At 71.4% G+C, this 57,671-nt stretch carries 40 protein-coding genes and 1 riboswitch (2 of these 41 cut by a window edge); of the genes, 12 read left to right on the top strand and 28 right to left on the bottom strand.

Features of this window, described 5'->3' with window-relative positions:
* The 3 genes from ABT232_RS09545 to ABT232_RS09535 form a co-directional block, all read right to left on the bottom strand.
* Nucleotides 1-224, bottom strand: partial view of a M23 family metallopeptidase gene (locus ABT232_RS09545; protein ID WP_351838198.1) — the 5' end (the start) only. The gene continues 541 nt to the left of window position 1, outside the view; the window shows 224 of its 765 coding nt (coding positions 1-224); it begins with the start codon at nt 222-224; its stop codon lies beyond the left edge, outside the window.
* A gap of 12 nt (nt 225-236) precedes the next feature.
* Nucleotides 237-403, bottom strand: a riboswitch (cyclic di-AMP (ydaO/yuaA leader).
* Nucleotides 404-606: 203 nt separating this feature from the next.
* Nucleotides 607-1,995 carry a M16 family metallopeptidase gene (locus ABT232_RS09540; protein WP_351838195.1) on the bottom strand — a complete coding sequence of 463 codons (1,389 nt, stop codon included), beginning with the start codon at nt 1,993-1,995 and terminating at the stop codon, nt 607-609.
* Nucleotides 1,992-3,386 carry a M16 family metallopeptidase gene (locus tag ABT232_RS09535; RefSeq protein WP_351838193.1) on the bottom strand — a complete coding sequence of 465 codons (1,395 nt, stop codon included), beginning with the start codon at nt 3,384-3,386 and terminating at the stop codon, nt 1,992-1,994. Before ABT232_RS09535 ends, ABT232_RS09540 begins: the two co-directional genes overlap by 4 nt.
* A gap of 268 nt (nt 3,387-3,654) precedes the next feature.
* On the opposite strand from ABT232_RS09535, the gene ABT232_RS09530 reads away from it, so the two are divergent.
* Entirely contained in the window at nt 3,655-6,111 is a 2,457-nt protein-coding gene (locus tag ABT232_RS09530) for a DNA gyrase/topoisomerase IV subunit A (protein ID WP_351838191.1), read from the top strand.
* Nucleotides 6,112-6,138: 27 nt separating this feature from the next.
* On the opposite strand, the gene ABT232_RS09525 is transcribed toward ABT232_RS09530, so the two are convergent.
* Entirely contained in the window at nt 6,139-7,284 is a 1,146-nt protein-coding gene (locus tag ABT232_RS09525; RefSeq protein ID WP_351838188.1) for a CobW family GTP-binding protein, read from the bottom strand.
* Between the two features lie 289 nt (nt 7,285-7,573).
* Here ABT232_RS09525 and ABT232_RS09520 point away from each other — a divergent pair, with 289 nt between their 5' ends.
* From ABT232_RS09520 to ABT232_RS09510, 3 genes are all read left to right on the top strand, one after another.
* A complete protein-coding gene (locus ABT232_RS09520) occupies nt 7,574-8,533 on the top strand; it encodes a ferredoxin family protein (RefSeq protein WP_351838185.1) in 960 nt (319 codons plus the stop codon).
* Between the two features lie 78 nt (nt 8,534-8,611).
* Nucleotides 8,612-10,402, top strand: a complete 1,791-nt coding sequence (locus ABT232_RS09515) for a sensor histidine kinase (protein ID WP_351838183.1) — start codon at nt 8,612-8,614, stop codon at nt 10,400-10,402.
* Nucleotides 10,399-11,079 carry a response regulator gene (locus ABT232_RS09510; RefSeq protein ID WP_351838180.1) on the top strand — a complete coding sequence of 227 codons (681 nt, stop codon included), beginning with the start codon at nt 10,399-10,401 and terminating at the stop codon, nt 11,077-11,079. Before ABT232_RS09515 ends, ABT232_RS09510 begins: the two co-directional genes overlap by 4 nt.
* A gap of 30 nt (nt 11,080-11,109) precedes the next feature.
* On the opposite strand, the gene ABT232_RS09505 is transcribed toward ABT232_RS09510, so the two are convergent.
* The 3 genes from ABT232_RS09505 to ABT232_RS09495 form a co-directional block, all read right to left on the bottom strand.
* Nucleotides 11,110-12,702 (bottom strand): monocarboxylic acid transporter, encoded by a 1,593-nt coding sequence (locus tag ABT232_RS09505; protein ID WP_351838178.1) that lies wholly within the window; start codon nt 12,700-12,702, stop codon nt 11,110-11,112.
* Nucleotides 12,699-13,283 (bottom strand): DUF485 domain-containing protein, encoded by a 585-nt coding sequence (locus tag ABT232_RS09500; RefSeq protein WP_351838176.1) that lies wholly within the window; start codon nt 13,281-13,283, stop codon nt 12,699-12,701. The genes ABT232_RS09505 and ABT232_RS09500 overlap by 4 nt, the downstream gene beginning before the upstream one ends.
* A 116-nt stretch (nt 13,284-13,399) precedes the next feature.
* Nucleotides 13,400-15,523 (bottom strand): DNA gyrase/topoisomerase IV subunit B, encoded by a 2,124-nt coding sequence (locus tag ABT232_RS09495; RefSeq protein ID WP_351838174.1) that lies wholly within the window; start codon nt 15,521-15,523, stop codon nt 13,400-13,402.
* A 444-nt stretch (nt 15,524-15,967) separates the two neighbouring features.
* On the opposite strand from ABT232_RS09495, the gene ABT232_RS09490 reads away from it, so the two are divergent.
* Nucleotides 15,968-16,198 carry a DUF7455 domain-containing protein gene (locus tag ABT232_RS09490; protein WP_351838171.1) on the top strand — a complete coding sequence of 77 codons (231 nt, stop codon included), beginning with the start codon at nt 15,968-15,970 and terminating at the stop codon, nt 16,196-16,198.
* Nucleotides 16,199-16,312: 114 nt separating this feature from the next.
* Here the strand turns inward: ABT232_RS09490 and ABT232_RS09485 are convergent, their stop codons facing one another.
* From ABT232_RS09485 to ABT232_RS09455, 7 genes are all read right to left on the bottom strand, one after another.
* Nucleotides 16,313-17,179, bottom strand: coding sequence for a S1 family serine peptidase (locus tag ABT232_RS09485; protein ID WP_351838169.1), 867 nt, complete (start codon nt 17,177-17,179; stop codon nt 16,313-16,315).
* Nucleotides 17,180-17,312: 133 nt separating this feature from the next.
* Entirely contained in the window at nt 17,313-18,851 is a 1,539-nt protein-coding gene (locus ABT232_RS09480; protein WP_351838166.1) for an RNA polymerase sigma factor, read from the bottom strand.
* A gap of 912 nt (nt 18,852-19,763) precedes the next feature.
* Nucleotides 19,764-20,651, bottom strand: a complete 888-nt coding sequence (locus tag ABT232_RS09475; protein WP_351838164.1) for a FadR/GntR family transcriptional regulator — start codon at nt 20,649-20,651, stop codon at nt 19,764-19,766.
* A 162-nt stretch (nt 20,652-20,813) separates the two neighbouring features.
* Nucleotides 20,814-22,718 (bottom strand): ATP-binding cassette domain-containing protein, encoded by a 1,905-nt coding sequence (locus tag ABT232_RS09470; RefSeq protein ID WP_351838162.1) that lies wholly within the window; start codon nt 22,716-22,718, stop codon nt 20,814-20,816.
* 140 nt (nt 22,719-22,858) lie between these two features.
* Nucleotides 22,859-23,617: an NUDIX hydrolase gene (locus tag ABT232_RS09465; protein WP_351838159.1), complete on the bottom strand. Its 759-nt coding sequence runs from the start codon at nt 23,615-23,617 to the stop codon at nt 22,859-22,861.
* A gap of 190 nt (nt 23,618-23,807) precedes the next feature.
* Nucleotides 23,808-25,997 (bottom strand): glycogen debranching N-terminal domain-containing protein, encoded by a 2,190-nt coding sequence (locus ABT232_RS09460; RefSeq protein ID WP_351838156.1) that lies wholly within the window; start codon nt 25,995-25,997, stop codon nt 23,808-23,810.
* Nucleotides 25,998-26,275: 278 nt separating this feature from the next.
* Nucleotides 26,276-27,982: a DUF4192 domain-containing protein gene (locus ABT232_RS09455; protein WP_351838153.1), complete on the bottom strand. Its 1,707-nt coding sequence runs from the start codon at nt 27,980-27,982 to the stop codon at nt 26,276-26,278.
* 243 nt (nt 27,983-28,225) lie between these two features.
* Between ABT232_RS09455 and ABT232_RS09450 the strand changes: the two genes are divergently transcribed.
* Both ABT232_RS09450 and ABT232_RS09445 read left to right on the top strand, forming a co-directional pair.
* Nucleotides 28,226-30,409 carry a RecQ family ATP-dependent DNA helicase gene (locus tag ABT232_RS09450; RefSeq protein ID WP_351838151.1) on the top strand — a complete coding sequence of 728 codons (2,184 nt, stop codon included), beginning with the start codon at nt 28,226-28,228 and terminating at the stop codon, nt 30,407-30,409.
* Between the two features lie 301 nt (nt 30,410-30,710).
* On the top strand, nt 30,711-31,346 hold the full coding sequence (locus tag ABT232_RS09445; protein ID WP_351838148.1) for a hypothetical protein: 636 nt from the start codon (nt 30,711-30,713) through the stop codon (nt 31,344-31,346).
* A gap of 287 nt (nt 31,347-31,633) precedes the next feature.
* Here the strand turns inward: ABT232_RS09445 and ABT232_RS09440 are convergent, their stop codons facing one another.
* The 3 genes from ABT232_RS09440 to ABT232_RS09430 all read right to left on the bottom strand — a co-directional run bounded on the left by ABT232_RS09440 (nt 31,634) and on the right by ABT232_RS09430 (nt 33,742).
* Nucleotides 31,634-32,266: a hypothetical protein gene (locus ABT232_RS09440; RefSeq protein WP_351838147.1), complete on the bottom strand. Its 633-nt coding sequence runs from the start codon at nt 32,264-32,266 to the stop codon at nt 31,634-31,636.
* A gap of 68 nt (nt 32,267-32,334) precedes the next feature.
* Nucleotides 32,335-33,036: a ribonuclease HII gene (gene rnhB / locus ABT232_RS09435; RefSeq protein ID WP_351838145.1), complete on the bottom strand. Its 702-nt coding sequence runs from the start codon at nt 33,034-33,036 to the stop codon at nt 32,335-32,337.
* 82 nt (nt 33,037-33,118) lie between these two features.
* Nucleotides 33,119-33,742 carry a TetR/AcrR family transcriptional regulator gene (locus ABT232_RS09430; RefSeq protein WP_351838142.1) on the bottom strand — a complete coding sequence of 208 codons (624 nt, stop codon included), beginning with the start codon at nt 33,740-33,742 and terminating at the stop codon, nt 33,119-33,121.
* A 187-nt stretch (nt 33,743-33,929) separates the two neighbouring features.
* On the opposite strand from ABT232_RS09430, the gene ABT232_RS09425 reads away from it, so the two are divergent.
* A complete protein-coding gene (locus ABT232_RS09425; protein ID WP_351838139.1) occupies nt 33,930-35,477 on the top strand; it encodes an MFS transporter in 1,548 nt (515 codons plus the stop codon).
* Nucleotides 35,478-35,863: 386 nt separating this feature from the next.
* On the opposite strand, the gene ABT232_RS09420 is transcribed toward ABT232_RS09425, so the two are convergent.
* From ABT232_RS09420 to ABT232_RS09410, 3 genes are all read right to left on the bottom strand, one after another.
* Nucleotides 35,864-36,769, bottom strand: a complete 906-nt coding sequence (locus tag ABT232_RS09420; protein ID WP_351838136.1) for an ADP-ribosylglycohydrolase family protein — start codon at nt 36,767-36,769, stop codon at nt 35,864-35,866.
* Nucleotides 36,770-36,781: 12 nt separating this feature from the next.
* A complete protein-coding gene (locus tag ABT232_RS09415; protein WP_351838134.1) occupies nt 36,782-37,441 on the bottom strand; it encodes a histidine phosphatase family protein in 660 nt (219 codons plus the stop codon).
* A gap of 118 nt (nt 37,442-37,559) precedes the next feature.
* Nucleotides 37,560-38,165 (bottom strand): YdbC family protein, encoded by a 606-nt coding sequence (locus ABT232_RS09410; protein ID WP_351838131.1) that lies wholly within the window; start codon nt 38,163-38,165, stop codon nt 37,560-37,562.
* A 149-nt stretch (nt 38,166-38,314) separates the two neighbouring features.
* Here ABT232_RS09410 and ABT232_RS09405 point away from each other — a divergent pair, with 149 nt between their 5' ends.
* Nucleotides 38,315-38,848, top strand: a complete 534-nt coding sequence (locus ABT232_RS09405) for a TerD family protein (RefSeq protein ID WP_351838128.1) — start codon at nt 38,315-38,317, stop codon at nt 38,846-38,848.
* A gap of 127 nt (nt 38,849-38,975) precedes the next feature.
* Here the strand turns inward: ABT232_RS09405 and ABT232_RS09400 are convergent, their stop codons facing one another.
* Together ABT232_RS09400 and nrdR are read right to left on the bottom strand one after the other, a co-directional pair.
* Nucleotides 38,976-41,873, bottom strand: coding sequence for a vitamin B12-dependent ribonucleotide reductase (locus tag ABT232_RS09400; protein WP_351838126.1), 2,898 nt, complete (start codon nt 41,871-41,873; stop codon nt 38,976-38,978).
* A gap of 160 nt (nt 41,874-42,033) precedes the next feature.
* Nucleotides 42,034-42,585, bottom strand: a complete 552-nt coding sequence (nrdR, locus tag ABT232_RS09395; RefSeq protein ID WP_351838123.1) for a transcriptional regulator NrdR — start codon at nt 42,583-42,585, stop codon at nt 42,034-42,036.
* A gap of 528 nt (nt 42,586-43,113) precedes the next feature.
* Between nrdR and lexA the strand changes: the two genes are divergently transcribed.
* The gene (lexA, locus tag ABT232_RS09390; RefSeq protein ID WP_351838121.1) at nt 43,114-43,893 is read left to right on the top strand and encodes a transcriptional repressor LexA; all 780 of its coding nucleotides are present in this window, start codon (nt 43,114-43,116) and stop codon (nt 43,891-43,893) included.
* A 178-nt stretch (nt 43,894-44,071) separates the two neighbouring features.
* On the opposite strand, the gene ABT232_RS09385 is transcribed toward lexA, so the two are convergent.
* From ABT232_RS09385 to ABT232_RS09370, 4 genes are all read right to left on the bottom strand, one after another.
* Nucleotides 44,072-46,048, bottom strand: a complete 1,977-nt coding sequence (locus ABT232_RS09385) for an ATP-dependent DNA helicase (RefSeq protein ID WP_351838118.1) — start codon at nt 46,046-46,048, stop codon at nt 44,072-44,074.
* A 417-nt stretch (nt 46,049-46,465) separates the two neighbouring features.
* Complete coding sequence (locus tag ABT232_RS09380) at nt 46,466-47,122, bottom strand: GNAT family N-acetyltransferase (RefSeq protein WP_351838115.1); 657 nt, start codon at nt 47,120-47,122, stop codon at nt 46,466-46,468.
* Nucleotides 47,123-47,182: 60 nt separating this feature from the next.
* Nucleotides 47,183-49,165 (bottom strand): IucA/IucC family protein, encoded by a 1,983-nt coding sequence (locus tag ABT232_RS09375; RefSeq protein WP_351838429.1) that lies wholly within the window; start codon nt 49,163-49,165, stop codon nt 47,183-47,185.
* Nucleotides 49,166-49,582: 417 nt separating this feature from the next.
* On the bottom strand, nt 49,583-51,301 hold the full coding sequence (locus tag ABT232_RS09370) for an aminotransferase class III-fold pyridoxal phosphate-dependent enzyme (RefSeq protein WP_351838112.1): 1,719 nt from the start codon (nt 51,299-51,301) through the stop codon (nt 49,583-49,585).
* A gap of 508 nt (nt 51,302-51,809) precedes the next feature.
* Here ABT232_RS09370 and ABT232_RS09365 point away from each other — a divergent pair.
* On the top strand, nt 51,810-53,030 hold the full coding sequence (locus tag ABT232_RS09365) for a trypsin-like serine peptidase (protein ID WP_351838109.1): 1,221 nt from the start codon (nt 51,810-51,812) through the stop codon (nt 53,028-53,030).
* Between the two features lie 204 nt (nt 53,031-53,234).
* Complete coding sequence (locus tag ABT232_RS09360) at nt 53,235-54,464, top strand: trypsin-like serine peptidase (protein WP_351838107.1); 1,230 nt, start codon at nt 53,235-53,237, stop codon at nt 54,462-54,464.
* Nucleotides 54,465-54,782: 318 nt separating this feature from the next.
* Here ABT232_RS09360 and hflX read toward each other — a convergent pair whose 3' ends face one another.
* Nucleotides 54,783-56,276, bottom strand: coding sequence for a GTPase HflX (gene hflX, locus ABT232_RS09355; protein WP_351838104.1), 1,494 nt, complete (start codon nt 56,274-56,276; stop codon nt 54,783-54,785).
* A 230-nt stretch (nt 56,277-56,506) separates the two neighbouring features.
* On the bottom strand, nt 56,507-57,671 hold the 3' portion of the coding sequence (locus ABT232_RS09350; protein ID WP_351838102.1) for a M1 family metallopeptidase. Its footprint extends 311 nt past the window's final position; only the last 1,165 of its 1,476 coding nucleotides appear in the window; its start codon lies beyond the right edge, outside the window; it ends in the stop codon at nt 56,507-56,509.

Genomic DNA, 57,671 nt, shown 5'->3' with positions numbered 1-57,671 from the left:
TGGGCGGCGGCCTGGGCGTCGATCTGCTGGGCGACCGTGTCGCCGATGGTGATCACCGGCAGCAGGCCGGTCTGCTCGGCGGCCGGCTCGGCGGCGAGCGAGGGGCCCGCCAGGGTACCGATGACACCGGTGGTGGTGAGCGCCGCGACACCCGCGGCGCGGGCGGTGGTGCGGTGCATCCGGCTGGGACGACGGTGCTTCCCGGTGGCGCGCGTGAACGCCATGAAGTGGCTGGTCCTTTCCTTCCCTCTCGCCTACCGGGTTAGCTGACGGGTTCGGAGCAGGAAGGTCTCCTACGGACTTCCTCGCGACCGCGCGGGCGTCCGATTCACCCCAGGGACTTATGGGTTGGGTCCCCGGCTCCCCTGGCTCGCGCCGTACGGGGACTCGGCGATGACTGTCCGGTGCCGCGGGTGCGGCGCACTGCCTGACGAACAGCCCGGATGACGCTAAGCGGGCGCACTTTCAATTCCCAAACCGATCCGGGCTTTTGTAGCGCATGCCACAGGTCAGACAGGCAGCCTCTCCCTCAATTCGGACATCAAGGGGCCCTGGTGACGCATCGGTCACCAGGGCCCCTCGACATCCGCTCGGCTGCCGCCTCGTCTACTCGGCCGTCACGACGGTGACTTCGCCGATGCCAAGAGCCTCGACGGGCTCCTTGATCTGCGCCGCGTCACCGACCAGGACCGTCACCAGACGGTCCACCGGGAAGGCGTTGACGACCGCGGCGGTGGCCTCGACCGTGCCGGTCGCCGCCAGCTGCCGGTACAGCGTCGCCTGGTAGTCGTCCGGCAGGTGCTGCTCGACCTGGTCGGCCAGCGTGCTCGCCACGGCCGCCGCCGTCTCGTACTTCAGCGGCGCCACACCGACCAGGTTCTGCACGGCGACGTCCCGCTCGGCGTCGGTCAGGCCGCCCTCCGCGAGCTTGCGCAGCACCGCCCACAGGTCCTCCAGCGCCGGACCGGTGTTCGGGGTGTCCACGGAGCCGCTGATGGCCAGCAGCGAGGCGCCGGTGCCGTCCGGGGCGGACCGCAGGACCTGCCCGAACGACCGCACGCCGTAGGTGTAGCCCTTCTCCTCGCGCAGGACACGGTCCAGGCGGGAGGTGAGGGTGCCGCCGAGGCAGTAGGTGCCGAGCACCTGGGCGGGCCAGACACGGTCGTGCCGGTCGGCGCCGACACGGCCGATGAGCAGCTGGGTCTGGACCGCGCCGGGACGGTCGACGATGACCACGCGGCCGGTGTCGTCGGCGGTGACCGGCGGCACCGGGCGGGGCTCGGCCGAGGAGCCCGTCCAGGCGCCCAGGGTCTCGCCGAGCAGGGCGTCCAGGTCGATGCCGGTGAGGTCGCCGACCACCACGGCGGTGGCCGTGCCCGGGCGGACGTGCCGCTCGTAGAAGCCGCGGACGGCCGCCGCGTCGATCTTCGCGACCGTCTCCTCGGTGCCCTGGCGGGGGCGCGACATGCGCGACGAGGCCGGGAACAGCTCCCTGGACAGTTCCTTGGCGGCGCGCCGCGCGGGGTTGGCCAGCTCGTGCGGGATCTCGTCCAGCCGGTTGCGGACCAGCCGCTCGACCTCGCTGTCGGCGAAGGCGGGCGCGCGCAGCGCGTCGGCGAGCAGGCCGAGGCCCTTCTCCAGCCGGGAGGCCGGGACCTCCAGGCTCAGCCGGACGCCCGGGTGGTCGGCGTGCGCGTCCAGGGTGGCACCGGCGCGCTCCAGCTCGGCGGCGAAGTCCTCGGCGGAGTGCTTGTCGGTGCCCTCGGAGAAGGCCCGCGCCATGATCGTGGCGACGCCGTCCAGGCCGGCCGGCTCGGCGTCCAGCGGGGCGTCCAGCAGCACCTCGACGGCGACGACCTGCTGGCCGGGGCGGTGGCAGCGCAGGACCGTCAGGCCGTTGTCGAGGGTGGCGCGGGTGGGCGCCGGGAACGCCCAGGGCTTGGCGTCGCCCGGGTGCGGCTGCGGGTGGAAGTCCATCGTGGCGAGCTCGGTCACTTGGCCGCCTCCTCGTTGTCGTCGGCGGCTTCCACGGTCGCCGCGGATTCGGGGTCCTGGGTGCCCTCGACGTCCTCGGGCTGCTCGGGGCTGATCGGCTCGTAGACGAGCACCGCGCGGTTGTCGGGCCGCAGGCGGGCCTTGGCGACCTCCTGGACCTCCTCCGCCGTCACCTCCAGCACCCGCTGCACGGCGGTCAGGGCGAGCTGCGGGTCGCCGAACAGCACCGCGTAGCGGCAGAGTTCGTCGGCGCGGCCGGCGACCGTGCCCAGCCGGTCCAGCCACTCGCGCTCCAGCTGGGCCTGGGCGCGCTCCATCTCCTCGGCGGTCGGGCCCTCCTCGGCGAAGCGGGCCAGCTCCTCGTCGATGGCGGCCTCGATCACCGGCACCTCGACGTCGCCGGAGGTCTTCACGTCCAGCCAGCCCAGGGAGGGTGCCCCGGCCAGCCGCAGCAGGCCGAAGCCGGCCGCGACGGCCGTGCGGTCCCGGCGGACGAGACGGTTGTAGAGGCGGGAGGACTCGCCGCCGCCGAGGACGGTGAGCGCCAGGTCGGCCGCGTCGCACGCGCGCGTGCCGTCGTGCGGGAGGCGGTAGGCGGCCATCAGGGCGCGCGCCGGGACCTCCTCCTCGACGACCTCGCGCAGCTGCTCGCCGATGACCTCCGGCAGCGAGCCGTCGCGCGGGGCGGGCTTGCCGTCGTGGGAGGCGATGGAGCCGAAGTACTTCTCGATCCAGGCGAGGGTCTGCTCGGGGTCGATGTCGCCGACGACCGAGAGCACCGCGTTGTTGGGCGCGTAGTAGGTGCGGAAGAACGCGCGCGCGTCCTCCAGGGTCGCCGCGTCCAGGTCGGCCATCGAGCCGATCGGCGTGTGGTGGTAGGGGTGGCCCTCCGGGTAGGCGAGGGCGGTCAGCTTCTCGAAGGCGGTGCCGTAGGGCACGTTGTCGTAGCGCTGGCGGCGCTCGTTCTTGACGACGTCGCGCTGGTTCTCCATGGACTCGTCGTCCAGGGCGGCCAGCAGGGAGCCCATGCGGTCGGCCTCCAGCCAGAGCGCGAGCTCCAGCTGGTGGGCGGGCATGGTCTCGAAGTAGTTGGTGCGCTCGAAGCTGGTGGTGCCGTTGAGCGAGCCGCCCGCGCCCTGCACCAGCTCGAAGTGACCGTTGCCCTTGACCTGGGCGGAGCCCTGGAACATCAAGTGCTCGAAAAGGTGAGCCAGGCCGGTACGCCCCTTGACCTCGTGGCGCGAGCCGACGTCGTACCAGAGGCACACCGCCGCGACCGGGGTCAGGTGGTCCTCGGAGAGCACCACGCGCAGGCCGTTGGACAGGCGGTGCTCGGTCGCTGTCAGGCCGCCGGAGCCTGCCTCGGCTGTGGCCGTGTGACCCATGGGCATGTACGTCCCTTCGATCGCTGATGCGGTGGCTGAGACCGCTTGTTTCCTGCCGGTCCTGCCACTGTATGCAAGCGTGCGGACGGTCTGCGAAGTTCCCGTGGCGCGTACGCCGAGAGCGAGAACCGGGTTGTCCGCCGAGAGGGCGTAGCCTGCGGGCAGCGGGGGGCCGGGCGGCCTACGCCGGGTCCCGCTCCGCGTTGTCAGTGCCGCGGTCCACAATGGTCCGCGTCAGATCCGTTCACACGCTTCAGCAAGGAGCCAGGCAGCGATGGCCCGCCGCAGCACGAAGACCCCGCCGCCCGACGACTCGTACGAGGAGAAGATTCTCGACATCGACGTCGTCGACGAGATGCAGGGCTCCTTCCTTGAGTACGCGTACTCGGTCATCTACTCCCGCGCCCTGCCGGACGCCCGTGACGGTCTCAAGCCGGTGCACCGGCGCATCGTCTACCAGATGAACGAGATGGGCCTGCGCCCGGAGCGCGGCTATGTGAAGTGCGCCCGCGTGGTCGGCGAGGTCATGGGCAAGCTGCACCCGCACGGTGACGCGTCGATCTACGACGCCCTGGTGCGCATGGCCCAGCCGTTCTCGATGCGGGTCCCGCTGGTGGACGGCCACGGCAACTTCGGCTCCCTGGGCAACGACGACCCGCCGGCCGCCATGCGGTACACCGAGTGCCGGATGGCCGCGGCCACCGGTCTGATGACCGAGTCCATCGAAGAGGACACGGTCGACTTCGCCCCGAACTACGACGGCCAGGAGCGGGAGCCGGTCGCGCTGCCCGCCGCCTTCCCGAACCTCCTGGTGAACGGCGCCTCCGGCATCGCGGTCGGCATGGCCACCAACATGCCGCCGCACAACCTGGGCGAGGTCATCGCCGCCGCCCGCCATCTGATCCGCCACCCGAACGCCGACCTCGACGCGCTGATGAAGCACGTCCCGGGCCCCGACCTGCCCACCGGCGGCCGGATCGTCGGCCTGGCCGGGATCAGGGACGCGTACGAGAGCGGCCGCGGCACCTTCAAGATCCGCGCCACCGTGTCGGTGGAGACCGTCACGGCCCGCCGCAAGGGCCTGGTCGTCACCGAGCTGCCCTTCACGGTCGGCCCCGAGAAGGTCATCGCCAAGATCAAGGACCTGGTCGGTTCCAAGAAGATCCAGGGCATCGCCGACGTCAAGGACCTCACCGACCGCGAGCACGGGCTGCGCCTGGTCATCGAGATCAAGAACGGCTTCGTGCCCGAGGCGGTCCTGGAGCAGCTCTACAAGCTGACGCCGATGGAGGAGTCCTTCGGCATCAACAACGTGGCGCTGGTGGACGGCCAGCCGCTGACGCTGGGCCTGAAGGAGCTGCTGGAGGTCTACCTCGACCACCGCTTCGAGGTCGTGCGGCGCCGCTCGGAGTTCCGCCGCGGCAAGCGGCGCGACCGGCTGCACCTGGTCGAGGGCCTGCTCACCGCGCTGGTCGACATCGACGAGGTCATCCGGCTGATCCGCTCCAGCGACAACTCCGCGCAGGCCAAGGAGCGCCTGATCGAGCGCTTCTCGCTGAGCGAGACCCAGACGCAGTACATCCTGGACACCCCGCTGCGCCGCCTCACCAAGTACGACCGCATCGAGCTGGAGGCGGAGAAGGACCGGCTCAACAGCGAGATCGAGGAGCTGACCCGGATCCTGGAGTCGGACGCGGAGCTGCGCAAGCTGGTCTCCAACGAACTGGCCTCGGTGGCCAAGAAGTTCGGCACCGAGCGGCGTACGGTCCTGCTGGAGTCCGCGGGCACCACGGCCGCCGCCGTGCCGCTCCAGGTGGCGGACGACCCGTGCCGGGTGCTGCTGTCCTCGACGGGTCTGTTGGCCCGTACGGCCAACGCCGAGCCGTTCGCGGAGGACGCCGACGCCCGGCGCGCCAAGCACGACGTGATCGTCTCCGCGGTGCCGGCCACGGCCCGCGGCGAGGTGGGCGCGGTGACCTCGGCGGGCCGGCTGCTGCGGATCAACGTCGTCGACCTGCCCCAGCTGCCGGAGACCGCCGCCGCGCCCACCGTCTCGGGCGGTGCGCCGCTGGCGGAGTTCGTCACCCTGGAGGACGACGAGACGGTGGTCTGCCTGACCACGCTCGACGAGTCCTCTCCGGGCCTGGCGCTCGGCACCGCGCAGGGCGTCGTCAAGCGCGTGGTCCCGGACTACCCGTCCAACAAGGACGAGCTGGAGGTGATCACCCTCAAGGAGGGTGACCGGATCGTCGGCGCGGTTGAGCTGCGCACCGGCGAGGAGGACCTGGTCTTCATCACCGACGACGCCCAGCTGCTGCGCTATCAGGCCGCGCAGGTCCGTCCGCAGGGCCGGCCCGCGGGCGGCATGGCGGGCATCAAGCTCACCGACGGCGCCAAGGTCATCTCGTTCACGGCCGTCGATCCGGCCGCCGACGCGATCGTCTTCACCGTCGCGGGCTCGCGCGGCACGCTGGACGACTCCGTCCAGACGACCGCCAAGGTGACCCCGTTCGACCAGTTCCCGCGCAAGGGCCGGGCCACCGGCGGCGTGCGCTGCCAGCGGTTCCTGAAGGGCGAGGACTGCCTGTCCTTCGCCTGGACGGGCGCGGTCCCGGCGAAGGCCGCCCAGAAGAACGGCACGCCGGCCGAGCTCCCCGAGATCGACCCGCGCCGCGACGGTTCGGGCGTGTCCCTGGCGAAGACGGTGGCGGCGGTGGCGGGGCCGCTGTAGGCACCCCACGACCGGACCGGCCGGGCCTCACATGTCAGCGGGGTCCGGCTCGTCCGGGTCGCTCACATCGAGGTCCGGCTCGTCGAGGTCGCTCACATCGAGGTCCGGCTCGTCCGGGTCCTCGGGGTCCTGGACGTAGCGCAGGACGCCCCACATGGCGTGCTCGTCGGCGGTGTGCGGGGCGTCGGCGCGGCACGCCTCCAGCTCCTTGTCGAGCAGCGGGGCGTCGATGCCGGAGCCGATCAGGACGAGCTGGGTGAGGCGTTCGGCGCCGGCCGCCCAGGGCTCCGGGTAGAACCGCAGGAACCGTCCCACCGCGTGGACGGCGTACCGGTTGCGCGGATCGTGGGCGCCGAAGTCGACGTAGCCCTTGATCCGGTACAGCCCCTCGGGCCGACTGTCGAGGAACCGCATCAGCCGGCGGGGGTCCAGGGGGCGGTCGGTGGTGAACGAGAGGCTGTCGTAGCCGGTGTGCAGGTGACCGGCGTGGCCGTCGGCCTCGTCGTCCGCGGCGTCGCCGAGGACATGGAGGTCGTCGAAGGACAGCTGTCCCACGCGTTCCTCGCTCGGCCGGCAGTCGAACAGGAACTCCGGGTCGATGCGCCCGTAGGTGGCCGGCACGACGGCGGCCCGGTCGGTGAGGCCGCGGACGGCCGCGAGCACCTGGTCGGCGTTCGGGGCCCGGTCCAGCTTGTTGACCACGACGAGGTCGGCGAGCGCGAGATGGCGGTCGATCTCGGGGTGCCGCGACCGGGTGGCGTCGAACTCCGCGGCGTCGACGACCTCGACGAGACCGCCGTAGACCACCCCGGGATGCTCGCTGGCCAGGACCATGCGCACCAGCTCCTGCGGCTCGGCGAGACCGCTGGCCTCGATGACGATCACATCGATGCCGGTCTCGGGCCGGGCCAGCCGTTCGAGGTAGACGTCCAGCTCACCGGCGTCGACGGCACAGCACAGGCAGCCGTTGCCGAGCGAGACGGTGGAGTCCCCGAGCGCGCCGGCCACGGCCATGGCGTCGATCTCGATCGCACCGAAGTCGTTCACGACGGCACCGATCCGGCTGCCGCCGCTGCGGTGCAGCAGGTGGTTGAGGAGCGTCGTCTTGCCGGACCCCAGGAACCCGGCGAGAACGACGACCGGAATCTGCTGCGGCCTAGGGCTCTGCCCCACCGTGCGACCTCTCTCCTGTCGGCACGTGCACCGACTCACGGCCCGGCGCACCTGCGAGGACTGACTGCCGGACCAGGATACGAGCCCTCGGACGGGCGCCTCGAGCCGCCCACAGCACCAAAGACAGAACGGCTGAAGCTGTTCATACGCGGCCAAACTTGGGCAAAACCTATTAAGAACATATGACGGGTCTATAAGCAGGTCAGAATGCATATCGCAAACCCGTATGAACCACCGCAACGGCACGGCCGGAAGCCGTCGTGGATCAAGTCAGGTTAGGCTCACCTCTGTGAGTACGTGCGCGACCGTCTCCCGGAGCCTCGACGAGCCCATTTCCGGAACCGCGGCGACCGCCAGGACCTGGCTTCTGGTGGAACAGCCCGGTCCGTGGGGCGCCAGGGCGCTCACTTCGAGCCACCTGGATCCCGCGCTGGGCCGTGCCCTGGAAGCGGCCGCGAAAGGCACCGGGGTCCGGATCGCGCTGATCCGCCGCCCCGGCCGCCACGCGGACCGCCACACGTCCGGGGTACGCCGGGTGTACGCCGCGCACACCGTGCCCGGCGGCACGTGGGTACGCACCGCCGCGATCGGCGACCCGCGCCGCCTGCTCGACCTCGACTTCACCGCCCTCGGCCGAGGCGACCACCACACCTTCGACGCCGCGCTGCAAGGCCGCCCGTACACCGGCGACCCCCTCGCCCTCGTGTGCACCAACGGCAAGCGCGACCGCTGCTGCGCGCTTCTGGGCCGCCCGCTCGCCGCCGAGCTGGCCGCCTCCGGTGTGGAGGGCGTCTGGGAGGTCACCCATCTGGGCGGTCACCGCTTCTCGCCGACGCTTCTCGTCCTGCCCTACGGCTACGCGTACGGGCGGGCCGAGGCGCACAGCGTCAGGGAGGTCCTGCACGCCGTCCGGGAGGGCCGGATCGTCGTCGACGGCTGCCGGGGCAGCTCGGCGTGGGAGCGGCCCGCACAGGCGGCCGAGCTGGCCGTGCGGAGGGCGGTGCACGAGTACGCGGCGGGCGCGCTGAGCGTCGTACGGACCGAGAGCGCCGTCCGGACGGCCGGGGCGTCCCCGCGCTGGGAGGTGACCGTCGCACACGTGGACGGCCGCTGCTGGCGCGTCCTGGTGGCTCAGGGCGCCTCCGAGCCGCCCCGCCCGGAGAGCTGCGGCACCTCGGTGCTGGGCGCCCCCGCGCGGATGGACGTCGTGGCGGTGCGCGAGCTGACGCACGCCGCTCTGGCCGGCTGACACCCACCCCGCGAGGCCGCGGGAGATCCCCGTCACCCCTCTACGGCCGAGGGCCTGCGCCCACGTACCGTCATGGGTATGAGCCCCACGCCCCCCGCCCGCCGCCTGCGTCTCGGCCTGCCGCGCCGGGTGTTCTCGCAGGTGCTGCTGATGCAGGTGGCGATCGCCGCGGGCGTCGCGGTGCTCGCGACCGGGCTGTTCCTCGCGCCGCTCGGCGACCAGCTGGACGACCAGGCGATGCGCCGCGCGCTCGCGATCGCCCAGACCACCGCCGCCCAGCCGCGGCTCGCCGAGGACGTCCGGACCACCCCACCGGCCGCCGACGGGCCCGTCCAGCGCGAGGCGGAACGCATCCGCGAGGCCACCAGGGCCGAGTACGTCGTGGTGATGGACACCCGCGGCGTGCGCTGGTCGCACACCGAGCCCGCCGAGATCGGCCGGCACGTCTCCACCGACCCCAGCGACGCGCTCGCCGGCCGGGAGGTCATGGAGATCGACGACGGCACCCTGGGCCGCTCCGCGCGCGGCAAGGTGCCGTTGCGCGACGGCGACGGCGAGATCGTCGGAGCGGTGTCGGTCGGCATCGCCTACGACAGTGTCCGCGCGCGGCTGATCCACGCGATCCCCGAGCTGCTGGCGTACGCCGGTGGCGCTCTCGCGGTGGGCGCGCTGGCCGCCTGGCTGATCTCCCGCCGGGTGCACCGGCAGACGCGGGACCTGGCCTTCTCCGACATCGCGGCGCTGCTGGCGGAGCGGGAGGCGATGCTGCACGGCATCCGGGAGGGCGTCGTGGCCCTGGACCGCGCGGGCCGCGTCCGCCTGCTGAACGACGAGGCGCAGCGCCTGCTGGGCATCGGTGACGAGGTCGTCGGCCGCTCCCCCGACGCGGCCCTGGGCGAGGGCCGTACGGCCGATGTGCTGGCCGGCCGGGTGACGGGCACCGATCTGCTGACCGTGCGGGGACAGCGGGTGCTGGTGGCCAACCGGATGCCCACCGGCGACGGCGGTGCCGTCGCCACCCTGCGCGACCGCACCGAGCTGGAGCAGCTGGGCCGGGAGCTGGACTCCACGCGCGGCCTGATCGACGCCCTGCGCGCCCAGGACCACGAGCACGCCAACCGGATGCACACGCTGCTGGGGCTGCTGGAACTGGAGATGTACGACGACGCCGTGGAGTTCGTCGGCGAGGTCGTCGGAGATCACCGGGCCACGGCGGAACAGATCACCGAGAAGATCGAGGACCCGCTGCTCGCCGCACTCCTGGTCGGCAAGGCGACCGTCGCGGCGGAGCGCGCGGTCGCGCTGCGGCTCTCGGGCCGCACCCGGCTGCCCGACCGGCTGATCGACGCCCGGGGGCTGGTCACGATCGTCGGCAACCTGGTCGACAACGCGCTGGACGCCGTGGCGGGCTCGCTCCACGCGCGCGTGGAGGTCGAAGTGCGGGCCGAGGGGCGTACGGCCGTGCTCTCCGTGCGCGACACGGGGCCCGGCGTCCCGGCGGAACACCGCGAGGCGGTCTTCACCGAGGGCTGGTCGACGAAGGAGCCGCCCGCGCACCGGGAGCGCGGCCTCGGGCTGTCCCTGGTCCGCCGGCTGGCCGAGCGGCAGGGCGGCACGGCGACGGTGGCCGAGGCGCCCGGCGGCGGCGCGGAGTTCACCGTGGTGCTGCCCGAGGCACTGACCGAACCGGGGCCCGGACACGCCCTGACGGAGCCGTCGACCCAGCCGGGAGATGCACCAGCCCCGACCGAGCCGCCGACCGGGCCGGGACCCGGCCCCGCACCGCACGCCGGACGGCCCGCAGCACCGCACGCCGAACCGCCCGCCGTACCGTCCGGCGCGCGGAGCGCCGAGGAGGAGTCGCGATGATCGAGGTCCTGGTCGTGGACGACGACACCAGGGTCGCGCGGGTGAACGCCGCGTACGTCGAGAAGGTGCCCGGCTTCCATGTCGCCGCGGAGGCGCACCAGGCGGCGGAGGCGCTGCGGCTGCTGGAGGCGCTGCCCCACGTGGACCTGGTCCTCCTGGATCACTATCTGCCCGACGGGACCGGCCTCGCGGTGGTGCGGGAGATGCGCCGGCGCGGCCTCCAGACCGACGTGATCATGGTGACGGCCGCCCGGGACGTCGCGACGGTGCAGGCGGCGATGCGGCACGGCGCGCTCCAGTACCTGGTCAAGCCGTTCGCCTTCGCGGGCCTGCGCGCCAAGCTGGAGGCGTACGCGCGGCTGCGCCGCACCCTGGACGGCGGCGGCGAGGCGGAACAGGCCGAGGTCGACCGCATCTTCGGGGCGCTGTCGGCGCCCTCGGAGCCGAATCTGCCGAAGGGGCACTCCCCCACCACCGCCGAGCTGGTGCGCCAGTGCCTGATGAACGCCGAGGGGCCGCTGTCGGCCCAGGAGATCGCCGAGCGCACCGGTGTGAGCCGGCAGACCGCCCAGCGCTATCTGAAGCTGCTGGAGCGCACGGGACGGGCCACGCTGACCCTCAAGTACGGGGACGCGGGCCGCCCGGAACACCGTTACGTGTGGGCGACCCGCGCCTGAGGAGCCCCTCCCTGGGGCTTCGGAGGGGCCCTATGCCGCTCCGGCCCCCGTCAGCGACCGCACCTCCGTCTCCGCGTGCTTGGCCTCGTCCGGTACCTCCGCGGAGGTGACGGTGCCGAGCCAGCCGGCGAGGAAGCCCAGCGGGATCGAGACCAGGCCCGGGTTCTGGAGCGGGAAGCACTGGAAGTCGACGCCGGGGAAGAGCGCGTCGGGGCTGCCCGACACCACGGGCGACAGCAGCACCAGCGTCACGGCCGGCACCAGTCCGCCGTAGACGGACCACACGGCGCCGCGGGTGGTGAAGCCCCGCCAGAACAGCGAGTACAGCAGCACCGGCAGGTTCGCGGAGGCGGCCACCGCGAAGGCGAGGCCCACCAGGAAGGCGACGTTGAGGTCCTGGGCGAGCAGGCCGAGAGCGATCGCGACCACACCGATGCCGGCCGCCGCGACCCGGGCGACCGCCACCTCGCTGCGGGGCGCGGTGTGCTTGCGCCGCAGCGACGCGTAGAGGTCGTGGGCCACGGACGCCGAGGAGGCGAGGGTGATCCCGGCGACCACCGCGAGGATGGTGGCGAAGGCGATGGCGGCGACGACCGCGAAGAGAACCGTTCCACCCGTGGAGTGGGCGCCGCCGCCCAGATCTAGCGCCAGCAGCGGAACCGCCGTGTTCCCGGCCGCGTTGGAACCGCGCACGGCGTCCGGTCCCACGATCGCGGCGGCGCCGAACCCGAGGACGATCGTCATCAGGTAGAAGCCGCCGATCAGCCCGATCGACCAGACCACGGAACGCCGTGCCGCCCGTGCGGTGGGCACGGTGTAGAACCGCGACAGGATGTGCGGCAGCCCGGCGGTGCCCAGCACCAGCGCGAGGCCGAGGCTGATGAAGTCGAAGCGGGCGGTCCAGTCGCCGCCGTACTTCAGGCCGGGTGCCAGGAAGGCCGCGCCGTGACCGCTGCGGTCCGCGGCGGTGCGCAGCAGCTGGTCGAAGTCGCCGTGGAACCGCAGGAGTACGAGCACGGTGAGGGTGATCGCCCCGCCCATCAGCAGGACCGCTTTCACGATCTGGATCCAGGTGGTGGCCCGCATCCCTCCCCACGACACATAGACGACCATGAGCGCGCCGACCCCGATGACCGTCCAGGACCGCGCCGCCCCGCTCGTCCCGCCCAGCAGCAGCGCGACCAGGCTGCCCGCGCCCACCATCTGCGCCACCAGATACAGAACGGACACGGTGACCGAGGAAGTTCCCGCCGCTATCCGCACCGGCCGCTCCCGCATCCGCGCGGCGACCACGTCGGCGAGGGTGAAGCGGCCGCAGTTGCGCACCAGTTCGGCCACCAGGAAGAGCACGACCAGCCAGGCGACCAGGAAGCCCACCGAGTACAGCAGGCCGTCGTAGCCGAAGAGCGCGATGAGGCCGGAGATGCCGAGGAAGGAGGCGGCCGACATGTAGTCGCCCGCGATGGCAAAACCATTCTCCATGGGCGAGAAGAGACGCCCGCCCGCGTAGAACTCCTCGGCCGAGCCGTGCCGGTCACGGCTCACCCAGGTCGTGATCCCCAGCGTGACGGCGACGAACGCGCTGAACAGCACCAGCGCCAGCGCCTGATGATCACCGGTCACAAGGCACCGCCCCGGATCCCACGGGTCAGTTCCTGGGTGTCCCAGCGCAGTTCGAGCGCCGCGCGGTCCCGGCGCAGCCGGGCGTGACGGGCGTAGGCCCAGGTGAGCAGGAAGGTGGAGAGGAACTGTCCGAGCCCGGCCAGCATCGCGACGTTCACCGCGCCCACCACCGGCCGGGCCATGAACTCGGGCGCGGTCGTGGCGGTGACGACGTACGCCACGTACCAGGTGAAGAAGGCGGCGAACGCCGGCACGACGAACCTGCGGTACCTGCCGCGTACCTCCTGGAAGGCCGCGCTGCGCTGCACCTCCAGGTAGACGTCGGAGGCGTTCGGTTCGCCGCCCGGGCGCTCCGGCTGTGCTGTCCGGTGCCGGCGCGCGGGCGGCACAGCGGGCGCGGGTACGGGCGTGGGTGTCCCGTCCGCCTCGGCCCAGCCGGAGGCGAGCGCGTCGTACCAGGGGTCGTCGTAGCGCATGGCCGAGGACGCCTGCGCGGGGCCCGGCGCGTCCACCGCGCGGCCGGGAACCGGACTTTCGGGGCCGCTCCCGCCGCCGCGGGTACGACCATTGCTTGGCTGCATGCCCAAGCATGGACAGAACGGGAAGATCCCCGACTCTTCTTCTCCCCGCTCTTCACCCCATCAGGTGACGTGTCTTGCGAGGTGGCGCCGGGCCCGAGCGGGCCCGGCGGCCATGGCTAGGCGTCGATGCGCGAGCGGTCCAGCGTCGCGGCGGAGCTGGAGATGAACTCCTTGCGGGGGGCGACGTCGTTGCCCATCAGCAGGTCGAAGACCTGCTCGGCGGCGTCCAGGTCGGAGAGGTTGATCCGGCGCAGGGTGCGGTGGCGCGGGTCCATCGTGGTCTCGGCCAGCTGGTCGGCGTCCATCTCGCCCAGACCCTTGTAGCGCTGGATCGAGTCCTTGTAGCGGACCCCCTTGCTCTGGAACTCCATCAGCTTGTCGCGCAGTTCGCGGTCGGAGTACGTGTAGACGTACTTGTCCTGGCCCCGCTTGGGCTGGACCAGCTCGATGCGGTGCAGCGGCGGCACGGCGGCGAACACCCGGCCGGCCTCGACCATCGGCCGCATGTAGCGGTGGAACAGCGTGAGCAGCAGGGTCCGGATGTGGGAGCCGTCCACATCGGCGTCGGTCATCATGATGATCTTGCCGTAGCGGGCCGCGTCGATGTCGAACGTCCGGCCCGAGCCCGCCCCTATGACCTGGATGATCGCGCCGCACTCGGCGTTCTTGAGCATGTCGGTCACGGACGACTTCTGGACGTTCAGGATCTTGCCGCGGATCGGCAGCAGCGCCTGGAACTCGGAGTTGCGCGCGAGCTTCGCGGTGCCGAGCGCGGAGTCGCCCTCGACGATGAACAGCTCGCTGCGGTCCACGTCGTCGCTGCGGCAGTCGGCGAGCTTGGCGGGCAGCGAGGAGGACTCCAGGGCCGTCTTGCGGCGCTGCGCGTCCTTGTGCTGCCGGGCGGCGATACGGGTCCGCGCGGCGGCGACGGCCTTCTCCAGGACCACGCGGGCCTGCTGCGCGGCGTCACGCTTGGTGGCCGTCAGGAACGCCTTGAGCTCCTTGGAGATCACGTTGTTCACGATGCGGCGGGCCGCGGAGGTGCCGAGCACCTCCTTGGTCTGGCCCTCGAACTGCGGCTCGGCGAGCCGCACGGTGACGACCGCGGTCAGGCCCTCCAGGGCGTCGTCCTTGACGATGTCGTCCTCGGCGACGCGCAGCAGCTTCTTCGCCCGCAGCACCTCGTTCACGGTCTTGGCGACCGCCTGCTCGAAGCCGGCGACATGGGTGCCGCCCTTGGGCGTGGCGATGATGTTGACGAACGACTTGAGGGTCGTCTCGTAGCCGGTGCCCCAGCGCATGGCGACGTCGACACCGAGTTCACGGGTGACCTCGGTGGGCGTCATCTGGCCGTGCTCGTCGAGCACCGGGACGGTTTCCTTGAAGGTGCCCTGGCCGGTGAAGCGGAGGACATCGCAGATGGGCCGGTCGGACGCCAGGAACTCGCAGAACTCACTGATGCCGCCGTCGAAGCGGAAGGACTCCTCGCCCTTGCTGCCGCCCTCGCCGAGGCCGTACTCGTCGCGGACGACGATGGTCAGGCCGGGCACCAGGAACGCGGTCTGGCGAGCCCGCTGGTGCAGGTTCTCCAGGGAGAGCTTGGCGTCCTTGAGGAAGATCTGGCGGTCGGCCCAGTAGCGCACGCGCGTGCCGGTGCGGGTCTTGGGGATCCTCTTGGCCTTGCGCAGCCCGCTGGTGGCCTCGAACTTCGCGTCCGGACCGGTCGTGGCGAAGGCGCCCGGCACTCCGCGGCGGAAGCTGATGGCGTGGGTGTGGCCACCGCGGTCCACCTCGACGTCCAGCCGCGCGGACAGAGCGTTCACCACGGAGGCGCCGACGCCGTGCAGACCGCCGGAGGCCGCGTAGGAGCCGCCGCCGAACTTTCCGCCGGCGTGCAGCTTGGTCATCACGACCTCGACGCCGGACAGGCCGGTCTTGGGCTCCACGTCGACCGGGATGCCGCGGCCGTTGTCACGGACCTCCACCGAGCCGTCGTCGTGGAGGATCACCTCGATGTGGTCGCAGTAGCCGCCCAGGGCCTCGTCGACGGAGTTGTCGATGATCTCCCACAGGCAGTGCATCAGACCGCGGCTGTCGGTCGATCCGATGTACATGCCCGGGCGCTTGCGAACGGCCTCCAGCCCCTCCAGGACGAGCAGGTGCCGAGCGGTGTAGTTGGAACCGTCGCGGTCTGCTCCTGCCAGCAGCGCAGTGGACGGCACGGACGTCTCGGCGGTCACGCGGTTCGCTCCTCGCTGAATTTCAGATGGGGCCTATCTGGGTAAGGCCGTGGCTTCGGTTGCCGCTCAGAGGGTACCGAGGCCTGGTAGAGCCGTTGTAACGCCACCCTCGTCGGAAGTCACACTAGTCCAGGCTCGCATGAGTGTTCGATCCCTCGATGGAGTGAAGTACATATCACGTTCCCTTCGGGGCATGAACCATTTAGGCTCCGGGCACGTCCTCATGAACAAACCGGCAAGCCAGCCGGGCGGACCGACTGACCGACAAGACCGCGCGAAACCGTACGACACACAGACACGCACTACGGCACATTCGCCGCCAACCGGCAGCAGCCAGCCGCCTCGGAAAAAATCTTTCGAGGAAAAGCCGCGAGCGGGAACGTTTTGGGGCTGGTTGGATGTTGACCCTGGTACGACAGCTCGTCGAGCTAGAGAAGAGGCGACGTGACTACTGTTCTGACCCCCGCGAGCCCGCTGACGGCCGCTGATCGCTGCGACCGCTGCGGCGCCCAGGCATACCTGCGCGTCGTCCTGCTGAGCGGCGGAGAACTGCTCTTCTGCGCCCACCACGGTCGCAAGTTCGAGCCGGAACTCAAGAAGATCGCCGCTGAGATACAGGACGAGACGGAGCGGCTCACGTCCGCTCCCGACAACGCCTCCGAAGAAGAGCGCTGACCTCTCGCGTCCACGACGAGCCAGCTCCGGCACAGGCCGGTGAACGGGCGGCCGACCCTGGTCCTCAGGGTCGGCCGCCCGTCGTCCTGTCCGGCGGCGCGGCTCAGCTCTTCGTCAGGCTCCCTGGCGCGGCGCCATGGCCCCGCGGTCCCAGCCCAGCCGGCGCAGGGCGTCCGAGACGCGGGTGTAGACACCTGGGCTGCCGGCGCGCCCGCAGCCGCTCCCCCAGGACACCAGTCCGATCAGCCGCCCCTGGGCCACCAGCGGCCCGCCGCTGTCGCCCTGGCAGGCGTCCTTGCCCCCCTGCGGCTCCCCGGCGCAGACCATGGCCTCCGAGACGTAGGTGCCGTCGCCACCGCGCGGATACGCCGCCTCACAGGACGCGTCCGGCAGCACATGCACGCGCGCGGCACGCAGCCCGTACGCGTAGTCACCGATGCCCGTGGCATCGCCCCAGCCGTAGACGACGGCGCCCGTACCGGCCGCGTAGGCCGGATCGGCCGCGCCGGCCATCGCGACGACCGCGCTCCGCGGCAGCGGCTCGGCGAGGGTGAGCACCGCGAAGTCCCCGACGTTGCTGACATCGTCGTAGTCCGGGTTCACCCAGCTCTCGCGCACCGCGATCTCCTGGCCCTGGCTGGTGCGCAGATCCGTGCGGCCGGCGATCACCTTGAGATCGGCCACCTGGTCCGGCGGTGAGCCGAGGACGTCCGCGTCCAGGCAGTGGGCCGCCGTGAGCACGGTCGTGGGGCCGACCACCACCCCGCCGCAGAACTGGCCGGACCGCGTACCTCCGAACCGGTCACGGCTGGACAGCGCCACCGTCCACGGGGCTTCCGACACATCGACCGGGAAACCGCCGACGACTATGCCGTCGGCGGCCGCGGGGGTGGCGGAGACCAGCGGTGCCAGCGGTATTGCGGCCGCGGCGGCCGCCAGGACCAGCGGCCGGGCCAGCGCCCGGACAAAGGGGCGACGCATACGGACTCCTCACTCTGGGGTGCCTGTTGAAACACCCAGAGTGATCCAATGCGCCGCACCCCGCACCCGCTCAGCACGAAGGCCCGGCACCGCAGTCGGCGGTACCGGGCCTTCGACGTCGTACGACCGCGACCTAGTCGAGGTAGTCGCGCAGCACCTGCGAACGCGACGGGTGGCGCAGCTTCGACATGGTCTTGGACTCGATCTGGCGGATGCGCTCACGCGTCACGCCGTACACCTTGCCGATCTCGTCGAGGGTCTTCGGCTGACCGTCGGTGAGACCGAAGCGCATGGAGACGACGCCCGCCTCGCGCTCGGACAGGGTGTCGAGCACCGAGTGCAGCTGCTCCTGGAGCAGCGTGAAGCTGACCGCGTCGGCCGGGACGACGGCCTCGGAGTCCTCGATGAGGTCACCGAACTCGCTGTCGCCGTCCTCGCCCAGCGGGGTGTGCAGGGAGATGGGCTCGCGGCCGTACTTCTGGACCTCGATGACCTTCTCGGGGGTCATGTCGAGTTCCTTGGCCAGCTCCTCCGGGGTGGGCTCGCGGCCCAGGTCCTGGAGCATCTGGCGCTGGACGCGCGCCAGCTTGTTGATGACCTCGACCATGTGCACCGGGATACGGATGGTGCGGGCCTGGTCGGCCATGGCGCGGGTGATCGCCTGACGGATCCACCAGGTGGCGTACGTGGAGAACTTGTAGCCCTTGGTGTAGTCGAACTTCTCGACCGCGCGGATCAGACCGAGGTTGCCCTCCTGGATCAGGTCCAGGAAGAGCATGCCGCGGCCGGTGTAGCGCTTGGCCAGGGAGACCACCAGACGGAGGTTGGCCTCCAGCAGGTGGTTCTTGGCGCGGCGGCCGTCCTCGGCGATGATCTCCAGCTCGCGCTTGAGCTTCGGCGCGAGCTTGTCGGCGTTGGCCAGCTTGTCCTCGGCGAACAGACCCGCCTCGATGCGCTTGGCCAGCTCGACCTCCTGCTCGGCGTTGAGCAGGGGGACCTTGCCGATCTGCTTGAGGTAGTCCTTGACCGGGTCGGCGGTGGCACCGGCCGCGGCGACCTGCTGCGCCGGAGCGTCGTCCTCGTCCTCGTCGGACAGGACGAAGCCCGCGCTCTCGGTGCCCTCCGGCTCGTCGCCCGGCTTGGCGTCCTCGAGCACCTCTTCCTCGAGGAGCTCGGCGTCGTCCTTCTTGGCGGTGGTCTTCTTGGCCGCCGTCTTCTTGGCGACCGTCTTCTTCGCGGTCGCCTTCTTGGCGACCGTCTTCTTCGCAGCCGCCTTCTTGGCAGGCGTGGCTTCCTCGGCGGGATCGACGGCAGGGTCAGCGGGCGCGGCCGGTGCGGCCGACGTGGCGGTGGCCTTCCGGGTGGTCACCGTCTTCGCCGCGACCGCCTTGGTGGCGGTGCGCTTGGCCGGGCTCTTCGCTGCGACGCTCTTTCGGGTGCGCTTGGGCTCTGCGGCACTGACCATCAGCGTCACACCCTCTTCCTCGAGGATCTGATTGAGGCTGCGCAGTACGTTCTTCCACTGAGTGGCCGGAATCTGGTCAGCTTCGAAGGCCCGACGCACGTCATCGCCGGCGATCTGCCCCTCAGCCTTTCCCCGCTCAATGAGCGCCATGACAGAGACGGACTCGGCGATCTCCGGCGGGAGCGTACGGGATGTGCTGGCCGACACGAACAACCTCTCGGAACGTTGGAAAACGACTTCCGGCACCGTCCACGGCGGACAGGAGCCGACCACCGGCTTGGGAGTGGGCCGACGGCGCGGGCGGGGGCCGGGAAGATGCACAGCGCCTTGAACGGCGTCCGTATTCCCTCCGCGGCTGTCACCTCTTAGGTCATCGCGTTGTCCCCACAAGCGTTACGCCCATTCTGCGTGGCCCGAGTCACACCCCGTAAGTGGTCAGAAGTGGTCAGATGCGGACAGAACGGGGCGGAGGTGGGTGGTGCGCGGGCGGAGGCCGCCCATACGGGCCCCTTCCGCGCCGGCGGAGCTTCAGCCTAGGGGCGTTCCCGGCCAGGGGGCGGCGTCGGCTGCGGGGGTCCCTGGGGCAGGGGGCGGCGTCGGCTGCCAGATCTCCGGCCGGGGGCGGCCTCGACTGCGGGAGTCCCGGCCCAGGGGCGGCGTCGGCTGCGGGGTGGTCCCGGCCAGGGTGGCGGATCGGCTGCGGGGGTGTCCGGCAGGGCAGGGGGCCCGGGGGCATCCCAGCCGAGTCGTCCGAGGCCGCGCCGAGGCAGGAGCGGGGGCCGAGGAAGGGACGGGGGCCGAGGAAGGAGCGGTCGTCGCCTTGACTGGGCCGCGCCCCGGCTTACGGCGTACAGCCGCCCGTCCCCCTGCTCCCGCTCCACGCCACCACGCCGTCGCCCTTCACCCCGCGGCGCAGCCGTCCCGTCATGCCGTCGCGCCGTCGGACCCCGCAGGCACAGAGTCCTGCGGGGTCCGACGGGAGACGGCTCGCCAGGCCGAGCGGTGCCGGAGACCGGAGAGAAGAGGATGAAGCGAAGGCAGCGGGTGGAGAGGGTGGAGAGGGAGCGCCGGAAGGAGGGCGGGCCCTCCGACCCTGACGCCTGGGCGTGCGGAGGCCCCTCAGTGCTCGCGCGGCGCGGGCACCACGCGCTCCACCTCTGGATGCACGGTGAGCAGCTGCCGCATGGCCGCCTCGGCCGCAGCGCCGTCGCCCGCGGCGAGCGCGTCGACGATCCGGCCGTGGTGCACCAGGGTCGCCTCGTGCGGCCGGTCACAGCCCGTGACCGGACCTCCGGAGACCTGGAGCGCCGCGGAAACGATGCCGGAGAGGTGCTCCAGCATGCGGTTGCCCGCGACCTGGATCAGCAGGGAGTGGAACTCGGCGTCCGCGCGAGAGAAGGTGAGCGCGTCACCCTGCCCCATGGCGTGGCCCATGATCTCGACCATGTCGGACAGCCGCTGCTGGATGTCCTCGCGTCCGTGCCCGGCGGCGAGGCGCGCGGCGAGCGGCTCGATCGTCCAGCGCAGCTCGCTCAGCTCACGCCGCTGGTCGTCGCGCTGGGGCCCGAAGGCCCGCCACTCGATGATGTCGGGGTCGAGCAGGTTCCAGTCGCTGACGGGACGTACCCGCGTGCCGACGTTCGGGCGGGCGCTGACCAGGCCCTTGGCCTCCAGGACGCGCAGCGACTCGCGGACGACGGTGCGGGAGACCTCGAACCGCTGGCCGATCTCCTCGGGGACCAGCGGACGGTCGGCGCCCAGGTCGCCGGAGACGATCATCTGGCCCAGCTGCTGTACGAGTTGGCCGTGCAGCCCGCGTCCGCGGCTGCCCGCGGCGCGGCGGCCCACCCGGCCCAGCTCGGGGTCCGCGCCCTCCCACGCGGGGACTCCGACGCGGTCCGCGGCTGCGGTCTCGGCGAAGGGATAGCGGTCGAGTTCACCCGGGCCGGCGAGGCCGGTGTCTGCGGCGCGGGCGGGGGTCATCATGGTGTGCGCAAGGGTACTCACGCATCCTTTGTCGGCGCCGTCCTCAACTCCCTTGAGGTCTTTGGTGAAAAGCACACGAAAGGGTGATCGCTCACCTCGTCGCAATTGACGCCTTATCGAAAAGAAATGGCCGTTCTGCGCAGGAGTTGTGCACGGGTCGGACCGGAAGGGCGCGGACGGTTGTCATCGGGCCCTGCCCCGCAACGTCGTGAGCAGATACGCGCAGACCAGCACGGCCAGCGACAACGTCAGTGCACTGCCCACGGGTTGACCGACAACGCGCGCCACGACGGCGAGGTAGCGGTCGCCTCCGAAGGGCCATTGCGACAGCAGCACCTCGCGCAGCCGCAGCGGAAATCCGGCCGCGCTCCGCACGGACGGCCCCTCCGCGAGCTTCTGTACGAGCGGCACGACGACCACGGGTACGGCGACCACCGCCGCGAGCCCGGCCGAGGTGGACCGGAAGATCCCGGCGGCCAGCACGCCGGCCCAGGCGCATCCGATGACCAGCCCGATCCAGCTCGCCCCCAGGGCCGGCCAGTCCGAGGGGATCCGGGCGAGTTCGTCTCCGTAGAACAGGTAGAGCACTTCGGCGTCGCAGCCCACGGTGAGGACCGCCAGGATCAGCGCGACGACCGCCGAGACCAGGAGCTTGGCGGCGAGCAGCCCCAGCCGCCGGGGCACGGTGCCGCGGTCCACCGCCAGGGCGGGGTGGCGGAACTCGTCCCCGAAGCTCACCGCACCCAGCAGCCCCGCACCGAGCGCCGCGGGCGGCAGCGGCAGCTCCCGCGGCCAGGCGGCGAACAGGCGCGGCTGCGGAGTGTGGCCGACCCGGGCCAGCAGTACGGCGGTGAGCACGGACGTCACCAGCACCACGCCCCCGGTGAGAAACCCGATCCCGACCCCCGTCGCACGCCGCAGCTCGTACCGCAGCGGCCGGAGCGGGCTGGGAGCGGGGCGGACCGAGATGGGGGGCGGGAGATCGGGGAGGGTGGTGGGGTTGGGAGCGGTTGGGTTGGGGCGGGGGTCGGTGGGGGCGGGGGCGTTGACCGGGTCGGCGGCTGTGGCGGCCGCGTCGGACGCCGGGTCGACGACGGTGACGCCTGGGGTCGCTTTGTCGACAGCCGCCGGGAGCCCCTGGGCGCACCCCTCCGCCCCACTCTCCGCCTCACTCTCCCCCTCGCTCCCGTCCTCGCTCGCCTCCTCCGCACACGGCCCCATGTCGCCCACCTCATGGGCGAGTTGGTGTACGAGGATGCCGTGCCGGAACGCGGTCTCGCCGACGTCCGCGCATGTACTGCCGTACACGAACAGGCGGTTGCCGCCGTCCTGCACGACCTCGACGGAGCGCTGCCCGGTGCGGGCTTCCTTGGCGAGGAGGGCGGCCAGGCGAACGGCGTGCGGGGTGCGGACGGCGACGCGTGGCCGCAGTCGGGTCCGGGCGAAGTCCGCGGCCTCCTGGTCCGCGACGACCCTGCCGTCTTCCAGGGTGACGACCCGGTCGGCGGTGCGCGCGGCCTCCTTGGGATCGGTGGTGGTGACGAGGACGGTGCCGCCGTGCTCCGCGTGGGCGCGCAGCATGCCGTACAGCCACTGGGTCTCCCGGACGGAGAGCCCGTCGGCGGGGTGGTCGAGCACGAGCGTGTGCGGGTCGGCGAGCAGGGCACAGGCGAGGCCCAGGCGGCGGTCCATGCCGCGGGAGAGCGTGCCGAGGCGTTCGTCGCGCAGGCTGACGAGGCCGACCGCTTCGAGGACTTCGTCCGCCCGCCGCACCGGGACGCCGGCGGCGGCGCACAGCATGCGCAGGTGGCCGCGCACACTCCGTCCCGGGTGGCCGGGAACATCACCCAGCAGGACACCCACCTCGCGCGAGGGATGGGCGATGCGGTGCAGCGGACGCCCTCTGAAGTGCGTGACGCCTCGGCCCTGTTGGAGTTCGAGCATGAGCCTGAGCACCGTCGTCCCGCCCGCGTCCGCGGCACCGAGCAGTGTGGTGACGCGGCCCGCGGGCGCTTCGAAGGAGACGTCGTCGACGATGGTCGGGAGGTCCTTGCGGGGGATGCTGGTCAGTCCGAAGGCCTGGATCACCCAAAGCAATTTAGCGCGCTATATACGGTTTTTCGGGCATCGCACGGCCAGCTCCGGGCCCGGGCTGTCCTTGACTCAGGCTGCTCCCGGCTCGTGCCGTCCGCCTCGAAGGCCTGCCCTCCCCGGCACGAGTCCGCGGCTCAGACCTCGGGGCGCAGCATCGGCGGGTTGAGGAGCGTGGCACCGCCGGCCCGGAAGAGCTGCGCGGGTCGTCCGCCCTGACGCGTGGTCGTACCGCCGGTCGGCACGAGGAACCCCGGTGTGCCCGTCACCTTGCGGTGGAAGTTGCGCGGGTCCAGAGCCACGCCCCACACCGCCTCGTACACCCGGCGCAGCTCCCCGACCGTGAACTCGGGCGGGCAGAACGCCGTGGCCAGCGACGAGTACTCGATCTTGGAGCGGGCGCGTTCCACCCCGTCCGACAGGATCTGCGCGTGGTCGAAGGCGAGCGGCGCCAGGGCCTCGCCGTCGCGGCCGTACCCGCCCTGGTCCAGCAGTTCCTCCACCGGCGCCCAGCGCGCGTTCGCGGCGTCGCCGCCCGCGCGCGGTGCGGGCAGGTCCGGAGCGAGCGCGAGGTGGGCCACGCTGACGACCCGCATCCGGGGGTCGCGCTTGGGGTCACCGTAGGTCGCGAGTTGCTCCAGATGAGCGCCGTTGTCCTGGGCCGGAGCGGCGGGGTCGTGCACGCGCAGCCCGGTCTCCTCGGCCAGCTCACGCGCCGCCGCCTGCGACAGGTCCTCGTCGTCCCGCACGAAGCCGCCGGGCAGGGCCCAGCGCCCCTGGAACGGCGGCTCGCCCCTGCGTACCGCCAGCGCGCACAGGGCATGGCGACGCACGGTCAGCACGACCAGGTCCACGGTGACGGCGAAAGGCGGAAAGGCTGACGGGTCGTAGGGCATGCCGCGATCATAGTCGTCTGCCTGACGATAAACACTCCCTTCGTCAGCCGCATCGGCCGCCCCGCCTGCCGCATGTCGCGGTCGCGTCAGCGCCCTGACCGCCACCTCCCAGGGCCGTCACATCCCTCCTGGTGCGATGTCGCCGCCCCTCCTCGTGGCTTCGATGCCCTGCCCGCTTCCGGCAGCGGGCTCACACCCCCAGTTGCAGCCCGTCGGCGGCCTCCTCGGCCATGGCGAGGCCCAGGCGGCTGACCCGTACGGAGAAGGGGGCGCCCGCGACCCGCAGTCCTGTCAGGCAGAGCTCGCCGAGCGGTGCGGTGGGCACGGGACGCAGGGTGACCGTGCCGGCCGGGGCGTCGGGGCGGACGCCCGCGAGGACTGTCAGCACCAGCACCCCGGCCGCCGCGGCGGTGGCAGCTGGTCTGCAAGCGGCGGGGTGGGGCAGCGGGGCACCGCCCTCGGTCCGCTGTCCGCCCGCGTACATCTCGGGCAGCCGGTGGCCGAAGCTCTCCGCCGCCGCCAGCAGGCCGCGCAGCAGGGAGCCTGCCTCCTTGTCGTAGCCGGCCGCGGCCAGACCCGCGACCGCGACCGCCGTCTCGTGCACTCGTACAGCGCCCCCTCGATGCCCGAACGGGTTGTAGCCCGCTTCCTTCGCGCCCAGTCCGCGCAGCCCCCAGCCCGAGTCCATCGCCGGGCTCCCGAGCAGCCGGGCGAGCTGTTCGGTCTGCACCCGGTCGAGCAGCCCGGGTGCGTGCTCTCCCCCGCCGAGCAGCCCGGTGTCCAGCAGGTGCGCCGCTACTGCCCCGAGGAGCGGCACGGGCCGACCGTCCGGCGCGCGTGCGGCCACCGGCCGGCCGCCGCCGAGGTCGTCGACCCAGAATTCCTCCCGGAACGCCGCCCGCAGCGCCCTGGCCCACTCCCGCAGCGCGTCGCCGCCCGGTCTGCCGCAGGCGTCGAGCAGATCCGCGCCGAGCAGAGCGGCACGGTGGGCGTGCGCCTGCGTCTCGCAGCGGGCGGGGCCGCCGGGCTGCGGGTCTCGGAGGTAGCTGCCGTCGCCGACAGTCGTCCGCAGCCAGGCCAGACAGCCTTCGGCGGTCGGCAGCAGCTCCGCTGTGTCGGACTCCGGCAGGCCCCAGCGGCGGGCCTCCGCGAGCAGCGCCGGAAAGAGCAGCGTGGCCTCCGTACCGGTACAGCTCGGCGGCAGGTGCGCCCCGGCGTCCCGGCGCGGTCCGGGGATCATGCCCGCCTGCGGTCCGGAGCCCTTGACCTGCGTCCGGGCGAGGGTCCGCAGTGTGCCGGCGGCGAGCCTGGTGCCGAGCGGGAGCGCCATCCGGGCCGCTGCCAGCGCTTCGGCGGGCGCCAGTCCGCAGCGCCAGGGCGCACCGGCGGCTAGGTAGGTGTCGGCGGGTTGCTCGGGGTCGCGCAGCAGCAGCGCCTGAAGGTCCTCGATGCTGGTCCGCAGCAGCGGCTGGACCCTGGGGTCGTCACCCGTCGCCCGTGCGGGGGCGAGGGGGCTGGTGGCCGCGCGGCCCACCGCTCTGACCGGCGCCGCGCCGTCCAGCCGTACGCGCAGCTCCACGCTCGCGCTGCCCCCGGGAGGCAGCTCGAACGCCCAGCGCAGCAGCCCGGCGGAAGCGAGCGCGTCGGCGGGCGGCGGCTCGGCGGTGACCGACGAAGCTCCGGTGGGACACGACCAGCGCAGTCCGCAGTCATGGACGCTGGCGGTGACCTCCGGCCCCGCGTTGCCCGAGGCGATCGCGCCGAGCGTGGCCAGATCCGTGCCGAGGGCGACCTCCACGGGCAGGCGCAGCGGGCGCGGGGCCGCGCTGTGCAGTGTGATCCGTTCCGTGCCGTCGGCATTGCGCGTGCGCTCGACGATCACGTCCGGGTCCGGGCCCGCCTGTGGGGAGACGCGCAGCGTTCCGGTGAACCGTGCCTGGTCGGCCCCGGTCATCCGGGCCTGCACGGCGAGCGGTTCCCGGCCGGCCACGCGGACCTGGCAACGCGAGAGCATCCGCCGTCCCGCGCGGTAGAACCCTTCCAGTCCTCGGCCGGCGAGCTGTCCCTGCTCGGTGGAGACGGCGAGGCCCGGCAGACCTACGCAGATCAGGGCCGTGTGGGTGGGAGGAAGCTCTCCTGGACGGCGGGGGTTCGGTGGCGGCGGGGTGGCCGTGGAGGGCCGTCGGGACCGCGCTGCGGGGGCGGTGCCCGATGCTGCTCGGCTCGGTGGGGTTGATGGGAACGACGGAGTTGATGGGGCTGAGGAGGTCGAGGGGAGCGAGGGGGGCGCGGCGGGGGGTAGGGGTGGTGAGGGCGGCGTGGTCAGCCTGTCGAACGCGAAGTGGTCGTCGTCGGACCGGGGCGGAGTCGGCTGGTGCATCGGGAGTGGCTTCCTCTGCGCGCTGTACGCCTCGGGCGAGGTCGGTGCCGGGGTGGTGAGTCCGGCAGAACAGGGGCGGTGCGACGGCACACCCCGTTCAGGCGTTCCGCCACTCAGGTGAACGGAGCCGGACTCCTCCGGGTCACGGCCCCGATCGCCCGACCCCGTCCAACGGCGATGGGCGGCAGGCGCCGCTCCCTGCGTCACCTCGGCGCCGGACAGAGACCGACCGCCGGCGACGCAGGCCGTTCGGCCCCGCCGATCCGCCTGGCAGACGCTCACGTCTCCTCCTGAGCGTCGTTGCCGCTGCCGCCGGACGGCGGGGCCTCCCAGCTCCCCGTACCGGCACCGTGACGCCGCGCAGGCCTCTTGCCCGAGGGACGCGGTCGCGTACCGCCGGCCCGTCCCGCGCCCGGGTGCGTACCGGCCGCCGCCGTACGAGCCCGCAGGGCCCTCCTGGCCGCGAGCCGCGTCCTGGCCGTCCTGGCCTCCGTCGTCAGCGCGCGGGCAGGCCGCCGGCGTCGGATGGGCGCTTCCGTCGACGCCGCCGGCACCGGGTGTGCGTCGGCGCCGGGTGCGGGAGGCGCGTCGGCGTCCGGCGCTGAGTGCGTTCCCGCGCCCTCGCCCACGACCACGCCCTCATTCACGCCTTCGCTTTCGCCCTTGCTCAGGCCATCGCTACGGCCCTCGCCCTCGCCTTCGCTCCCGCCCTCGCCTCCGCTCTCAGGAGCCGTGCGGCCGGCCCGTTCCGCGCGCAGGCAGCGGCGGACCGACTCCGGGTCGAGGCCTTCGTTGATCGCCTGATGCAGGAGGCGCGCGAAGAGGTAGTCGGAGTCGGCTCCGAGTGCCATGGCCAGCGCCTCCCGGGCCTCCAGATCGTCGCCGGTCGACCAGGCCACCCAGCCCGCGAGGGTGAGCGGTGCGGCGGCGTGCTCGCCGTAGGGGCCGACGCAGCGGCGGGCCAGTGCTCGCCAGAGGCGAAGGGCGGGCCCCGCTTCCTCGCCTTCCATCCATTCGGCCGCGCGGTCGCGGGTGGTGCGGTCCTGCAGGCCGAGAATCAGGGCGGCGGCCTCCTCGTGGCCGATCAGTTCGTCGTCGCGGAGGTCGGCGGTGAGAGTTCCGGTCACCGGGCGGGCCTTGGCCAGGCGCCCGATGACGTGTTCGGCCAGTGCCAGCGTCTTCTCCGCCACGTCGGCGCGGTAGGCCTGGTCGAGGATGCGCGGGACCAGGTCCCTGTTCGCGGCGTCGAGGGCGATCTCTTGCTCCAGGGCGGCCCCGGTCTCCCAGGGGAGCAGCCTCGCCCGCAGTTCCCGGAGGGTGCCGCGCACCTGGAGCCCCGCGTACGTGGCCGCGGCGGCGAGCACCGAGGTTCCGGGCAGGCCCATGGACTGCCCCCCTTCCGGGCAGCACCCCGGCCTCGGGCAGCAGTAGGACCAGAAGCGCCCGTCCGAGATGCACAGCGCCTCGATCACCGGCGCTTCGAGGAGGGAGCACTGGAAGCGCAGGTGCTCCGCCAGCGGCCGCAGCCGTTCCATCACCTGTCGGCCCGTCTCGCCGTCCGCCGGCTCCTGGCAGAGGTAGGCCACCATCCGCTTCGGACGTGCTCCTCGGCGGGCTCCGCCCGTCACCAGTCCGCGGGCCAGCTGCGCCGCCACCGATGCCCAGTCGTCCGGATTGGCCGGGATGCCGAGCCTGGCCCGGCCGCCGAACCTGCCGTTTCCGCCCTTGTCGTGCAGGGCGGCGAGCACGACGCTGTCCTCGGGACGGTAGCCGAGCAGATACGGCAGCGCGTCAGCGAGCTCGGCAGGGGTGCGCAGGGTGACTCGATGGGGTTCGATCCGCTCGTCGAGGACATCGGAGTGCGCCGACGCCGTGATCCTCGCGACCGCCTCTCCGACGGGGTGGCTGTCGGGCTCGCGCTGCCCCTCCCGTCCTGTGATGTCGTCGTTTTCGAAGGAACCAGTGGTTTCGCCGTGATTCGTCATGCGAAGACGATCTCGCGGAATGCGGTCCTCCGGTTGAGCCTGTGGATAACTTCGATCAGGGGCACGTCATCCGGACTTCTGGGCTCCCGGGTTCCCGGGCTCCTGGGGCTTCCGGACTCCCGCACCTCCGGACTCCCGCACTTCCGTCGCCCGCTCATCGCGCCAGGCTCTCCCCGCTCCCCCGGCCCGTTCTCCCCGCTCACCGTTGTCGGGTTGTCAGTGCCGTCCTGTTGTATGGAGGGCATGGAGCACACGAGCAACGCGGATCTCCCGGGCAGCGCGGATCTCCGGGCGGAGGCCGACGCGGTCCTCGCCCGTCTCGTCGGCGACGCGACCGGCCCGGCACGGCTGCGGGAGGACCAGTGGCGGGCGATCGAGGCGCTGGTGGCCGAGCGGCGCCGGGCCCTGGTCGTGCAGCGCACGGGATGGGGCAAGTCCGCGGTGTACTTCGTGGCGACCGCACTGCTGCGGGCCCGTGGCAGCGGTCCGACCGTGATCGTCTCGCCGCTGCTCGCGCTGATGCGCAACCAGGTCGAGTCGGCGGCGCGGGCCGGCATCCACGCCCGGACCATCAACTCCTCGAACACGGAGGAGTGGGCCACCGTCCAGGACGAGATCGCCGCCGGTGCGGTCGACGTCCTGCTGGTCAGCCCGGAGCGGCTGAACAACCCGGACTTCCGTGACCAGGTGCTGCCCGAGCTGGCAGCGGCCACCGGGCTGCTCGTCGTGGACGAGGCGCACTGCATCTCCGACTGGGGCCACGACTTCCGCCCGGACTACCGGCGGCTGCGGACCATGCTCGCCGACCTTCCGGCCGGTGTGCCCGTGCTCGCGACCACCGCCACCGCCAACGCGCGCGTGACCGCCGATGTCGCGGACCAGCTCGGCACCGGCGGCTCCTCGGACGCACTGGTGCTGCGCGGCCCTCTGGACCGCGAGAGTCTGAGTCTGAGCGTGCTGCGGCTGCCGGACGCGGCGCACCGCATGGCCTGGCTCGCCGACCACCTCGACCAGCTGCCTGGCTCGGGCATCATCTACACGCTCACCGTGGCCGCCGCCGAGGAGGTCACCGCCTTCCTGCGGCAGCGCGGGCACACGGTCGCCTCGTACACGGGCAAGACGGAGAACGCCGACCGGCAGCAGGCCGAGGAGGACCTGCTCGCCAACAAGGTCAAGGCCCTGGTCGCCACCTCCGCCCTCGGCATGGGGTTCGACAAGCCCGACCTCGGCTTCGTGGTGCACCTGGGCTCGCCGTCCTCCCCCATCGCCTACTACCAGCAGGTCGGCCGCGCCGGCCGCGGTGTGGCGCACGCCGAGGTGCTGCTGCTGCCGGGGCGGGAGGACGAGGCGATCTGGGAGTACTTCGCCTCCCTCGCGTTCCCGCCGGAGGACCTGGTGGGCCGCACCCTCGACGTCCTCGCCCGAGCGGAGAAGCCACTCTCCCTGCCCGCGCTGGAGCCCTTGGTGGAGCTGCGCCGCTCCCGCCTGGAGACCATGCTCAAGGTCCTCGACGTGGACGGGGCGGTGCGGCGGGTCAAGGGCGGCTGGATCGCGACCGGACAGCCGTGGACGTACGACACCGAGCGCTACGAGTGGGTCGCCCGGCAGCGGAAGGCCGAGCAGCAGGCGATGCGGGAGTACGCCTCGACGGGCGGCTGCCGTATGGAGTTCCTGCAACGGCAGCTGGACGACGAGGGCGCGAAGCCCTGCGGCCGCTGCGACAACTGCGCGGGAGCGCGCTTCACCGCGGACACCTCCTCGGCCGCGGTGGACGCCGCGCGTGTGGACCTGGGCCGTGCGGGTGTCGAGGTGGAGCCCCGCCGGATGTGGCCGACCGGGCTGCCGGCGATCGGCGTCGACCTCAAGGGCCGGATCCCGGCCGGTGAACAGGCGGCGCCGGGGCGGGCCTTGGGCCGGTTGTCGGACATCGGCTGGGGCAATCGTCTGCGGCCGATGTTCGCATCCCAGGCGCCGGACGGCCCGGTGCCGGACGACGTGGCCGGGGCGGTCGTGGGTGTCCTGGCCGACTGGGCAAAGGGCCCCGGCGGCTGGGCGCCAGGGGCGGCGGACGCCCAGCCTCGCCCGGTCGGTGTCGTCACCGTCGCCTCGCGCACCCGGCCGCAGCTCATCGACTCGCTGGGCGCGCACATCGCGCGCGTCGGCCGCCTGCCGCTGCTGGGTTCGGTCCAGTACTCGGCCGACAGCGGACCGGTTCCCCGGAGCAACAGCGCCCAGCGCCTCAAGGTGCTCGACGGGGCGCTCACCGTGCCGCCCGCGCTCGCCGCCGCGCTGGCCGAGGCCCAGGGACCCGTGCTGCTCGTGGACGACTTCACGGAGACCGGCTGGACCCTCGCGGTCGTCGCCCGCATGCTCCGACGCGCCGGTGCTCAGGGTGTGTTGCCTCTGGTGCTGGCGGTCCAGGGCTGAGGCCCGAACGGTGACGCGGGACAGGGGGAGGTACCGCGTCGCCGGCCGTCGGCACCCCGCGCCTCCCGCACCGTCGATCCCAGGCGTCGCCCGGCACATCTGTGGGTAGGGATATAAGCCATGCACCACCCGATAAGGGTCGGGCGCCCCAATTGCTCGTTGCCGCTTCCAGGTTCGACAGGAAGAATTGAAGTCCGCTCCCCGCACGGCTCGTCCGTGATCAGGTAGGGCTTCGCTGCGGTGTGCGCTCCCCCTCATCCAACCCCGCCCGCAGTGTGGGCGCGTAGCCGAAGGGAGGATCGTGACCTTCGGATTCGCTCCGTCCTCCGCGGCGTCCACATCGACGTCCGCCGACCTGTCCGCCACTTCCGCCAACCCTGTGGCCCGCATGCTCGAACCCGCGGAATGGGCCGCCGCGGGCATCCCCCTGCTGCGCAACCCGCGCGAGGTGGTGAGTGGGCTGCACTCACGGCATCGTCCCACTCCGGCCACCGCGGTCGTGGCGGTGCTCGACGCGGAGGAACGGCTGTGCGCGAGCGCGTCGTTCGTCCGCCGTCCGGCTCCGGCGGACGGCTGGATGTTCCGCAACGCGCTCCTCGCCCAGCTGCGCCGGGTCATCCCGCACGATCTACGTCGCCGCACTCCTGTGCGCACGGCCGTACTGCTCTACTGCCGTGAGGGCGACGCGCGTTGGACGGAGGAGGACGGCGCGTGGATGTGGGGCCTGCGGGACGCCTGCACGCTGCACGGGCTGCGCTGTGGCGCGTACATCACGCTGACTCGGGACGGCTGGCAGGTCCTCGGCGAGGGACGCGGCGGACGCCGTCCCAGCGCGGACTCCATACCGGAGCCCTTCGCCACCTCGGAGGCGCCGCCCCCGCCGCCGCGCACCGGCGGTGTCTCCTCCGACGTGCTGCGCCGCGCGGCGGCACGCTGAGGAACCCATAGCTCCTACGGCCCGGCCGGCCACCCGCGTACACCCTCCAGTCGCGGGTGCAGGCCGCGTCGACCGAATGCGGCGACCACGGCGCACGGCCGGACGGACAGCTTGGCCACCGGGCACCTGACCGGTGCTCGGACGAAGGGCACGGCGGACCCGGGCCGTCCGAGCACGCCGAAGCGGCCGAGCCGTGCGGGGCCGCCACGGCGGCGCCCCGCGGGCTGCTCGGCGTCATACCCCTGGGACCGGGGATCTCCCGGGACCAGGGATCTACTCGGACCGGCTCAGACGCCCGCGCCCAGGACCGCGTTGATCTGCTGCGGGTCACCGCAGACGATCAGCAGGGCGGCGGCTCGGGTGAGGGCCAACGGAAGAGCGGTGGCGGCCACGGTGTCGGAGCCGCCGTTGACGGCGACGACGACCACCGGACGGGAACCGGCACGCTCGGCGACGGCGGCATCGGCGTAGAAGACGTCGTCGCGCGCGTCGTGCTGGGCCCAGTAGGCGGTCTCACCGAAGGACAGCTCGTGGGTGGCCCACGGGTGCTGCTCGCCGGTGGTGATCACCAGCACGTCGCCGGGGGCGCGGCCGGAGTCCAGCAGGAGGTCCACGGCCTCCTCGGCGGCGTCGAGCGCTCCCTCGGCCGAGGCCGGGATCAGCTGGATCTGCGGGGTCGCCGGTGCCGGAGCGGAGGCGACGGGGCCGGCCGGGCCGGGCTTGGCCGCAGCCGCGTCACGGGGCGTCCGCTGCACCGGCGGCGTGGGCCGGAGAGAGCCGGGACGACCAGGACGCGGCGGAGCCGCGGGGCGGGGGCCGGGTACGGGACGAGGGGTCGGCGCGATGCGGCCGCTGGCCGGAGTGGCGCGGGGACCCTGGGCACTCTCGTGAATCTGAGGCTCCTCGGGGATGAGAGGCATGGGCTGATGTTTATCAAACGTTGGTGCGGCACGCGTCAGCGGGTGGCACATACGTGCGAGCGGAATCGTCAGAAATCGAAGCCGAGCTGACCCTCGATCTCCGGAACGCTTCCGTCCGCCCAGCTGCGGGCCTTCTTGAGGTGCCGCCACTGGGGCAGCGCATCAAGATACGCCCACGACATCCGGTGATACGGGGTGGGGCCCCGCACCTCCAGCGCGGCCTTGTGCACGGGCGACGGATACCCGGCATTGTCCGCAAAACCGAAGTCTGCATGTTCGACACCCAGTTCGGCCATCATTTTGTCGCGCTGAACCTTGGCGATCACCGACGCCGCCGCCACCGCCACGCACGAACGGTCACCCTTGATCACGGTCCGGACCGCCCAGGGCGCGCCGAGGTAGTCGTGCTTGCCGTCGAGGATCACCGCGTCAGGGCGGACCGGCAGGCCCTCCAGGGCCCGCACCGCCGCGAGCCGCAGCGCCGCCGTCATCCCCAGCTCGTCGATCTCCTCCGGGGACGCGTGCCCGAGGGCGTACGACGTCACCCACTTCCGCAGCTCCTCGGCGAGCACCGTGCGTCGTTTGACGGTGAGCAGCTTGGAGTCGGTGAGACCTTCGGGGGGCCGGCGGAGTCCGGTGACCGCCGCGCAGACGGTGACGGGGCCGGCCCACGCGCCGCGCCCCACCTCGTCGACACCGGCAATGATCTTCGCTCCGGTCGTGGCGCGGAGAGAGCGCTCGACGGTGTGAGTAGGTGGTTCGTACGGCATGGCGCCCTTAGCGTACGCCGCTCCGATCCCACCGCGACACCCCGGTTTGCCGAAGCGAGGTCAACCCGTCCGGCGCCGCCGCTCAGACACCGGTCGGACGGAGCAGCGGCACCATCAGCTGGTCGATCATCTCCTCGATGTCACCGTCCTGCCATTCGCTTCCGCACATCTTCGAGCGGTACATCATCATCGCCGGCATGGCGTCGAAGACGTAGCCGTTGGCGGCGTCCCGCCGGACCTCACCGCGCCGGATTCCACGAGTGATCACCTCGCGAAGCAGCTTTATCGTCGGCTCCACCACGCCCTCGATGATCACCGCGTGGAAGCGCTCTGCCTGCATGGTGTCGCATTCGTGAATGACGGAACGCAGGGCGAAACCGGGCCGCGAGTACATCGCGTCGCGCGCCTGCCGGCACAGTGCCAGCAGGTCCTCGCGCACGCTTCCGAGATCGGGTGCCGAGTCGAGGCGTGGCAGTCCGGCCTGCAGCGCGTCGGCGACGAGGTCCTCCTTGGAGGGCCAGCGGCGGTAGACCGCGGCCTTGCCGGTCTGCGCCCCGGCGGCAACGCCCTCCATCGTGAGGCCACCCCAGCCGACCGTGCTGAGCTGTTCCAGCGCGGCGTCGAGGATCGCGCGTTCGAGTACCGCGCCGCGCCGACGGGGGGAGGCCGCCTGAGCGGGGGCGGCCGACCAGCGCGAAGAAACCATCCGAGTGTCTCCAGCGTGCAGAAGAGAACGGAAATTACGGGGAAAGGGGTTGTTCCGCCCGGAAGTTGCGGGGACGTACCGCCGGGCGACGAGCCGAGTGAACGCTTGCGTTCACTACCGGGGACTCACTACCGTTGACGCGACAGTGAACGCGAGCGTTCACTAAAGCTCTTGTGGGGGACCCATAGTGACGACCTCTCAGTTGATTCAGGACCAGAAACCAGGTGCGGCACGCCGGCAGGGGCATCCCGGCATAGCGCTCACCGTCATCGCGGCCTGCCAGCTCATGGTGGTACTCGACGCGACGATTGTGAATATCGCGCTTCCGCACATTCAGAACGCACTCGAGTTCAGCACGACCGATCTCACCTGGGTGGTCAGCGCCTACACGCTGACCTTCGGCGGCCTGCTGCTCCTCGGCGCCCGAGCCGGTGACATCCTCGGCCGCCGCCGTGTCTTCATGACCGGCATCCTGCTGTTCACCTTCGCCTCGCTGCTGGGCGGATTCGCCCAGGAACCCTGGCAGCTGCTGGCTGCGCGCGCCCTGCAGGGCGTGGGCGGCGCGATCGCGTCGCCGACCTCGCTGGCGCTGATCACCACCACCTTCGCCGAGGGCCCGGAGCGCAACCGTGCCTTCGGCGTCTTCGCCGCGGTCTCCGCGGGCGGCGGCGCCATCGGCCTGCTCACGGGCGGCATGCTCACCGAGTGGCTGGACTGGCGCTGGGTGCTCTTCGTCAACGTGCCGATCGGCCTGCTGATCGCCGTACTCACCCCGCTCTACATCAACGAGTCCGAGCGGCACCCCGGGCGCTTCGACATCGCGGGCGCGCTGACCTCGACGATCGGCATGGCCTCGCTCGTCTACGGCTTCATCCGGGCGGCGGAGGAGGGCTGGCGGGACAGCGTGACCGTCACGTCCTTCAGCGTGGCCGTGGTCCTGCTGCTGGCCTTCGTGTTCATCGAGATGCGGGCCAAGGAGCCGATCACCCCGCTGAAGATGTTCACCCATCGCAACCGCGCCGGCACGTATGTGATCATGCTCAGCCTGGCCGCGGCGATGTTCGGCATGTTCTTCTACATCGTCCTGTTCGTGCAGAACGTGCTCGGCTACAGCCCCATCAAGGCGGGCGCGGCCTTCCTGCCCGTCACGGTCGCGATCGTGATCGGCGCGGGTCTGTCGCAGCGGTTCCTGCCGGTGCTCGGCCCCAAGCCGTTCATGATGGTCGGCTCGGCCTGCGTGGTCGTGGGACTGATCTGGCAGACGTTCATCAGCCCCGACAGCTCGTACGTCGGCGGGGTGCTCGGCCCGATGCTGGTGTTCGGTTTCGGTATGGGCCTGAACTTCGTGACGGCGACCGTGACCGCGGTCTCCGGTGTCGCCCCGCACGAGGCAGGCGCGGCGTCCGGCCTGCTCAACGCCACCCAGCAGGTCGGCGGATCGCTGGGTCTGTCGATCCTCACCACCGTGTTCGGCACGGCCAGCAGGGACGAGGCGGAGAAGCAGCTGCCGGACTTCATGGCGAACGCCTCGGCGGAGCAGAAGGCGGAGTTCGCCCAGACCCACCAGCTGCCCGCCCCATGGGGGCACGAGGTGCTCGCGCAGGGCATCTCGACGGCGTTCGTCCCGGCCGCCGCGATGGCCGCTCTCGCCCTGGTCACGGCCTGGCTGGTGATTCGCGTCCGCAAGAGCGACTTGGAGGCCCTGGCCGGCACTGCGGGCCCGGTGGTCGGCTGACCGAAAGATGTCGCACAGCTGGCTCGACGGCCGACCGATGGGCATGACGGGGGTATGCCCGCGGTCGGCCACCCGGGCGGCGAGCGACGGCGGACGGCCGGACCGGGTCCCGTGGACCGACGGCGAGGACAACGGTCCGGCCGTCCGCGCTCGCCGCGCCGAAGTCCCCACGGCGAGCAGCGCGATAAGCGCCATGAGCGCGAACAGCAAGACCAGCAACACCAACGCGTCCATGTCCACCCCTGCCCCTGCCCCTACCCCTGCGTTATCGACCACGTGGTCCGCGCGAGCGGTCTGAGCACCGCGGACATCACGACAACGCACGGCCGGTCACGCAGAGTTCCCGGCATGCACAGAGAGTTTCCAGTGCGGACGCGCGAGCGCCGCTAGATCCCGGTCGGAACCCAGTCCGGCAGCGCTTCCGTCTGCGCGGCCCACTCGGCGGGCGGTGCCCCCGCCTTGGTCGCGGCGATCACCCCGCCGACGATGGCGCAGGTGGTGTCGACATCTCCCCCGACCTGCGCGGTCGTCCAGAAGGCCCGCTCGTAGTCACCGAGGGAACGGGCCGCCGACCAGAGGGCGAAGGGCACGGTGTCGTGGGCCGTCGTACGCCGTCCGCAGCCCAGGACGGCCGCGACGGTGCCCGCGTCGCCGTAGTCGAGCATGTCGCGGGCACGGCGCAGGCCCGCTCCGACGGCGCTCTTCGGCACGAGGGCGACGACGCCGTCGAGCAGCGCCTCGGCACTCGGCGGGCCGGCGGGGTCCGCGGCGAGCGCGGCGGCCGCGGCGACGGCCATGGCGCCGACGACGGCCTCGCGGTGCTGGTGCGTGGGATAGGCGGAGATCTCCGCCTGGTGGGTCGCCTGTTCCGGGTCGTCCGCGTACCAGGCGCCCAGCGGGGCGATCCGCATCGCGGCGCCGTTGCCCCACGAGCCCTGCCCGTTGAAGAGCGCGGCGGCCAGCTCGCGCCAGTCGCCGCCCTCCCGGACGAGCCGGAGCAGACGGTTGACGGCGGGACCGTAACCGCGATCGAAATCGTGGTGGTGAGCGAAGGACTGGGCCAGCGCGTCCTGGTCGATCCACCGGTGGGCGGCGAGGACGGCGACCACGGAGCAGGCCATCTCCGTGTCGTCGGTCCACTGCCACGGGCCGGGCGGCAGCTCGCGTCGCTTCAGGAGCGGATAGTTCACCGGCACGAAGAACTGGGAGCCGAGCGCGTCACCCACCGAGAGTCCGCGCAGGCTGGCCAGGGCGCGGTCCAGGCGCCCGTCGGGAGAGGAGTCAGGGGTCATCGCTCTGCCACTCTATCCGGTGATCCCGTACGGCTCCGGATCTCGCCAGCGCTCGAAGGGCCGGTCGAGCGCGTACTTGCCGTCCTCCCCGAGAACGAGCATCCGCATCTCCGCGTTCCCTGGGTTCACCAGCGACTCGAACTCGGCGACCGTCCAGTGGAACCAGCGCATGCAGAACAGCCTCATGGCCAGGCCATGGGTCACCAGCAGCACGTTCGGCGGATGGTCGGGGGCCTCGAAACTGCGGAACAGGCTCTCCAGGAAGCCGCCGACCCGGTCGTAGACGTCGGCGCCGCTCTCTCCCTGCGCGAAGCGGTAGAAGAAGTGGCCGTAGGCGTCCCGGTAGGCCTTCTGGAGGCGTACCTCGTCGCGGTCCTGCCAGTTCCCCCAGTCCTGCTCGCGCAGCCGGGGCTCCTCACGCACCCGTATCAGCTCGGGGTCCAGATGGAAGGCGCGCAGGGTCTCATGGGTGCGGCGGTAGGGGGAGACGTACACACTGACCCGCTCCCGCCCGAACACCTCCCGCAGCGTCTTGCCGGTCTCCTCCGCCTGGCGCCATCCGAGATCGGTCAGCGCCAGAGCGTGGTCGGGTTCGCGTTCGTACACGGAGTCATCAACATTGCCCGTTGACTCGCCGTGCCGGACAAGGACGATGCGCCGTGGTCGTGCCATGCCAAAACCCTAGATCGGGTGACGGCCGATCGAGGACTCGTGAGGCACTTGTACGGCGCAGCTCACACGATTTCGACCCCGTGGACCCCACAGGACGCACGATTTGTGCGTCCGGTTCTCAAACCGTCCAGGTCGGTTCGAGCTCCACGATGTCGCCGGTGAGGGCCGCGACATCCGCTTCGGTCTGGGCCCGCAGCGCCAGCCGCTCCACCCGTTCGGTGCGGTACTTGCCGTGCTCGGCCGCCGACCGCCACATGGACAGGACCATGAACTCGTTCCCCGGGGCCTCGGCGAACAGGCCGCGGATCATGCCCGGCGAGCCGGCCATCGCGGGGTTCCAGACCTTCTCCTGCATCAGCGTGAAGTTCTCCACGCGGTCCTCGTGGATCCGGCAGAGGGCGACCCGGAGCAGATCGGCGTCGGTGAAGCGGGGTTCGAAGCCGGTCTTCACGTCGAAGCGGTAGTCGAACAGCCTGACCTGGGCGTCCTTGAAGGTGCCCGACTGGGCCGTGGCCAGCCGGTCGTGGGAGCGGGCCATGAAGGAGTCGTAGAAGGCCCGGCTCTCCCAGAAGGCGAAGATGTGGGCCACCGAGGGCCGGCTCCGGCTCCAGCCCCCGCCCTGTCCCCGAAAACCCGGTTCACCCAGCTGCCCCGCCCACTTTCGCTGTCCCCGCTCGAAACCCCGGCGGTCCACCACGGTGCAGCGAATCCACTTGACCAGCACCGCGCCATCGTAAGGCCCCGGAGTGTGGCGCCGGTCGTCCTCCGGCGGACCGGACGCGGGCGAGCGCCCCGGCGCACATGGCAGGATGGGCAACCGGCTTTGACCGCCCGGCAGTTCAGCCTGCGGGCAGACGGGGAAGGGGGACGTTCGTGAACGGCATCAGCAAGGGCATCCGCAAGGTCGAGATCGCGCTGAAGTGGGACCCGAGTCCGGCGGGGCAGCCACCGACCGATCTCGACATAGTGGCCGCCACCTACCTGGCGAGCGATCCGTACGGCGAACCCGCCTACCAGGTGCACTTCGACAGCCGCTCCCCCGACGGCACCATCTATCTCAATCGGGACAGCAAGGACGGCAAGGGCTTCGGCTGGGACGAGGTCCTGACCGTGGAGCTCGACCGGCTCGACGCCCGCTACGCGCGCGTGGTGGTCGGCGTCGCCATACAGCAGCGGTCCGGGCGGCAGACCTTCGTCAGCGTGGTCAACCCGGCCCTGCGCATCCGCGAGGGCTACACCGATCTCGCCCAGGACGACTTCGGCGGAGTCCTCGGGGCCACGGCGGCGGCGGTCGCGGAGTTCAGGCGCGACGAGTCCGGGGTGTGGGAGTTCCACCCGGGCCTGCTCGGCTTCGAGGACGACCCCGCAACGTTCACCCGGGCCATGGGCGCCTTGCGCCGGTCCTGACACCGTCTCGGTCACATCGCAGGAGGGGCGCCGACCAGTGGCCGGCGCCCCTCCTTTTCGAGCGCTGTCCCTCGGGCACTACCCCTTGGGGGCTACCCGTCGGGGGCTATCCCTCCAGGGCCGCGCGTCAGCTGCAGCCGCTGGTCGAGCCGCAGCCCTCGCAGATGTAGCAGGAACCGGCCCGCTGCATCTTCGTACCGCAGGAGAAGCAGAGCGGGGCGTCGGCCTGGATGCCCAGCTGCATCTCCACCAGCTCGGCGCTGGTGTGGGCCTGCTTCGGGGCGGGCTTGGCCGCCTCGACCTCGGCCTTCGGGGTGGCGACGGCCTTCAGCTCCTGGGCGCGCGGCGCCGACTGGGCCAGGCCCTCGACGTCGACGTCCTCGTCGTCCAGCGGCTCGTACGAACCGGTCTCCAGGTGACGCTGGCGCTCCTCGGCGGAGTGGATGCCGAGCGCGGACCGCGTCTCGAAGGGCAGGAAGTCCAGCGCCAGGCGGCGGAAGATGTAGTCGACGATCGACTGCGCCATCCGCACGTCCGGGTCGTCGGTCATACCGGCCGGCTCGAAGCGCATGTTCGTGAACTTGGAGACGTACGTCTCCAGCGGCACGCCGTACTGGAGGCCGACCGAGACCGCGATGGAGAAGGCGTCCATCATGCCCGCGAGGGTCGAGCCCTGCTTGGACATCTTCAGGAAGACCTCGCCCAGGCCGTCGTCCGGGTAGGAGTTGGCGGTCATGTAGCCCTCGGCGCCGCCGACGGTGAAGGACGTGGTGATGCCGGGACGTCCCTTCGGGAGGCGCTTGCGGACCGGGCGGTACTCGACGACCTTCTCGACGGCCTCGCGGATCGTCGCCTCGGTCTTCTCCGTGACCTCGGCCTTCTCCTTCTCCTTGGTCTTGGCGGAGAGGGGCTGGCCGACCTTGCAGTTGTCGCGGTAGATGGCGAGGGCCTTGATGCCCAGCTTCCAGGCCTCGAAGTAGATCTCCTCGACCTCCTCGACGGTCGCCGTCTCCGGCATGTTGACCGTCTTGGACAGGGCGCCGGAGATCCACGGCTGGATCGCGGCCATCATGCGGACGTGGCCCATCGGGGAGATGGCCCGCTCGCCCATGGCGCAGTCGAAGACCTCGTAGTGCTCGGGCTTGAGGCCCGGGGCGTCGATCACATTGCCGTTCTCGGCGATGTGGGCGACGATCGCCTCGATCTGCTCCTCCTGGTAGCCCAGGCGGCGCAGGGCCTGCGGGACGGTGCCGTTGACGATCTGCATCGAGCCGCCGCCGACCAGCTTCTTGAACTTGACCAGGGCGAGGTCGGGCTCGAGGCCGGTGGTGTCGCAGGACATCGCCAGACCGATGGTGCCGGTCGGGGCGATGACGGACGCCTGAGAGTTACGGAAACCGTTCTTCTCACCGAGACGCAGCACGTCCTGCCAGGCCTCCGTGGCGGCGGCCCAGATCGGCGTGTCCAGGTCGTCCATGCGGACGGCCACGGCGTTGGCGTCGGAGTGCTGCTTCATGACGCGGTTGTGGGCGTCCGCGTTGCGGGCGTACCCGTCGTACGGGCCGACGACCGCGGCGAGCTCGGCGGAGCGGCGGTAGGCCGTGCCGGTCATCAGGGAGGTGACGGCACCGGCGAGGGCGCGGCCGCCGTCGGAGTCGTAGGCGTGACCGGTCGCCATCAGCAGGGCGCCGAGGTTGGCGTAGCCGATGCCGAGCTGGCGGAACGCGCGGGTGTTCTCGCCGATCTTCTGGGTCGGGAAGTCCGCGAAGCAGATGGAGATGTCCATCGCGGTGATGACGAGCTCGACGACCTTGGCGAAGCGCTCGGCGTCGAAGGACTGGTGGCCCTTGCCGTCGTCCTTCAGGAACTTCATCAGGTTCAGCGAGGCGAGGTTGCAGGACGTGTTGTCCAGGTGCATGTACTCGCTGCAGGGGTTCGAGCCGTTGATACGGCCGGACTCCGGGCAGGTGTGCCAGTGGTTGATGGTGTCGTCGTACTGGATGCCCGGGTCGGCGCAGGCCCAGGCGGCCTCGGCCATCTTGCGGAAGAGCGACTTGGCGTCGACCTCCTCGATGACCTCACCGGTCATCCGCGCGCGGAGGCCGAACTTGCCGCCCTCCTCGACCGCCTTCATGAACTCGTCGTTCACGCGGACCGAGTTGTTGGCGTTCTGGTACTGGACGGACGTGATGTCGTCGCCGCCCAGGTCCATGTCGAAGCCCGCGTCGCGCAGGGCGCGGATCTTCTCCTCTTCCTTGACCTTGGTCTCGATGAAGTCCTCGATGTCGGGGTGATCGACGTCGAGGATGACCATCTTCGCGGCCCGTCGGGTGGCGCCACCGGACTTGATCGTTCCGGCGGAGGCGTCGGCGCCGCGCATGAAGGAGACGGGACCGGAGGCGTTGCCGCCGGAGGACAGCAGCTCCTTGGAGGAGCGGATACGGGAGAGGTTCAGGCCGGCGCCGGAGCCGCCCTTGAAGATCATCCCCTCTTCCTTGTACCAGTCGAGGATGGACTCCATGGAGTCGTCGACGGACAGGATGAAGCAGGCGGAGACCTGCTGGGGCTGGGGGGTGCCGACGTTGAACCAGACCGGGCTGTTGAAGCTGAAGATCTGGTGCAGGAGGGCGTACGCCAGTTCGTGCTCGAAAATCTCCGCGTCGGCGGGCGAGGCGAAGTACTTGTAGTCCTCACCGGCCTTCCGGTACGTCTTCACGATGCGGTCGATCAGCTGCTTGAGGCCGGTCTCACGCTGCGGGGTGCCCACAGCACCGCGGAAGTACTTGCTGGTGACGATGTTGACCGCGTTCACCGACCAGAAGTCGGGGAACTCCACGCCGCGCTGCTCGAAGTTCACCGAGCCGTCGCGCCAGTTGGTCATGACGACGTCACGGCGCTCCCAGCTCACCTCGTCGTACGGGTGCACGCCGGGAGTGGTGTGGATGCGCTCGATACGCAGCCCCTTGGTGGCCTTGAGTCCCTTGGCTCGGGAACCTCGTGCCGGACCGCTCGCCGTCTCTGTCATGCCGCCTCCCTGTACGGGCGAAAACGCCCTGAAGTGCCCCGATGTTCCCGAAGCACGGTGTTCTGTCTGGTGCTGCGGGCACCCTCACGCCGCCCGCAACAGGTCTTTGATCGCCACCGACCCGGCCGTTCCGGACCCGATGCCCGGACCGGCCTCCCGGTCAGTCGGCGGCGCCTGCGGGCTCGGGGACCTGGACGGCCTCTCCCGACCCGCGGTCGTCTTCCTGGCGCCCCTGGCCGGCGTCTCCGTCGTCCGCGGCGGGGCGTCCCGTCTGCTCCCTGAGTTCGGCGATCGCCGCCTCGAAGTCCTCGAGCGACTCGAACGCCCGGTACACGGACGCGAATCGCAGATAGGCCACGAGGTCCAGCTCCTGCAGCGGGCCGAGTATGGCCAGTCCCACATCGTGGGTCGTCAGCTCGGCGCTCCCGGTGGCCCGCACCGCCTCCTCGACCCGCTGGCCGAGCTGGGCGAGCGCGTCCTCGGTGACAGGCCGCCCCTGGCAGGCCTTGCGCACACCGTTGATGACCTTGGTGCGACTGAACGGCTCGGTGACCCCGGACCGCTTGACCACCATGAGCGAACACGTCTCCACGGTCGTGAAACGACGGGAGCAGTCCGGACACTGGCGGCGCCTGCGGATCGACGTGCCGTCGTCGGTCGTACGGCTGTCGACCACACGGCTGTCGGGGTGCCTGCAGAAGGGGCAGTGCATGGACTCCCAACCCTCCTCACAGCAGACTCAATAGCCTCACGGACCTCTCGGGCCCCTTGGAAGCAGCCACCAGCATAGGCGATCGCGGAGGGGTCGATGACCCGGGGGACCACAACTTCTGGGCTGCTGTCGCCATCCAACCACTAGATGTGGGGATTGGCCCGTACATCCAGTACAGGCCCGCGTGTCGGGTGCGCACGTCGACACGCGCGGACACAGCGCGTCACCGCATGGGGAGATCCCGTGGCCGCGACAAGGAGGAGCCGTAGGACTCCTGCGCGAACCGGGGCCGGTGCCCGCTCCACGCGACGCCGGATGGCAGACTGGGCACGCGCCCCACAAGGGCGCTTCCCGGCGGTGAAGAGTACAACAATGGGCGCTTTTGCCCGCGGGGCACCGCGTCAGCCATACACCCAGGCACATGATCACGACAGTCGAATCGCGAATTTTCACTCGAACGTGTGTTTGGCGCAACCTTTCGAAAGCAACTACCGTTGTCCAGCAGGGAGACCATCGAGAGGGGCCGACGTGACCACCACCGCAGACAGTGCCACCATCACCGCCCAGGACCGCTCCCAGGGCCGATTCGAGCCGGTGCATGCGATGAACGAAGCCACGAATCCCGAGGGAAACAAGCGCTCCCTCCCGGGCCGACCTCCAGGCATCCGGGCGGACAGCTCGGGACTCACGGACCGGCAGCGCCGTGTGATCGAGGTCATCAGGGACTCCGTCCAGCGGCGTGGCTACCCGCCGTCGATGCGGGAGATCGGCCAGGCGGTCGGCCTGTCGAGCACGTCCTCGGTGGCACACCAGCTGATGGCTCTGGAGCGCAAGGGCTTCCTGCGCCGCGACCCGCACCGCCCGCGTGCGTACGAGGTCCGTGGCTCCGACCAGGCCGCCGCCGTGACGCCCACCGACACCACCGGCAAGCCCGCCGCGTCGTACGTGCCGCTGGTCGGCCGGATCGCCGCCGGTGGCCCGATCCTCGCCGAGGAGTCGGTAGAGGACGTCTTCCCGCTCCCCCGGCAGCTGGTCGGTGACGGCGAGCTGTTCGTACTCAAGGTCGTCGGCGACTCCATGATCGAGGCCGCGATCTGCGACGGCGACTGGGTCACGGTCCGCCGCCAGCCGGTCGCCGAGAACGGCGACATCGTGGCCGCGATGCTCGACGGCGAGGCCACCGTCAAGCGCTTCAAGCGCGAGGACGGCCACGTCTGGCTGCTCCCCCACAACGCGGCGTACGAGCCGATCCCCGGCGACGACGCGACCATCCTCGGCAAGGTGGTGGCCGTCCTGCGGCGCGTGTGACGGCCGCGACGGGCAGGCTGTCCACAGCCGGCCCCTCAGACCGGGCCCCGGAACCACTGCGCCGGTTCCGGGGCCCTGCGCTGTGTCCACACAGGCCGGGCCGTCAGAGCGCGGGCCCCTTGTGTGCGCCTCTTGCGCTGTGTGCGGGGCTCCGTGCTGTGCGCACGGAGCCCCGCGATCACTGAGCTTCCGTCTGCTTCGCGGCGGCGTCGATCGCCGCCAGCGACTTCCGAACCTGATTACGGTCCGTGGTGTACCAGAACTCCGGCAGTGACGCCTTGAGGAAGCCGCCGTAGCGGGCCGTCGCCAGCCGCTGGTCGAGTACGGCGACCACGCCGCGGTCCCCCGTCGCGCGCACGAGGCGCCCGGCGCCCTGGGCCATGAGCAGCGCCGCGTGGGTGGCGGCGACGGCCATGAAACCGTTGCCTCCGGCCTCCTCCACCGCCTTCTGCCGTGCGCTCATCAGCGGGTCGTCGGGACGCGGGAACGGGATCTTGTCCATGACGACCAGCTGGCAGCTCGGGCCCGGGACATCGACGCCCTGCCAGAGCGACAGCGTGCCGAACAGACAGGTCTGGGGATCGGCGGCGAAGTTCTTGATCAGCTCGCCCAGGGTCTCCTCGCCCTGGAGGAGGATCGGGAACTCGGGGATGCGCGAGCGCAGCTCCTCCGCGGCCAGCTGGGCCGCGCGCATGGACGAGAACAGGCCCAGGGTGCGCCCGCCGGCCGCCTGGATCAGCTCGGTCAGCTCGTCCAGCATGTCCGCCCGGTCACCGTCCCGCGCGGGGCGCGCCAGATGTTTGGCGACATACAGGATGCCCTGCTTGCGGTAGTCGAACGGCGAGCCGACGTCGACGCCCTTCCACTGCGGGAGGTCGTCGCCCTCCGTGCCCTCCGGGCCGAGGCCCAGGGACGCGCCGACGCCGTTGAAGTCGCCGCCCAGCTTCAGTGTCGCGGAGGTCAGGACCACGGACCGGTCCGCGAACAGCTTCTCTCGGAGCAGGCCTGAGACGGACATCGGCGCGACCCGCAGAGAGGCGCCGAAGCGGTCGTGGCGTTCGTACCAGACGACGTCCCACTCGGAGCCGTTCGTGATGCGTTCGGCCACGTCGTGCACCGATTCCACGGAGGCCAGCGCCTGCTTGCGGACCGCGTCCTCGTCCTGGACGGACTTGTCGCGGGTCGCGCCGATCGCGGAGATGACCGTACGACACGCGTCGCGCAGGGCCATCAGCGCGTAACCGAGATCCTCCGGGATCTCCTCCAGGCGGCCGGGCAGGGCCAGCTCCATCAGCCGCTCGAAGCCCTCCGCGGCGGTCTGGAGCTGGTCGGCGGCCTTCTCGTTGACGAGTTTCGCGGCACGGCGCACCGCGCGGTTGACCTGGCCGGGAGTCAGCTCGCCGGTGGCGACGCCGGTGACCCGGGAGACCAGCTCATGGGCCTCGTCGACGATCAGCACCTCGTGCTGCGGCAGGACCGGGGCGCCCTCGATGGCGTCGATCGCGAGCAGCGCGTGGTTGGTGACGACGACCTCGGCGAGCTTGGCCCGCTCGCGGGCCATCTCGGCGAAGCACTCGGCGCCGTACGCGCACTTCGTCGCACCCAGGCACTCCCGCGACGACACCGACACCTGGCCCCAGGCGCGGTCGGAGACACCGGGGGTGAGGTCGTCACGGTCCCCGGTCTCGGTCTCGTCGGCCCAGTCCCGCACCCGCAGCAGGTCCTGGCCGAGCTTGCTGGTGGGGGCGGCCGCCTCGAACTGGTCGAACAGCCCCTCCTCCTCGTCCTGGGGGACGCCCTCGTGCAGGCGGTGCAGGCAGACGTAGTTCGACCGGCCCTTGAGCATGGCGAACTCGGGGCGGCGGCGCAGCAGCGGGTGCAGCGCGTCCACCGTGCGCGGCAGGTCCCGCTCCACGAGCTGGCGCTGCAGGGCCAGTGTGGCGGTCGCCACGATCACTCGCTCCCCGTGGGCGAGGGCGGGCACGAGATAGCCGAGCGACTTTCCGGTGCCGGTGCCGGCCTGGACGAGCAGATGGGAGCCGTCGTCGATCGCCTCCGCGACGGCTTCGGCCATGGTCACCTGGCCAGGTCGCTCCATGCCGCCGACGGCGGAGACGGCAGCATGCAGGAGTTCGGGGAGTGAGGGCTTTGTCATAGCGCGACCACCCTACGGCCCGGCACTGACAAACGGGGTCTCGCGGCGAAGGCGGGGGACTGGATCAAGACTGTGGCGATCTTGGTGACGGGGTCGGTTGACATCGGGCCGGATCGGTTCGGATCGTTTCGGACTGGGTTGATTCGGGGGGCGTCGGATCTTGGCTCGGGCTGGGTCGGTCGCGGGCGGAGTCATTTACGGGCTCGGTGCGGGGCGTGCGAGGGGCTCGGTGCGCGGCGTGCGTGGGGCTCGGTCCTGGGTTGGCGTGGGATTTGGGCGCGGGCTTGCGTGGGATTTCGGCGCGGGCTCGGTCAGGCGGGACTTGTTGCCGGGGTGGGTTCGTCAGATGAGGCGAATGAGGTGGGAACCGGATCGCCGCGACCGGTGTACCAAGAGTGACGACGTCGTCACACGGGACTACAGCGGACAGCGTCGACTCCGGTCTCTGAGCATGAGGGCGGCCCGCTTGTCGGGTAGATCGACCTCGGCGGTGAGCCGGAAGCCGGCGCGGAGGAAGGCGGACACGGAGATGGTGTTGCGAAGGTCGGGCTCCGCGACGACACGGGCGCAGGCGGGCCGCTTGGAGAGGACGAGGTCGGCGACGGCTCTCAGCAAGGCGGTACCGAGCCCTCGTCCGCGGTGCGCGGCCTCGCCGATGAGGAGGTGGATACCGGTGTCATGGGGCCGAGCGGGATAGTGCTGGGCCAGCGGGTGGAGGTCCGCCCGGTAGATCTCCCAGTAACTGATCGGAGTGCCGTCCAGCACTCCGAGACACGGCACGCTGCGCCGGTCGCCGATGAGCTGGGCACGGATGTGTTGCTCGGTGATCTCCGTAGGACCCGCCAGTTCCCAGTAGGCGGCGACGGCGGGGTCGTTCATCCAGCGGCTGATGAGCGGAACGTCTCGCTCTGCGTGGACGGGGACCAGCTGGAAAACGCCCGCGGACGTCGGGACGGAGCCCCACCCGGCCACCCCGTCGAGCAGGTCTTCGCCCCACCCGAGGGTGAGCAGGTCGGCAGGCAGGTGCAGATCAAGTGTGTCCTCTGCGTCGGCGCTCGCGTCGATGGGAGACACAGCGCGGCTCTCCTCTCCATGCAGGAGGTAGGCCCTCAGTGGCAGGCAGGAAGTCGAATCTCAGTGAAGGGGGTTGGCGATGGTGACGTAGACGGACTGGGTGTCCACGGGGCCCACGAGCTCGTCCAGGCCGTGCAGCCGGGTCAGCAGGTTGGCCTTGCAGCGCACGACGGGTGACTCCAGTAGGCGGGCGGGCAGCGAGCTGCGCAGCCGATCGGGGCCGGAGGCGGCTCGGTCGAGGAAACGCCTGAAGGCGGCGAGCAGCAGGTGTTCGTCGGCGAGACGTTGTGAGCCGAAGGCCCCGATGAGACCGAGCACGTTGTTGATCGCCAGGTAGTACGCGAAGCGCTCGTCCGCGACCTCGTCGGAGACGAACGTGTCGCTGTGCTCACCGATGCCGGGCAGTCGGGCCTCGAGTTCCGCTCTGCGTGACTCGCGGAAGTAGTAGCCCTGGTTGTCCCGGTAGCGCCCGCCCGTGGGCCAGCCGTGGGTGTCCATCATCACCAGCGTGTTCTGCTGGTGAGCTTCCAGGGCGACGCCCGCCTCGCCGTCCAGCCACAGAAGGGGGCGGACGATCTGTTCGAGGTAGCGCAGGAACCACTCGGCGGCGACGGCGCTTGCCGGCCGGCCGGTCACTCCGGCGAGACGGGTGATCAAGCAAGCCAGGCGAGAAGGCGCCGGCACCGGGGCCGGGGCCAACGAATCCGGCCCCGCCAAGGCCTGGGGCGCGACGAGTCCGGCCACGCAGGACACGTCGTCCGACGGAGCGAACGGGTTGTGCCTGATCATCACGTCCAGCCCTGGCACCGGATCGCCGTCTGGTCCGTCGACGGCGAGCCAGGCCGGATCTCGGACGATGTCGAAGCCCGGGTGCGCGGCCCGCCACTGCTGGGACAGGCCGGTTCGCAGCAGACGGTGGACCTCGACACCTCGGTGCAGTTCCTTACGGAGGTTCTCCCGACGGGAGTTGGTGATGCGAAGGCCCAGAGACAGCTTGAGCATGGCGGGAGCTTGGGACCGATACACGGTGCGCACGGAGGAGGTGGGGTGCCAGGAGCCACCTTGCGTCCCCAAATCTCTGAGCAGCCCCTCGGCCAACAGGGCCCCGAACTGTGGCGAGTGCCGGATCTCGCGGTACTGCCAGGGGTGCAGAGGCAGAGCGGCGTGGCCCTCGGGCAGCGGCAGGTCCGTGCCGACCAGGCGGGCGGTGAGATCGGGCGCGGGGACGGACCGACCGCGTTCGGTCCAGGCGGAGTCGGTGGCGAGCAGGGGAGGAGCGACAGCCAGCCAGTGCAGCGCGAAGGAGCCACGCAGCTCGGGTGAGTACGGGCGTGCCTCGGCCTCGGTGATCCCCTCGCGGCTCTTGGGGGTGGGGTGCAGCGGGTGGCCGAGGACGAGCGACTGCTCGGCGGCAAGGAAGAGGTCGGGCCGGCCGGCGGGGACGGCGTCGGACTCGTCGACCGGGCAACTGCGCCTCTCGCGGATGAACGTCGCGACGCGGTGGACGGAGTCGGCGACGCGACCCACGAGGTCTGTCCCGGGACTGGTGACGAGGTCTGCACCAGGACTGGGGACAAGGTCCGCATCGGGACAGGTGACAAGGTCCGCATCGGGACTGGGGATAAGGACGTCGGGATGACTGATCGGGACGGTCGTCGTGGCCGGAGCCGCATCAGCCGTGCGGCCCGCTGCGGCCGCCTCTCGGGCCATGAGGGCGGCGACGGTGACCGCGTCGGCCGGTGAGCACGGTTGGGCAGTGCTGGCCAAGTACGGGAGTCCGAAGCGGTGCCAGCCGGTGGCGGACCGGTAGTGCACCGGCACGAACAGAGCGGTGTCGCTGGCGGGGAGGGGGATACGGAGCGTGCCATGGGCGGGAACGGAGATACCGGTCTCCCGTACCCAGCAGCGGAGAAGGTTCTCGACGGCTGCGGATTCAGCCGCGAGGCGCGGGTCCGGGTGCTGGAGGAGGTCAGGGCCGATGCCCGGCAGATGCTTCGCAGGCCGCGCGCACCCGGCGCCCAGCTGCGCCGGGACGATGGCCATCGCGGTCCCTGGTGCGGGCTGCGTCGCGGTGAGGTGCGGCTGTGGCTGTGGCTGTGGCGGACGCAGACGGCCGTCGGCGGCAGAGGTGGGGTTCACGGAGGTTCCTCATGGGGTCTTACGGCTCTCGTGGACGAGCCGTGCGGTACTGCGACGGGGGCGCGCGAAGGCGGCGCGTGTAAGCGGCGGGTGGAACGACGGGCGGAACGACAGGGGGTAATCGGAGTGGTTCGCAGGACGTGGGCGCGGTGCGGTAAGGCTCAGTGCTGCGACATGCAGTGCTGTGAGGCGCGGTGCGGCGTGGCTCGGTGCGGCGTGGCTCGGTGGAGCAGTTACGGGCGTTCAGGCTGTGCGCCGCCGCAGATGACGGGCGGAGTCCGCCTGGTGATGGGTCGGGGTGCGTGGGCAACGGCGGCCTCGCTATCGCGCTCGCCCGGCGGAATCGCCGGGCTCTTGGCATCGCTGGTCGGGGCGGTGTTGTGGGTCGCGGTGGCGCCCGTGGCCCTGGCTCTGCGCTTCTCCGCGCCGCCGGCCCTCTTCGTTGCGCTGCCGGTCGCCGTCTCGCCGAGGTTGGCGTCGGCCGGTGTGGGCGGGGGCCACTGCCGCCAGGGCGTCGGCGAGTCGGTCCAGCACCGCGGCCACCTGCTCGTCGCTGATGGTCAGGGGCGGCAGCAGCCGTACGACGCTGGTGTTGCGCCCGCCGAGCCCGACGATCAGGCCGCGCCGCAGGCACTCGCGCTGGACGGCGGACGCGAGGTGGGGCGCGGGTGGACGCGGCGAGCGGGCGCTGAACGGACCGGTCGCGGTCCGCGTGGCGTCGTCGGACGAGCTGTGCGGCAAGGGCACACCTGCCAGGCCACCGCCCCACGCCGCCACCGACGACGGACCGCTGCCGTCCCGAGCCGCACGCGACTCCGCCTCGGCTCCCGCCGCCGTGTCGGCCTCCGCCTCCGGGTCCACGAGTTCCACGCCGATCATCAGTCCCCGCCCCCGCACATCACCGACGTAGGCGAACTCCGTCCGCAAGACGCGAAGTTGTTTCAGGAGGCGAGCACCCAAGGTGGCCGCTCGTTCGGCGAGGCGGTGGTGCCGGACGTGCGCGAGGGTGGCCGCACCGGCTGCCATGGCCAGCTGGTTGCCGCGGAAGGGCCCGGCGTGGGCGTCCGGTGCGTCGGCGTCCAGGAGGTCGTCGCGGTGGACCACGGCGGCCAGCGGGAGGCTGCCGCCGATGGCTTTGGAGAGGATCATCACGTCGGGGGTCACCCCACTGTGCTCGACGGCCCAGAAGGTGCCGGTGCGGCCCACGCCGGTCTGCGACTCGTCGACGATCAGTGGGACGGACCGGGCAGCGGTGAGGTGTCGCATGCGGCGCATCCATTCGTCGGGCGCGGGGATCACGCCTTCCTCGCCCTGAACCGGTTCGAGGATCATCCCGGCGAGAGGAGCGGCCGAAGGGGAAATGGCAGGCGCGCCAAGGGCGGCGGAAGGGGCCGGCGCGCCGGGGTCCGCGGGGAAGGGCACCGCCGGATCCCCGGGAAAGGGCACCGCAGGATCCGCGCCGTTCAGCACGGCTTCGGCCCACTGGCCGGCGAGTTCGGCGCCGTGCGGGCCGCCCACGCCGAAGGGGCAGCGGTAGTCCTGTGGGTAGGGAAGCGGACGGTCGGTGAGGCCGATGGCGGTGCTGGACGTCTTGAGCGTCTCAGCGCCGGGCCCGTGGTCGGCGCCTGCGAAGGTGAGGACGGCGGTGCGGCCGGTCGCGGCCCGGGCGAGCGCGTAGGCCGTCGCCAGCGCGTCGGCGCCGGTAGGTCCGCAGAAACGTACGCGGGCGTGGTCCGCGAGCCCGGGCGGCAGGGTGCGCAGCAGCTCTGTGACGAAGGCGTCCTCGACAGGCGTCGTGAGGTCGGGCACGTGCAGGGGCGCTCCCGAGTCGAGGACCTCGCGGATCGCCGCCAGGACGACCGGGTGGTTGTGGCCGAGGGCGAGCGTGCCGGCGCCGGAGAGGCAGTCCAGGTAGCGGCGGCCGTCGGCGCCTTCGATGGTCAGTCCACGCGCCCGCACGGGCACGATGGGCAGGGCGTGGGGATAGGTGCGAGCTGCGGACTCGCGCGCCGGCGGGCGGCGCAGGATCTCCTCAGTCACAGCCACGGCTCCTAGTTCCCCGGCAGTTCACCGGACGCCGAGAGGTCGGCCGGCGTGGGCCCATCCGTTCCTCGCCCACCGCGCAGCCTCCTCACCACCGATCCACTCACCTCTCGCAGCACACAGCACTCGGCCTTCAGCACCCAGCACCCAGCACTCAGCCTTCGGCACTCAGCACCCAGCCCTCAGCCCTCAGCCGGCCCGTGCCCGAACGCCACCTCGCACCTCGGCCCGACGGACCATCCAGGTCCGGTGGCAGGCGTCACAGAACCGCGCAGCCTTACGGACCCCACCGCTACCAACCCCGCTGCACGCACGGGGTTACGGGTTGCTTCAAGATCCTTGCCGTGACGGAACCGTTGCCGTTCCGTCGGAAGTCCCCCACAGCGACCGCATAGTGTGGGGTGCCATTCCCAGAAGGCCGTGAGAGCAGCCTGAGCTCCCTGTGAGTTCGGTCGGGCTCGCGGCCCGCTGTGCCAAGTCCGTCCACATCAGGGGGAGTACCACCATGCGATCCACTCGGCCGTCGTTCACCGCTCGCCGGGAGGGGAGCGGGCGCCGCAGAACCTCCCCCGTCCTGACCGCTGTTGCCCTGGCCTCGGTGCTCACGCTCACCGCCACCGCCTGCGAGTCGGGGGACGCCGAGGCGGGCGCCGAGGCGACGGCTTCCGCGGCCGCGGGCGACGGCAAGATCACGATTCCGGACGACATCAAGGACCGGCTCAAGGAGCACGGGATCGACCTGGACAAGTGGCGGGACGGCGCTTGGAAGGACTGGAGCAAGGACGACTGGCTGCGCGAGGCCGAGGACTTCGTCAACCCGATCATCGAGGACCTGTGGGACCCGGACCGGATGCGCGAGGCGGAGGAGCCCGACCAGGAGGTCGACGAGAGCGACATCTCCGGTGACCAGGGCGTGACCGACCCCGAGCCTGCTCCGGTGCAGGCGGAGGCCGTACCGGCTTCGTACCACGCCAACGCTCCCGAGGCGGGCAAGGTGTTCTTCGACTCCCCCGAGGGCACGATGGTCTGCTCGGCGACGGTGGTGAAGGACCCGGCGCATCCCGGCAAGTCCAACATGGTGTGGACGGCGGGGCACTGCGTGCACGCGGGCAAGAGCGGTGGCTGGTACCGCAACATCGCGTTCGTGCCGTCGTACAACGACGCGGGCATGTCGACCGCGGAGCTCTCGGAGGCCACGACGGAAGAGGTCGCTCCGTACGGCGTCTGGTGGGGCGACTGGGTGCAGACCTCGGACCAGTGGATCGAGCAGGGCGGTGCGACCGGCGGCGACGGTGCTCCGTACGACTTCGCCGTCATCCATGTGACGCCGGAGGAAGGCAGCGGCGGGAAGTCGCTGGAGGAGATGGTCGGTTCGGCGCTGCCGGTGGACTTCAACGCCCCGGCCGTGTCGAAGATCGACGACATGACCGCGATCGGCTACCCGGCGGCGCCGCCGTACGACGGCCAGAAGCTGTACCAGTGCCAGGACAAGCCGGGTCGGCTGTCGATCAACGCCGCGGACCCGACGATGTACCGCATCGGCTGCACCATGACCGGCGGTTCGTCCGGTGGCGGCTGGGTCGCGACGGGCTCGGACGGCAAGCCGGCGCTGGTGTCCAACACCTCGATCGGCCCGGTGACCTCGGGCTGGCTGGCGGGTCCGCGGCTGGGCAAGGAGGCCAAGGGCATCTTCGACGAGGTGAGCGGTAAGTTCGCCGGCCAGTAGGCCCATGCCTGGGCGGTCCGCGACGACCGCGCACAACGGGTGGCGGCGGGATGCCGTAGGGAAACCTTCACCGTCTCGCCGCCGTTCGCCCTCAACTCCACGGGCATAGTGGGGTGTCGCACGGGTCGGTCCTGGGATGAGCCGACCGAGATCATGCATGACAAGTACATGACATTAACGCGTAAACACGGGGGTCCACGCACCATGCGTTCCATACGCACGCCCGCAACTCCGCACCGGCGTCGGCGTACCGTTCTCGCCGCCACCGGCCTCGTCGCCGCACTGGCAGTCGCCACGACCGCCTGTGAAGGCGGCGGCGAGGACGAGGCCGCCGACCAGGCCGGCGCCACCGCCTCGCAGGCCGCCGACGGGACCGCCGACGGCACCGGTGGCGGTGACGGCAAGGTCAAGATCCCGTCCGACATCGCCGACCGGCTCCAGGAGCACGGCATCGACGTCGACGCCTGGAAGAACGGCGGCTGGAAGAACTGGGACAAGGACAAGTGGCTCAGTGAGGCCAAGGATTTCGTCAACCCGGTGATCGAGGGGCTGTGGAAGCCGGAGCGGATGCAGTCCGCCGAGGAGGCCGACAAGACCGTCACGACGAAGGACGCGGCTGCCGGACAGGGCGTGAGCGACCCGGAGCCCCTGCCGGTCCGCGCCACGGCCGAGAAGACGCCGTACCACGACAACGCCGCCCCGGTCGGGAAGATCTTCTTCGACTCCCCCGAGGGCTCGATGGTCTGCTCGGGCACGGTCATCAAGGACGTGAACCACCCGGGCAAGTCCAACCTCGTCTGGACGGCCGGTCACTGCGTCCACGCCGGCACCGGTGGCGGCTGGTACCGGAACATCGTCTTCGTCCCGGCCTACAACGACCTCGGCAAGTCCGAGGCGCAGCTGCGCAACGCCGACCCGGTCGAGATCGCCCCGTACGGCAACTGGTGGGCGGACTGGGCCTCCACCTCGAACGGCTGGATCGAGGGCGGCTCGGCGAGCGGCGGCGCGGGGGCCGCGTACGACTACGCCGTGCTGCATGTGCAGCCGGAGCAGGGCGCGAAGTCGCTGGAGGAGACCGTCGGCGCGGCGCTGGACGTGGACTTCTCCGCGCCGGACGCGGCCGAGGCCGGGAAGATGGGCGCGTGGGGCTACCCGGCGGCGCCGCCCTACAACGGCCTGGACATGTTCAAGTGCATCGACCAGCCGGGCCGGTTCTCGCTGAGCGCCTCACTGCCGACGATGTACCGCATCGGCTGCACCATGACCGGTGGTTCCTCCGGTGGCGGCTGGTTCCGAGTGGTGAACGGTGAGACGCAGCTGGTCTCCAACACCTCGATCGGCCCGACCGACAACACCTGGCTGGCGGGCCCGCAGCTCGGCCAGGACGCCCAGGCGCTGTACGAGAGCATGAGCGAGACCTACGGCGGCCAGTGACGCCGACGGGCACCGCGCCCGCGACGCAGCGCACGACACGCGCGACGCGGTGCCCCACGTCCTCACCCGCGCCCACGTCCTCACCCGCGCCCTCGCCCTCACCCGCGCCCGCGCCCGCGCCCGCAAGGAACGGCACGGCACCACACCCACCAGGCAACACGTCGCAGGTCCCGACGCAACGCCGAAGGCCCGCCCCCCGCGCGATGCGGAGGGCGGGCCTTCGGGCTGTCAGCGGCGGTTGTCAGCCGCAGTCGGACAAGCCACGGTCGGGCAGGTCGGGCAAGCAGCGGTCCGGCAAGCCGCGCTCGGCCATGAGCCTCAGACAGCCGAAGCCGGAGCGTACGGCGTGAGTTCCGCCGCCAGTTCCTCGTGCACCCGGACCTTGAGCAGGGTGCCCTCCGCGGTGTGCTCCTCGGAGATCACCTCGCCCTCGTCATGGGCGCGGGCGACCAGCTTGCCGTGGGTGTAAGGCACCAGGGCCTCCACCTCGACCGCCGGGCGGGGCAGCTCGGCGTCGATCAGGGCCAGCAGCTCGGGGATGCCCCGGCCGGTACGGGCCGAGACCGCGATGGAGCGCTTCTCGTTCCGCATCAGCCGCTGGAGCACCAGCGGGTCCGCCGCGTCGGCCTTGTTGATCACGACGATCTCGGGAATGTCGGTCGCGCCGACCTCCCTGATCACCTCGCGCACGGCGGCCAGCTGCTCCTCCGGCACCGGGTGCGAACCGTCCACCACATGGAGGATCAGGTCGGAGTCGCCGACCTCCTCCATCGTGGAGCGGAACGCCTCGACCAGGTGGTGCGGCAGGTGCCGGACGAAGCCGACGGTGTCGGCCAGCGTGTAGAGACGGCCGCTCGGGGTCTCGGCCCGGCGCACGGTCGGGTCGAGGGTCGCGAACAGCGCGTTCTCGACCAGCACGCCCGCGCCGGTGAGACGGTTGAGCAGCGAGGACTTGCCGGCGTTGGTGTAGCCCGCGATCGCGACGGAGGGCACCTTGTGGCGGCGCCGTTCCTGGCGCTTGATCTCGCGCCCGGTCTTCATGTCCGCGATCTCCCGGCGCATCTTCGCCATCTTCTCGCGGATCCGACGCCGGTCCGTCTCGATCTTGGTCTCACCAGGACCACGGGTGGCGAGGCCGCCGCCCTTGCCGCCGCCCATCTGACGGGACAGCGACTGACCCCAGCCTCGGAGCCTCGGCAGCATGTACTGCATCTGCGCGAGCGCGACCTGCGCCTTGCCCTCTCGGGACTTGGCGTGCTGGGCGAAGATGTCCAGGATCAGGGCCGTACGGTCGATGACCTTGACCTTGACGACGTCTTCGAGGTGGATCAGCTGGCCCGGGCTCAGCTCACCGTCGCAGATGACGGTGTCCGCGCCCGTCTCGATCACGATCTCGCGCAGTTCCTCGGCCTTGCCGGAGCCGATGTAGGTGGCCGCGTCGGGCTTGTCACGGCGCTGGACGACGCCGTCGAGCACGAGCGCGCCCGCCGTCTCGGCGAGGGCGGCGAGCTCCGCGAGGGAGTTGTCCGCGTCCTGCACGGTCCCCGAGGTCCAGACGCCGACGAGCACGACCCGCTCCAGGCGGAGCTGACGGTACTCGACCTCGGTGACGTCCTCGAGCTCGGTGGAGAGGCCCGCCACGCGGCGCAGAGCCGCGCGCTCGGAGCGGTCGAACTGGTCGCCGTCCCGCTCTCCGTCGATCTCGTGGCTCCAGGCGACGTCCTCTTCCATCAGGGCATCGGCCCGAAGACCTTCGGGGTAGTCGTGCGCAAAGCGCTTGGTGTCCTGGGAAGGGGAAGAAGAGGAGGTCATTGGGTCCTTACGTCGTTGGGGGTTCCGTTGGTGCGGCGACGGAGCGGCGGCGGAGGTCTCCGGTCGCCGCCCATGGCGGGCGGAGCCGTTCCGTCACTGCTCACAACGCACGAGTACCCCGGGAGATTCCCGTGCACCCTGCGGTGCGTGCCTGCCGTGCGTGCTGCCTGAAGATGGTCGCACGGGACGCCCCGTCTCGTCACCGTGTTATTGCCCGGCCGTCACCGCACTCATGCCGCGTTCGGCGCCGCCGACTTCCAGTCCGGGTGCCCCGGCATCGGCGGAGTCTTCTCCGCGTAGAGCCAGCCCGCGAAGAAGCCGGTGAGATCGCGGCCGGCCATCTCGGAGGCGAGGTGTACGAAGTCGGCGGTGGTGGCGGTGGCATCCCGGTGGCGGCTGACCCAGGCGCGCTCCAGCCGATCGAACGCCGGGGCGCCGATCTCCTGGCGCAGCGCGTAGAGGATCAGCGCGGCGCCGTCGTAGACGTTCGGCCGGAAGATGCCGAGCCGGCTGCCGGCCGCGGGGACCTTGGGCGCGGCGGGCGGACCGCCTGCCGCGCGCCAGCGGTCGGAGGCTCCGTACGCGGCCTTCATCCGGGCCTCCAGAGGACGGTCGGCCTTCTCCTCCGCGTACAGGGCCTCGTACCAGGTGGCGTGTCCTTCGTTGAGCCACAGGTCGGACCAGGTGCGCGGGCTGACGCTGTCGCCGAACCACTGGTGGGCCAGCTCGTGGACCATGATCGATTCGACGTACCAGGGGGGCAGGGCCGGGTCGGTGAACAGGTCTTTCTCGAAGAGGGAGAGCGTCTGGGTCTCCAGTTCGAAGCCGGTGATGGCGTCCGCCATGAGCACGCCGTACGCCTCGAAGGGATACGGGCCGACCTTGTTCTCCATCCAGACGATCTGGTCGGGCGTCTTCGCCAGCCACGGTTCCAGCCGCTCCCGGTGCTCGGTGGGCACGACGTCGCGTACCGGCAGTCCGTGCGGGCCGGTGCGGTGCACCACCGTGGAGCGGCCGATGGAGACCTGGGCCAGCTCGGTGGCCATGGGGTGGCGGGTCCGGTAGGTCCAGGTGGTGCCGCCGTCGGCCCGGTCCGCCGGATCGGACGGCAGGCCGTTGGCGACGGCCGTGAAGCCCTCCGGCGCGGTGATCCGGAAGGTGAACATGGCCTTGTCCGAGGGATGGTCGTTGCACGGGAAGACCAGGTGCGCGACATCGGCCTGGTTCGCCATGGCGAGGCCGTCGGCGGTCCGCACCCAGCCGCCCTCGCGGCCCTTGCCGGCCACGGGGTCGCTGGTGTGGCGCACGACGATGCGCAGCCACCGTCCCGCGGGCAGCGAGTCCCGGGGGGTGATCACCAGGTCCTCGCCGGCCGCGGCGTAGGAGGCGGCCGCC

Origin of the sequence: Streptomyces sp. NPDC001532, assembly GCF_040298625.1 — a bacterium.
Taxonomy (GTDB): Bacteria; Actinomycetota; Actinomycetes; order Streptomycetales; family Streptomycetaceae; genus Streptomyces.
Note: the sequence above shows the minus strand (reverse complement) of the source record. Positions and strands in the feature narration are given on the sequence as shown.

What these genes read in the sequence shown, in the direction of transcription:
- ABT232_RS09535 (WP_351838193.1), bottom strand. Translation starts at nt 3,386, where the DNA reads ATGCCCATGGGTCACACGGCCACAGCCGAGGCAGGCTCCGGCGGCCTG.
- ABT232_RS09530 (WP_351838191.1), top strand. Translation starts at nt 3,655, where the DNA reads ATGGCCCGCCGCAGCACGAAGACCCCGCCGCCCGACGACTCGTACGAG.
- ABT232_RS09515 (WP_351838183.1), top strand. Translation starts at nt 8,612, where the DNA reads ATGAGCCCCACGCCCCCCGCCCGCCGCCTGCGTCTCGGCCTGCCGCGC.
- ABT232_RS09510 (WP_351838180.1), top strand. Translation starts at nt 10,399, where the DNA reads ATGATCGAGGTCCTGGTCGTGGACGACGACACCAGGGTCGCGCGGGTG.
- ABT232_RS09500 (WP_351838176.1), bottom strand. Translation starts at nt 13,283, where the DNA reads ATGCAGCCAAGCAATGGTCGTACCCGCGGCGGCGGGAGCGGCCCCGAA.
- ABT232_RS09485 (WP_351838169.1), bottom strand. Translation starts at nt 17,179, where the DNA reads ATGCGTCGCCCCTTTGTCCGGGCGCTGGCCCGGCCGCTGGTCCTGGCG.
- ABT232_RS09465 (WP_351838159.1), bottom strand. Translation starts at nt 23,617, where the DNA reads ATGCCCTACGACCCGTCAGCCTTTCCGCCTTTCGCCGTCACCGTGGAC.
- ABT232_RS09460 (WP_351838156.1), bottom strand. Translation starts at nt 25,997, where the DNA reads ATGCACCAGCCGACTCCGCCCCGGTCCGACGACGACCACTTCGCGTTC.
- ABT232_RS09455 (WP_351838153.1), bottom strand. Translation starts at nt 27,982, where the DNA reads ATGACGAATCACGGCGAAACCACTGGTTCCTTCGAAAACGACGACATC.
- ABT232_RS09450 (WP_351838151.1), top strand. Translation starts at nt 28,226, where the DNA reads ATGGAGCACACGAGCAACGCGGATCTCCCGGGCAGCGCGGATCTCCGG.
- ABT232_RS09440 (WP_351838147.1), bottom strand. Translation starts at nt 32,266, where the DNA reads ATGCCTCTCATCCCCGAGGAGCCTCAGATTCACGAGAGTGCCCAGGGT.
- rnhB (WP_351838145.1), bottom strand. Translation starts at nt 33,036, where the DNA reads ATGCCGTACGAACCACCTACTCACACCGTCGAGCGCTCTCTCCGCGCC.
- ABT232_RS09430 (WP_351838142.1), bottom strand. Translation starts at nt 33,742, where the DNA reads ATGGTTTCTTCGCGCTGGTCGGCCGCCCCCGCTCAGGCGGCCTCCCCC.
- ABT232_RS09420 (WP_351838136.1), bottom strand. Translation starts at nt 36,769, where the DNA reads ATGACCCCTGACTCCTCTCCCGACGGGCGCCTGGACCGCGCCCTGGCC.
- ABT232_RS09415 (WP_351838134.1), bottom strand. Translation starts at nt 37,441, where the DNA reads ATGGCACGACCACGGCGCATCGTCCTTGTCCGGCACGGCGAGTCAACG.
- ABT232_RS09400 (WP_351838126.1), bottom strand. Translation starts at nt 41,873, where the DNA reads ATGACAGAGACGGCGAGCGGTCCGGCACGAGGTTCCCGAGCCAAGGGA.
- nrdR (WP_351838123.1), bottom strand. Translation starts at nt 42,585, where the DNA reads ATGCACTGCCCCTTCTGCAGGCACCCCGACAGCCGTGTGGTCGACAGC.
- ABT232_RS09385 (WP_351838118.1), bottom strand. Translation starts at nt 46,048, where the DNA reads ATGACAAAGCCCTCACTCCCCGAACTCCTGCATGCTGCCGTCTCCGCC.
- ABT232_RS09375 (WP_351838429.1), bottom strand. Translation starts at nt 49,165, where the DNA reads ATGGCCATCGTCCCGGCGCAGCTGGGCGCCGGGTGCGCGCGGCCTGCG.
- ABT232_RS09365 (WP_351838109.1), top strand. Translation starts at nt 51,810, where the DNA reads ATGCGATCCACTCGGCCGTCGTTCACCGCTCGCCGGGAGGGGAGCGGG.
- ABT232_RS09360 (WP_351838107.1), top strand. Translation starts at nt 53,235, where the DNA reads ATGCGTTCCATACGCACGCCCGCAACTCCGCACCGGCGTCGGCGTACC.
- hflX (WP_351838104.1), bottom strand. Translation starts at nt 56,276, where the DNA reads ATGACCTCCTCTTCTTCCCCTTCCCAGGACACCAAGCGCTTTGCGCAC.